This window comes from Domibacillus sp. (assembly GCF_031181085.1).
Classification (GTDB): Bacteria; Bacillota; Bacilli; order Bacillales; family Domibacillaceae; genus Domibacillus.
The window spans coordinates 1-57671 of record NZ_JAPSLE010000006.1; the positions used below are offsets into that span (position 1 = coordinate 1).

A 57671-nucleotide genomic window follows, 5' to 3' on the forward strand; every position below is an offset into this window, starting at 1 on the left:
CTTCCGATGGATAACTGATTCTTGTACCCATAGAAAAAACACCTCCAAGTTGGCTTTTTAGGTACTTACATACCCGTTTTTCAACTTAAAGGTGTTTTTATTTGTCTCACTCTATGGGGTCAGTCCCCTTAGAGCGGGTGTTTTTATTATTTACTGGTCCCTGTTTTCGTCGGTTTGAAATTGCTTCGTTGAATCACTAAGCTCATTGGCGTGTTCATCGAGCTGCGCAGCAATAGAAGATATAGCTTCTACCGACCGGTTTGTCTGCTGAACACTGGCTGCTGCTTCTTCAATACCTGCTGCTGACTCTTGAGAAACAGCGGCAATACTCGAAATGGATTGATTCACTTTTGCAGTGTGATCCATAATCACATAAAGCGAATCTGAGATTGAAGCCACATTGGTGCTTAACTGACTGATGCGTTCTTTCATTGCAGTAAATTTATCGCCAGTGCCGGTAATCTGGTTCGTTCCTTCCGCGACAAGCTCGTAGCCGCCTTCAAGCGTTACCACCACTTCGGCAGAATCCTGCTGAACACTGGCAATAATCGAGTTGATACCGGTAATCGATTGGGCTACCTGTTCAGCCAGTTTTCTTACTTCATCCGCTACAATTGCAAACCCGCGGCCATGCTCCCCTGCCCGTGCCGCTTCGATCGCTGCATTTAAGGCAAGCAGATTGGTTTGTTCTGCTACCTGACGGATAATGCTGACAAGCTCTGTAATATCCTTCATCCGTGTATCAAGCCCTTTTACTTTTTGAAGAGCGTCTGTCATGTTTTGGTATATGGTGTTCATATGCTCAACTGACTGCTTCATTTCCTGCTCGCCTTCATCCGTTAAAGAAACCATTTCGGCTGCTCCCTGTCTGACATCCTCGCCGCCCATTGCCGCGATGGAAATATCCTCTACAAACTTACCAAACATTTCTGTTAAGGCAGTAGCAGAGCGTGCCTGCTCTTCTGCTCCAGCAGACATTTGCTCCATCATTGCCGCAATCTGGCTTGTTTCCTGCTGGACGCGGCCTGATTGTTCATGCAGCACGGTACTTTCTTCTTCTACTTTACCAGACACGTTTTTAATCCGTGAAAAAATCGAGCCGATCTGTTCATTCATTTCATTGATAGCCAGTACAAGCTGGCCGACTTCATCGTCTGCATCGGAGTGAAGCGGCTCACCATGAATACGGCCGGCTGCCATGTCATTCATTCGCTGGGCCGCCTCTTTGAGGGGACAAATAATCGAACGTACACTTCCCCAAGCCAGAACGAGGCCAATAAGTAAGGCAGCAGCGCCTAAAATCAAACTGATAGCCATAGAACGCTGTCCAAAATCGATAACGCTTTCACTTTCTTCTGCTATTTGCTTGATACTTTGTGATGAAACATCTCCGCCTTCAAGCAGCGGCGGCAACGTCTCGGAAAGAAGATTTTCTGTATTCTGGTTTAAGCTTGAGATGGCTATAAAGTTTACAGCTGAGATGATTAATGCTAAAGCGATTAATAAACCAAAACTGACAAAAAGCTTTCCACGTAAGCTTTTCATTTTTCTCACTCCCTCAAAAATAAGCAAAATATAATAGTCCTTATAACCTATTATACATTTTACTCTTAAAAAAACGACCATTTTTCCAAAAAAAAAGCCGCTTAAGCGGCTTTTTTTTTACGAGGACAATAATTTTAAAGATTCACGGTTAAATGCCGGAATATCGTCTGGCTGGCGGCTTGTGACAAGCTGGTTTTGACAGACCACTACTTCCTTGTCTTGAACCTTTGCCCCGGCGTATTCCATATCAACTTGAATAGATTTGTACCCTGTCGCATCGCGGCCTTCAAGTGATTTCGCTGTGATCAGCAGCTGCGGTCCATGGCAAATCGCAAAAACAGGTTTTTTTGCGTCCATAAACTCTTTTGTAAATTGTACAAAGCGGTCATCTGCGCGCAGCTGATCCGGGGAAAAGCCGCCTGGCAGCAGCAGGGCGTCGAAGTCGGAGGAATTGACTTTATCGATCCCTTTATCGATCGAAACGGATGCTTCGCCCTGTTTTCCTTTAACTGTTTTTCCTGCTTCTTTTTCAATTGTTACCAGCTCATGACCGGCTTCCTGGAATGCTTTAGCAGGTTCTGTGTATTCTACATCCTCAAACATGTCTGTAATAAGTACGGCAATTTTTTTACTCATAACGTGCTCCTTTCCGATTACACTAGTTCAAATGATTTACGTTTTAGATTTACCCTGCCCGATTTTCTTTAAACAAAAAAAACAGAAAGAGCGAGGCTCTTTCTGTTATTCTGTCGAAGAACTTATGGATTGCTCCGTTTCACCCTGCGGCAAAATTAAAATTTCGACGCGGCGGTTTTGAGCCCGTCCTTCAGCCGTATCGTTCGATGCGATCGGCTGGTATTCACCGTAGCCTTTCGCACTGAAAAGCCGCGGATCAAGCTGGTTATTTTTTAAGATTTCTTTCATAAAGTTCACAGCCCGCATCGCACTCAGCTCCCAGTTCGAATCAAACTGAGCAGTTTTGATCGGCATATTGTCTGTGTGACCGCTGATAATAATGCTGCGCGGCGTATCCATGACAAGCAGTTTTGAAATATCGTGAGCGCTTGCACGCTGATCCGGCTGGATTTCTGCGTCACCGGAACTAAATAAAACATTATCCCGAATACGAAGCAGAAGCCCTTCGCCGTTAAGTGCTGTTTCTACTTTGTCCTCAAGGTTATTTTCTTTTATATAATCGGTCATTTTTTTCTGCATTTCCTTGAGCTCTTCTTTATCGGCTGCCTTTAAGTTTTCCTCTTGTTCTTCCGTTTCTGTCATCGATGGATCAGAAACGGGGCTTGGAAAATCAAGAACACCGCTGCCTCCTTCAAGCTCATTATTAAAAGCGGAGGCAATGGCTTGAAACTTTTGCGCGTCCATGGAGCTGCTTGCAAACAAAACGATAAAAAGAGCGAGGAGGAGTGTCAGCAAGTCCGCATACGGGATGAGCCACGATTCATCTACATGATCTTCATGCTTTTTATGACGTTTACGCTTGGCCATCTCCTAATCCCCCTCCATCGGCATTTAATAGTTTTTTCTTTTCATCCGCAGGCAGGTAGGAAGCAAGCTTTTGTTCCAGAACGCGCGGCGCTTCTCCCTCTAGAATCGAAAGAATGCCTTCAATCATCATTTCTTTTGTTTTCGCTTCCATCGATGATTTTCGCTTTAGCTTATTTGCAAATGGATGCCATAATACATACCCTGTAAAAATACCAAGCAGCGTTGCCACAAATGCAGCAGAAATGGCATGGCCGAGCGCATCTGTGTCGCTCATGTTGCCAAGCGCGGCAATCAAGCCGACTACTGCCCCCAGCACCCCAAGTGTCGGTGCGTACGTGCCCGCCTGTGTAAAAATAGCAGCACCCGCTGTATGGCGGTCTTCCATCGCGGCGATTTCTTCACTTAATACATCGCGTATATAATCTGCGCTCTGTCCATCTACTGCAAGGTTCATACCATTTTTTAAAAAGTCATCTTCAATATCGTTCATTTTTGTTTCGAGAGATAATAATCCTTCTTTACGGGCAAGCTCCGCCCAGCTTGTGAACAAGCCGATCACTTCCTGAGGAGTCATTCTTTTTTGGTCCTTAAATAAAATACCGAACAATTTTGGCACTTTTTTCAATTCTGAACCGGGAAAAGCAATTGTTACAGCTGCCACTGTTCCAAGAATAATAATTAAAAACGCGGCCGGGTTAATTAAAACAGCGGGGCTTACTCCTTTGGCGACCATGCCGACTCCGACGGCAATAATAGCTAGAATAATACCAACAAGAGATGTTTTATCCACAATACATTAGCTCCTTACTTCTATATACTTTGATCTTTATATCGGCAGGTTCAGCCATAGTTTACACGTTTCGACAAAGAAAAAGAATGACAGAAGTGTTACACTGGCATTCTTTTTAGGCTAAACTTAATAAAACTTTAGCACCAGCTTTACATCCTTTTGCTAAACTAATCTCAATCAACTTATTTATACGAGGTTTTCATTTATGAATCTATCATTCTTTCTTTTCTTTGCGTTTGTCGTTATTTCAATCATTTTGTTTAGATTCCAGCGTAAAAGATATGCTTTTCACCGAAAGCGGACAGACTTATTAACAAACCTTCCAAACCGCCGCAGCCTCGAACAGTTTATCGAAGCCCGGACTACACCGCTCAATCTCCCAATTGCCGTTGTAGTCATTGATCTTGATAATTTCAATTGGATCAATGAAAAATACGGCTATGAAAGCGGCGACAGTGTTTTGGTTGAGTTTTCAGAGCGACTTGCGTTTTCCGCTCCTGCCTATAGTCTCGCTGCCCGTATTGAAGGAAATAAATTCGCGCTCGCTATACCCGGCACATACAGCCGCGAGGAAATTCAGACGATGCTTGCTGACCAGTTTCTTTCCCTGCAAAGCCCCTTTTATATTTCCGGCGCCCCAGTTCATCTTACTTTTTCAGCAGGTGTTGCCCTGGCTCCCGAGGATGGAAGGAACGGCCACACGCTTTTACTTCATGCTGAGCGGGCTCTGCGTCATGTGAAGCACCATGGAAAAAACAATCTTGTGCTGTATAATACCTCTTTTCAACGGCAGGACCTTGAACTTCAGCTGGCTATGAGCTTTCGAAGCGCTCTTCAAAATGGCGAATTTTTCTTGTGTTATCAGCCTAAATTGAGCATTCACAGTGGAAAGGCTGATTCTGTTGAAGCACTTATTCGCTGGAACAGTCCGGTTCACGGTACAGTATCACCCGCTTTATTTATTCCGGTTGCTGAAAAAAACGGATTTATCTTCGATTTAACAAAATGGATCTTACAGGAAGCCTGCCGTCAGATGAAAAAATGGTCAGAAACGAATCATACGTTTCAACGAGTGGCTGTTAATATTTCTGCACCGCTGTTTTTATCAGACCGGCTGCCCGAAATGATTCGTGATATTCTTCATGACTGTAAGCTGGATGCCCGGTTTCTTGAACTGGAAATAACGGAAACAGCAGTGATGGAAGACTTTCAAAATGCCTGCCGTATTATCACTCTGCTGAAAAAAGAAGGTATCACCATTTCACTGGACGATTTTGGAACAGGTGTTTCGTCACTGACGCATTTGAAAAACCTTCCGATTGATACACTAAAAATCGACAAGTCCTTTATTAACGAAGTTCATACTTCGTTTGAAGACAAAGCACTTGTTGAAATGATTATTCAGCTGGCAAACTTATTCGGGCTGTCCGTTACGGCAGAAGGTGTGGAAAAACAAGAGCAGCTGAACGTTCTGCTCAAGCTGGGCTGCGACTCCATTCAAGGTTATTTGATCAGCCGGCCTGAGCTTCCTGATGTTTTGGATGCTTATTTTACGGAAACAAAATATGGTTCCTAAAAAAAAGCCGCAGCCTCCACGTTGGGAGCTGCGGCTTTTTCATTATGCCTGCAAGGCCATTGCCGGCCCGAAAAATTCATATTTGATATTTTGCTCGTTAAAGCCAAGCTCGGTTAAATGACGAACGACAGCTTGCATAAACGGCACCGGGCCGCATACGTAGCAGATGCTTTGCGGATCAAGAACATCTTGTAAAAAGCTTTTACTAATATAGCCGGTTACATCACATACATCCGACTCATTTTTTTTCTCTTTATAAGCCACGTACATCTTTCCATTGGAAAGACGATTTATTTGTTCCGCTGCTTCTTCTTCAAATGCACGCGCCTCTTTATTTCGTGCCGCTTGAATCAGAACCGTTTTCCGGTCTGGTTCATTTTGTGCAATCGAGCCAAGCATCGCCATCATCGGTGTGATCCCTACTCCGCCCGCAATAAGCGCCACAGGCTGTGTGCCTTGTTCTAAATAAAAATCACCGGCTGGCGCACTGACTTCCAATGTATCGCCTTCTTGCAGCTGATCATGAAGGTAAACAGATACTTTTCCTTCCGGATTGTGCTCGGCTTCCCGTTTGACAGAAATGCGGAAAGAATGGGACCCAGGTGCTTGTGACAAGCTGTATTGGCGGTTCACTAAAAACTCTTCTCCAGCGATGGATGCCCGAATCGTAATATACTGCCCTGGCAGATAAGCCGGCACAGGCTCGCCGTCTTTTGCTTTTAAATAGAAGGAAGTAATTAATGAGCTTTCTTTTACTTTTCTTCGAATGACAAACTCTTTAAAATCCTTCCAGCCATGCTGCTGTTCTGCCTGGTCATACATTTCTTTTTCTACATCGATAAATATTTGAGCAATAACCCCATATGCTTCTGCCCATGCATTAATGATGTCGTCTGTCGCTGCTTCACCGAGTACGCCTTTGATCGCCTTCAGTAAATATTCCCCTACAATCGGATAATGTTCGGCCTTGATGGCAAGACTGCGATGCTTGTGGGCAATTTGTTTAACAGCCGGAAGCAGTACCTCAAGCTGATCAATGTACTTGGCTGCTGCATAAACCGTATTGGCCAAAGCCGTTTGCTGGCGTCCTTTTGACTGGTTGGCATGATTAAAAATATTAAGCAGCTCGGGGTGGGCTTCAAACATCGTTCTATAGAAATAAGTTGTGATTTCAACACCGTGTGTTTCTAAAATAGGAGCAGTTGATTTAACGATATCGATTGTTTTTTGTGATAACACAATAATTCCCCCTGGGTCTTTTAAAAAGATACATTTTTAATACATCTTATTTATACGCCGCCTGTCCCTGAAAAACAATATTTAAAAAGTATGTTTTAAAAAACGTTCACAATTGCACAAATTTCTTCTTACATGACATAATAGACCTATAGGACAGGTGAGAACGATGAAACTAACTCTTTATACAGACTACTCGCTTCGCATGCTTGTTTTTCTGGGAGCAAAAGAAGAAGGAGAACTATCTAATATAAAAGAAATTGCCGATGCGTATAATATTTCAAAAAACCATTTAATGAAAGTGACGCATGAATTAGGCAAGCTGGGCTATATCGAAACAATTCGGGGGCGAAATGGCGGTATCCGCCTGGCAAAAAAACCCTCTAATATTAATATCGGTGAAGTTGTCCGGAAAACCGAGGATGATTTTCACATTGTTGAATGCTTTGTTGATCCCGGCCGCTGCTCGATCACCCCAATTTGCGGATTGCGTCACGTATTTGCAGAAGCACTGCAGGCCTTTCTTGCCGTACTGGATCGTTATACGCTAAATGACTTTTTAGCAGACAAGGATATGCTCCGTATCTTTTTGGAATCCGACGCTTCTATTATGTAAATAATCACCTTTTTTGATAAACTGGCTATATTACATAGGCAAAGGAGACGAGAATATCGATGAAAACTTTCGAGGAACAGCTCCAAAATTACGCGCAGCTTGCAGTTACAACCGGCGTAAATATTCAGCCAGGACAAACACTCGTTGTGCGTGCGGCTATTGATTCAGCACAGCTTGTCCGCTTAATCGTAGAAAAAGCTTACCAGGCAGGCGCCAAGCACGTGTATGTGGACTGGAGCGATGACACAGTATCCAGATTAAAATACACGCTTGCACCGGAAGAGGCTTTTCATGAATTTCCAGCATGGAACAAACAAATGATGGAATCACTTGCGGAAGAAGGCGCCGCTTTTATGTCGATCGTTTCGTCCGGACCAGACTTGTTAAAAGGCGTCGATGGAAAACGGATTGCGGCCTATCAGAAAGCCGCCGGCACAGCGATGAAAAAGTACCGCGAATACATTCAGTCAGACAAAGTAAGCTGGACGGTTATCGCCGCTCCTTCACAGGATTGGGCCAATAAAGTATTTGAGGATCTTCCACAGGGAGAACGGGTTCCAGCCCTATGGGACGCCATTTTCAAAGCGGTACGTGCGGATCATGAGGATGCTGTTCAATCTTGGAAAGATCATGATGCCCGCCTTGTAGAAAAAGTTACAGAGTTAAACAAGCAGCATTTTAAAACGCTTCATTATACTGCGCCCGGCACGGACTTAACCATTGATCTGCCAGATACGCACCTATGGGTCGGTGCGGGCAGTACAAATGAGCAGGGCCATAGCTTCATGGCGAATATGCCGACCGAAGAAGTTTTCACAGTCCCGGTTAAAACCGGTGTGAACGGATACGTAAAAGCAACAAAGCCGCTCAGCTATGCGGGTAATATTATTGATGGCTTTACAGTTACGTTTAAGGATGGACGAATCGTAGATGTATCGGCCGAGCAGGGTGAAGAAGTTTTAAAGCAGCTGATCGATACAGATGAAGGTTCGCATTATCTTGGAGAGGTGGCACTCGTTCCTCATGACTCCCCTATTTCCAATGCAGGCATCCTGTTTTTCAACACGCTTTTCGATGAAAATGCATCCAACCACCTGGCTATCGGCAGTGCATATGCATTTTGTATTGAAGGCGGCAAGGGAATGTCGCAGGAGGAGCTCGAGAAAAACGGTTTAAACACGAGCATCACTCACGTTGATTTTATGATCGGTTCTGCTGAAATGAATATTGATGGTATTAAAGCAGACGGCACACGCGAAGCGGTTTTCCGCAACGGAAACTGGGCATAACGGTTAAAAAAAGATCCCGGGGTTCTCGGGATCTTTTTTAAAAGCTAAATTCGTTTAACCGGTTGTAGTATTTAATCAAAAATTCATAAAACAGCTTTTCAGACGGCGGCAGCATCCTTGATTTCGTCATGATGACCCCTACAGTCCGGGTCACACGCGGCACGCTGACCGGAATACTGACAGTCCCTACCGGTGTCTGGTCAATCAGCAGTGTTTCCGGCAGGAGACTCACACCAAGCCCTGCTTCCACTAACCCTTTAATCGTGTAAATATCCTCACTTTCAAAAGCCACAGACGGTTCAAAATTTACTTTTCTGCATGCATCAAGCACAAGTGCCCGCATATCATATCCTGTACGAAACAAGACAAACTGATCGTCCATCAAGTCACGAAGATTAATCGATGACTGCTTAGCTAAACGATGGTGAGTCGGAATAAGGGCTCTCATGTGCTCAGAGAAAAAAACATGTGTGTTGATTTCAGCCGTCGGCTCCGGAACAGGTGATACAAAGGCAAGATCGATTTCCCCCTTTTCCACACGTTCCCGCAGTTCCCGGTTGGAGCCTTGTTTAAAATCAAAGCCAACATCCGAGTATTGATTTCGAAAAGCAGAAATGACACGGGGCAATGTTTTTGTGGCTAAGGAATTCGGAAAGCCAAGACGGATTTTGCCGGCTTCCGGGTTTAAATAATCTTCAATTGCTTTTACTGCTTTATCCATCGCTTCCATCGCTACAAGAGCATGGTCGTAAAAAATACGCCCTGCATGGGTCAGGCGGACGCTGCGTCCTTCGCGCAAAAAAAGCTCAACGCCAAGTTCATCTTCAAGCTTGGCAATTTGGCGGCTGACAGCAGACTGCGCAACATGCAGATGAAAAGCGGCTTCCGTCATATGTTCCTGGCGCGCCACTTCCATGAAGTATTTCACTTGCCTCATTTCCATTTTCATCCACACTCCTGACTCATATCATTTTGAGATCAATAACTTATTAATAATATATTGATTGTATCATTTCTGAACCCTACAATAAATATAACAGAGAAAGATGATTTGAACGCGGAGGTGCACAACATGAATCTATACGGTTACCCAGAAAAACAGGGCTTATATGATCCAAAAAATGAACATGATGCCTGCGGTATCGGTTTTATTGCAAATATAAAAGGTCGTCCATCCCACAAAATTGTGCAGGATGGTATTCATATGCTTTGCCGTTTGGAACACCGCGGCGGAAACTTAAACGGAACAACTGGCGATGGTGCAGGAATTATGCTGCAAATCTGCGATGATTTTTTCCGTAAAGAGTGCGAAAATTTAAACATTACGTTACCTGCTCCATATGATTATGCAGTCGGTATGTTCTTTTTGCCACAAAACGAAAAAGAACGTGAGCAAATTCAAGTAGAAACAGAATTAATTCTTCACGAAGAAGGCTTAAAATTGCTTGGCTGGCGTGACGTTCCGGTTAACCCGGAAGCAGCTGGACCAGAAGCGCTTGTGATCGCTCCCTATGTGATGCAGCTATTTGTCGAAAAAAGCAAAAAGCACGAAACAGAAAAAGATTTTGAACGTGCGCTTTATGTAATGAGAAAACGTATCGAAAATGAGATCGGAAATAACCCGGATGTAAAAGGCTCATTCTACATCCCAAGCTTTTCAACACGGACCATTATTTATAAAGGAATGCTGACACCTGAACAAATCGATCAGTATTACGTTGATCTGGCAAAAGAAGACTATCAATCTGCTTTTTCCCTTGTTCACTCGCGTTTTAGTACAAACACATTCCCAAGCTGGGAACGTGCGCATCCGTACCGCTATTTAATTCACAACGGTGAAATTAATACAAACCGCGGAAATGTAAGCTGGATGCAGTCGCGTGAGAAAGCCGGCTATTCTAAACTGTTTGGCGATCAATACAAAGACCTTCTGCCAATTATCGATACAAACGGCAGTGACTCGGCAATGCTTGATAACGCCATCGAATTTTTAACGCTTTCAGGCCGCTCCCTTCCGCACGCAGCGATGATGCTGATTCCGGAACCATGGGACCGCGATCCGCATATGGCAGATCCGAAGCTTGCTTTTTATGAATACCACAGCTGCTTAATGGAGCCATGGGACGGACCAACCTCTATTTCTTTCACAGATGGACGCAAAATCGGTACAATCCTTGACCGTAATGGCTTGCGCCCGGCTCGTTACTACGTAACAGATGACGATCATATCATCTACTCATCTGAAGTAGGTACGATTGAAGTAGATGAAAAACGCATCGTGAAAAAAGAAACAGTCAGCGCTGGTGAAATGCTTCTTGTTGATTTAGAGGAAGGACGCATTGTTTCTGACGAAGAAATCAAGCAGGAAATCACAACAGCAGAACCTTACCGTGAATGGCTTGATCAAAACCTAGTGCACATTACAGACCTTGAAGATGCGTCTGGTGCAAAGGAAGAAGCTTTTACTGAAAAAGAAATGCTGAACCTTCATAAAGCATTCGGCTACACGTTCGATGAGCTGACAAAACAAATTGCGCCAATGGCGACAGAAAAAACCGATCCAATCGGTTCAATGGGTTATGACGCACCACTTGCTGTTTTGTCTGAGCGTCCACAGCTTTTATACAACTATTTTAAACAGCTGTTCGCACAAGTAACGAACCCGCCAATCGATGCGATTCGTGAAGATAACGTTGTATCCATGATGACGCTTCTTGGCAATGAAGGTAACATTTTGGCTCCTTCAGCCGAAAACAGCCGTCGTATTCGCTTAGAAACACCGATTCTTGGCGAAAAAGAATGGAATAAAATCGTACACAATCAAAGTCCCGCCTTCCAAACAGCTACTCTTTCTCTTCTATTTAATACGAAAGAAAAAGTAGATTTGGCCGGTACAATGACAGCTTTGTATAAACAGGCAGATGCAGCAATTGAAAGTGGCGCATCTATTCTGATCTTGTCAGACCGAGGCGTAACAAGCAAACAAGCAGCGGTCCCTGCCCTTCTTGCTGTGAGCGGTATTCATCAGCATTTAATCAAAAACGGACGCCGTACAAATGTCAGCCTTGTGCTTGATACAGCAGAAGCACGTGACGTACACCAATTCTGCTGCTTGATTGGCTACGGCGCAGATGCGATTTACCCATACCTTGCGATTGCTTCCCTCCGCTCAATGGTAGCAGACGGAACAATTCCAGGCATGACAACAGAAGAAGCTGAGAAAAACTACAACTACGCAGCAACAAGCGGCATTATTAAAGTAATGGCGAAAATGGGGATTTCCACCGTTCAAAGTTACCGCGGTGCACAAATTTTCGAAGCAGTCGGTATTGGACGCGAAGTAATCGAAACATACTTTACAGGCACGACAACAGCGCTAAGCGGTATTACACTTGATGTGGTACTTCAAGAAACGCTTGTCCGCCATCACGACGCATTCGGTAAAGGTGAATTCACAGATCCGACTCTTGATTCAAGCGGTGAATTCCAATGGAGACGCACAGGTGAAAAACACGCCTTCAATCCAAAAACGATCCACATGCTCCAGCATGCGGCACGAACAAATAACTACGAGCTTTATAAAGAATACTCAGAGCTTGTAAACGAAGAAAATATTATGTTCCTTCGTGGATTGCTAGATTTAGATTTTACTGCCCGTCCATCGGTTCCGCTCGATGAAGTTGAACCACTTGAAAGTATCTTTAAACGCTTTAAGTCCGGTGCCATGTCTTATGGTTCTATTAGTAAAGAAGCCCATGAATCACTGGCTATTGCCTTGAACCGCCTGGGTGGAAAAAGCAACAGCGGTGAAGGCGGCGAGGATTCAGACCGCTATACACCAGATGCAAACGGAGATATCCGTTCAAGTGCGATTAAGCAGGTTGCTTCCGGCCGTTTCGGTGTGACAAGCGAGTACTTAAATACAGCATCTGAGATTCAAATCAAAATGGCCCAAGGCGCGAAGCCGGGTGAAGGCGGCCATCTGCCTGGTAAAAAGGTATATCCATGGATCGCGGAAACACGTGGTTCTACACCAGGTGTCGGCTTGATTTCTCCTCCTCCTCACCATGATATTTATTCAATTGAGGACTTGGCGCAGCTTATTTATGACTTGAAAAATGCGAACCATAAAGCGCGTATCAACGTGAAGCTGGTAGCCAAAACAGGTGTCGGTACAATTGCAGCCGGGGTTGCAAAAGGTTTGGCAGATGTTATTCTTGTCAGCGGCTACGAAGGCGGTACAGGTGCTTCGCCGAAAACAAGTATTAAGCATACCGGCCTTCCGTGGGAAATCGGCTTGGCTGAGACACACCAGACTCTTCTTATGAACGGTTTGCGTGAAAAAGTAACACTTGAAACAGACGGAAAGCTTATGAACGGCCGTGATGTAGTGATTGCTGCCCTTCTTGGTGCCGAGGAATTCGGTTTTGCAACAGCTCCACTTGTTGTTCTTGGCTGCGTGATGATGCGCGTATGCCATATGGATACATGCCCAGTTGGCGTTGCGACACAAAACCCGGCACTGCGTGAAAAATTCATGGGTGATGCCGACCACGTAGTGAACTACTTGACGTTCGTGGGACGTGAAATCCGTGAATTGATGGCTGAGCTAGGCTTCCGTACAATTGATGAAATGATTGGTCAAAAACAGGTATTAAAGCCGCATGCAAGAAAAGATCAGCATCCGAAAGCGAAATACTTGGATCTGTTCCCTCTTCTTTACATGACGCCGCTTAAGCCGGGACAAAAACAATATAAAACAACAGATCAAGATTACAAGCTGGACCGTACGATTGACCGCCGTCTTCTATTAGACGCTGTTCGCCCAGCGCTTGAAAACAAAGAAGCCGTTGCGGCTGAATTTGATATTATCAATACCGATCGTGCGGCTGGTACGATTACCGGTTCCGCTGTAACACTCGCACACGGTGCGGAAGGTCTTCCAGACAATACCGTTCAATTCACATTCAACGGCTCAGCTGGACAAAGCTTTGGCGCTTTCCTTCCAAAAGGTTTGACGTTTACAGTGAATGGAGACGCGAACGATTACTTCGGTAAAGGTCTTTCAGGCGGACGCCTTGTTGTTCGTCCACACAGCGATGCAAACCTTGTACCGCATGAACACGCTATTTGCGGAAACGTAAACTTATACGGTGCAACAAGCGGTGAAGCGTTTATTAACGGCCGTGCCGGAACACGTTTTGCTGTTCGTAACAGCGGTGCCGATATTGTCGTTGAAGGTGTAACGGATCACGGCTGTGAGTACATGACAGGCGGACGTGTTGTGATTCTTGGTCCAACTGGCCGCAACTTTGCAGCTGGTATGTCCGGTGGTATTGCTTACCTGTACGCGCCAGAGCGTGATCGTACTGAAAGCCGCGTCAACCGTGAAATGGTTCTGACAGAATCATTGGACGGCTCACAAGAAGAAAACGAATTAAAAACATTGATTACACGTCACCTGCAATGGACAGGCAGTCCGATTGCCAGTTCTATTCTTGAAAATTGGGAAACGGAGAAACACCACTTTATCCGTGTTATCCCTTACGAATACAAAGAAATGATGAAATCTATTTCTTACTATGAACAGCAAGGAATGAAAACGGCTGATGCGAAGTACGCAGCATTTACAGAGAAAAAAATGCCAGTCGTTGAGAACGCGTAAGAAAGGAGAATGAATTGATGGGGAAAGCTACCGGTTTTATCGAATATGAACGCAAAACAGCTCCAGGGCGCAACCCGGCTGAACGGGTAAAAGACTGGAGAGAATATACGACAAAGCTTCCGGAAAAAGAACTGCAAATTCAAGGAGCCCGCTGCATGGACTGCGGGACTCCTTTCTGCCACACTGGCCAGATGATCGGAGGTACACCGTCCGGATGTCCGCTTTACAATTTGATTCCAGAGTGGAACGATCTCGTATACCGGGGCCGCTGGAAAGAAGCGCTGGATCGTTTGCTGAAAACAAATAACTTCCCAGAGTTCACGGGCCGTGTCTGCCCTGCTCCGTGTGAAGGATCTTGTACAGTGGCGATTACAGATCCTGCGGTTGCCATTAAATCGATTGAAAAAGCGATTATCGACAAAGGATTTGAAGAAGGCTGGATTACACCAAATCCACCTAAACGCCGCACTGGCAAACGTGTAGCTGTTGTTGGTTCTGGTCCTGCCGGCCTTGCCGCAGCAGACCAGCTGAACAAAGCCGGCCATCTTGTAACGGTATTTGAGCGCGACGATCGTATCGGCGGCTTGCTTATGTACGGTATCCCTTCTATGAAACTTGAAAAAGAAACGGTTGAACGCCGCGTTAACCTGCTCAAAAATGAAGGTATTGAATTTGTTGTGAACACAACAATCGGTAAAGATATTACAAAAGAACAGCTGAAAGAAGAATACGATGCGGTGATTCTTTGTGCGGGTGCGCAAACACACCGTGACATTGTGATTGAAGGCCGTGACTCAGAAGGTATTTACCTTGCGATGGATTATTTAACAAGAAGCATTAAAGGCTTGTTGAATGAGTCTGAGGAAGGAGTAATCTCTGCAGAAGGCAAAAACGTCATCGTAATTGGCGGTGGTGATACAGGTGCTGACTGTGTGGCAACAGCGATTCGCCAAGGCGCTAAAAGCGTTGTTCAATTTGGCAAGCACGAAGCTCAGCCTGTGAGACGCACTAAAAACAACCCGTGGCCACAGTATCCAAATGTATTTGAATTGGATTACGCGTATGCAGAAGCAGCTGCTGTTTACGGTGAAGACCCACGTGAATATTTGATCGCGACAACAAAGTTTGTAGCGGATGAACATGGTAAATTAAAAGAACTTCATACGGTTCGTATGGAAAAAACGTATCTTGAAGATGGCAGCTATACAATGGAAGAAATTCCCGGCAGTGAGCAAGTGTGGCCTGTTGAGCTTGTGCTTGTAGCAATTGGCTTCAGCGGAACAGACATGCCGCTTGCTTCCCACTTCGGTGTAGATACAACAGCACGCAATACTGTACTTGCGAAATACGGCAAATACACAACAAACGAAGAAGGCATTTTTGCGGCCGGCGATATGCGCCGTGGACAAAGCCTTGTTGTTTGGGCGATTCATGAAGGGCGCGAAGCTGCACGTGAAGCAGACCGCTTCCTTATGGGTGAAACAAAGCTTCCTTAATCAGCTCTCCAAGCTGCCTCTTACCAAGAGGCAGCTTTTTTCATATTTACTACTATAGAATAGAGGGCCTTCTTTACGCTGTCACAGCAATTATATGAGCCTTATATGCGCATAAAAAAAAGAACCAGCTCCCGCTAGTCCCGTCTTAAATAGTGTAAAAAGGTTTCTGCTGTTTTCGTCATAAAAGGGGCGTCTGGAATGATCGCATAAAAATTTCGCTCATAATACAAATTCCCGCCGCCTACAATCTTCAGCTTCTCAAGCTCCAGCTCATTTCTAATCGTCCATTCCGACAAAAGAGCCACTCCCAGTCCTGCTTCAACTGCTTCTTTAATAATCTGCGTGCTGCCAAATTCCAAAATCTTAGCCGGCCGAATGCCGTTTTTCGCGGCGAACCAGTCAAATGCTTCTCTTGTGCCAGACCCCTGCTCCCTGACAATCCATGTTTCTTCATTTAAATGAACACGTTTTTCACTGTTCTCTTTTTTTCCCTTGATCACGTACATTTTGTCGGAGGCAATTTTTTCAGCAATCAGCTTGTCTGAAGCCACTGTTCCTTCCACAACGCCAAGGTCAATTTCATTATGGATGACCTTTTCAGCAATTTCCTGCGTGTTCCCAATTGTAATATAGGGGTCAACGGAAGGAAACTTATTGAGGAAATCCGCTACAATGTGCGGCAAAATATATTCTCCAAATGAATAGCTTGCGCCAACGGCGAGCTTCCCCTTTACTTCACCGGCTAAATCCTCCACTGCCTGCTTCATCTTATCATTTAGCGTAGAAATTTCCCCGCCGTAATAAGCAACAAGGCTGCCTGCTTTCGTCAAACGGATTTTTTTGTTTGTTCGGTCAATTAATTTAATGCCAAGCTCTTCTTCAAATGACTTAATATACTGGCTTACAGCCGGCTGGGTGATAAACAGCTCTTCTGCTGCTCTTGAAAAGTTCATATGCTTTACTACAGTTAAAAAAACCTTTAATTTTTGTTCCATATCCGCCCACCATCATACGTAATTGCTTTTCACTTTTTATTAGCTGTTTCTATTTTAGCATGATTGGGAAGGAAAAAGGGAATTGAAGGCAAACAAAAAGCATTCAGGTGTCCTCCAATGACCTCTGAATGCTTTTTGTTGTTTTAAAGGGATCAGCTATTCTCCGATAACAGCTGAAAGTAAGTATCTCGTTGCGTCCAGCCGTTCTCCGATAACCGCTGAACAAGAAGAGATAAGAGATGTGTTTATTTTTTCATTAAGCTGTACAGAACTGCTTTTTGAGCATGCATGCGGTTTTCAGCCTGCTGGAACACGACAGACGCTTCTCCGTCCATCACGCCGGCAGATACTTCTTCCCCGCGATGCGCTGGCAGGCAATGCATAAACTTGCATTCTGGGTTCGCTTGGGCAAGCAGTGCTTCGTTCACCTGATACGGCGCAAAAGCTTCCAATCGAAGAGCAGACTCTTCTTCCTGTCCCATACTGGTCCAGACATCCGTGTAAATAAAATCGGCTCCCTGCACAGCTTCAGCCGGATCTTCTGTAAAGGTAACGACTGCGCCTGTTTGAGCGGCAATTTCCTTCGTTTTTTGAATGACTGTACTGTCTGCTTCGTACCCTTTCGGTGCTGCTAAAGCAAAGTCCATGCCCATCATTACAGCGCCAATCATTAGAGAGTGAGCAACGTTATTGCCGTCGCCGATATACACCATTTTGCTGCCTTTAAAGCTTCCTTTAAGCTCATATACCGTCAATAAATCAGCCAGCGCCTGGCATGGGTGGTATAAATCGGTCAGCCCGTTAATAACCGGAACCGATGCTGCTTCTGCCAGCTTTTCGATTCGGTCATGGCCGTGCGTACGGATCATAATCCCGTCCAGGTATCCTGATAACACTTTACCCGTGTCTTCAATGGTTTCACCACGGCCAATTTGCAGCTGGTCTGAGCTTAAAAACATGCCGTTGCCGCCAAGCTGAAGAATGGCTGCTTCAAATGAGACACGCGTTCTAGTGGAATTTTTCTCGAAAATCATACCGAGAATCTGTCCTTTTAAAGCATCAAAATAAGCTTCTTTTCGTTTTTTCATATCGTCAGCCAGAACGATCAATGCTTCTACTTCATCTGCGTTGAAATCGAGAAGTTTCAAGAAATCTTTTCCTTTTAAATCGAGTTCTTTTACTTTTTCTATCGTGATCATAAAAGTCACCCCGACGTGCCGTCACCGTTGTTATATTTATATTTATACACTATACAGAATTAAAATACAACCTCTTTGCCAATTTTTTTTGCTTTTCTTTCTAAAAACTTTCTCTTCATGTATACTCTTTACGGAAGGAAAAGGTGATAAAGGATGAGAAAAAAAACACGAATGCAAGATACGATCACGGTAAAATCCGCTCAAGTATTCCCGCCAGATACGAACTATTACGGTACACTATTCGGCGGAAAACTAATGGCTCATATTGATGACGTGGCTTCTATTTCCGCAACACGCTTTGCACGCAATCCGACTGTCACTGCTTCTACGGACTCTGTTGACTTTATACGGCCGATTAAAGTAGGCGATACGGTTACACTGATGGCCATGGTTACGTATACAGGCCGTTCCAGTATGGAAGTTTTCGTCCGGGTAACCTCTGAAAATCTCATTACAGGTGATAAAGAGGTGGCGGCTCTTTCTTTTTTGACATTTGTCGCAATTGATCAAAACGGCAAGCCCGTGGAAGTCGGCGAGGTTATACCGGAGACAGAAGAAGAAAAATGGCTGTTTGAAACAGCACCTGCCCGGGCCGCTCATCGGAAATCCAGAAAAGATCATAGTAAAGAACTAGCTGCCTTTTTTAAAAAGGTATGACCTTTGTACCCTCTTTTTCGTAACAAAATTTAAGTTTTCGTAACAAGAACGCTCTTTCTCCCTGTAAGAGCGGCTTTTTTCGTTGTCATGACTGTAATATACAAAGATTCATCTTTTTGTCCCATGTACGGGTGTTTCCCTTCTTTCTTATAATGGGCGCAGGCGAAAAAATGCCGTTTGGAGGAATGGATACTATGTTGGGACAAGCTGAAATCGGTATTGATTTGGGCACAGCAAATTTGCTCGTTTACAGCAAAGACAAAGGCATCATTTTAAATGAACCTTCTGTTGTAGCCCTTGATATGGATACGAAAAAAGTACTTGCGGTTGGCGCGGACGCCAAAGAAATGATCGGAAAAACTCCTGGGCGTATTGCCGCTGTGCGCCCGATGAAAGATGGAGTAATTGCTGACTTTGATGTAACCTCTGAAATGTTAAAAGAATTAATGAAAAAAGCGGGAAAAGCGGCTGGATTTACGATCCGCAAGCCAACGGTTGTCGTGTGCACACCATCCGGCGCAACGGGTGTAGAACGCCGGGCGATTCAAGATGCCATTAAATCAAGCGGTGCCAAAACGGTGCACTTGATTGAAGAACCGGTCGCAGCCGCAATTGGTGCGGACCTTCCGGTAGAAGAACCCATTGCGAATTTGATTGTTGATATCGGCGGCGGGACAACAGAAGTAGCGATTATTTCGTACGGCGGTGTTGTTACGTGCAATTCAATCCGCCTTGCTGGTGATAAACTGGACGAAGACATCATTCAATATATTCGCAAGGAATATAATTTGTTAATTGGCGAACGAACAGCAGAAAAAATAAAAATGGAAATCGGCTATGCGCCGGTTGAGCACAATGAACTTCATATGGATGTGCGCGGCCGTGATCTTGTAACCGGCCTGCCAAAAACAGTACGTGTCAGCTCTTATGAGATTCAAAATGCACTGCGTGAGTCGCTTATGGCCATCCTGGAAACGATCCGCGTTACGCTGGAATCTTCCCCTCCAGAGCTGAGCGGTGACATTGTCGACCGCGGTGTTGTGATCAGCGGCGGCGGCTCGCTTTTAAATGGCCTTCAGGAATGGCTGGCGCAGGAAATTATCGTACCGGTTCATTTAGCGCCAAATCCGCTTGAATCTGTAGCGATTGGAACAGGACGCTCGCTTCATGTCCTCAAAAAATTACAAAAAGTGACGTCATAATCAAAAACAGGCTGCCATTTTCGGCAGCCTGTTTTGTTTAAACATGTCGTTTCGGGTTCGGCCTATTCTATACAAGCTGCCCATCCTTTATTGGTAAGGAGCAGCCTGATAAAAAAAGTTTGGTGACAGAATCGCATTATCATAGGTGCGATGGAAAATATGGGTGGCAGCGGGAGATACGGGCGGAATAAGCCACGCCCAGTCTCCCGTTGCCCTTCTGCCCGCTGCTTCTTCGTTTTGTTCAAATATGTGGTGCTGTCCCGCTGCCGTATGGTGATCGACAATGATAACCCCGGCTTGTTTAAACGAGTAAAGAACAGCAACATTCAGCTCTGCAAGAGCCCGGTCTTTCCATAAAGAAGAAGCATACTCCGTGTCCAGGCCGATCACGTCTGCCACAGCTGGCAGCCGGTTGTACCGGTTTTCATCGGCCAAATTACGTGCACCGATTTCTGTACCCATATACCACAGCCGTTAGACGGCGCAGCTTGGTAGTCGATACCGCCAATCTCAAGCCGCATATTTGAAATGACCGGGACCGCGTACCATTTAAGCTTCAATTCTTTAAAAGCCGGAATGTCCGGATGGACAAGGTCCACTTCCACCCGGCGTTCTTTCGGAACATCCTGCCAGACGGGAGGATTACTGCCGATTTGGACGATCCAGGGCAGCAGATCAAAGTCACTTCCTTTTCCCCGCCAGCCGAGCCACTCACACTTTTCGGTCAGCGTGCGGGAATATGGTCTCCGGCATGTTCATACCCCGCATAGCGAAGCATCTGATGATTCCAAATTTGAATTTTTTGTTTATGTTGATCCGGCCGGAAAATCGTAATAGCCAGCCGGATTTTACCGTCATTGTGAGCAAAAACAACATGCCGCTCAAGTGCACTAAACACATCCAGCGCTGTTTCGGCAGTTCGTTCATCAAACACATGGAGCGTCTGCCAGAACAGCCAGCCGATACAGCGGTTGCTGTTCTGGCAGACGCTCCATATTCCAGTTCTTCAAAGGTATGTGTATATGTACGATTCTTCTATTTCACGGTAAACCTGCTCGAACCTCGCTTTCGCTTCTTCACCCGGCCGGCTTGTTTCCTGATAAAAATCGATAATAAATTTCTTTGCTTTCTGCCATCGTGTTTTGTTCATGCTCGATCCCTCTCTTTATCAAAATTATACCAGTATGTGGGCTTTATGACCTTGAACATTTCGTATCCTCCGGTTATGATTTAGATAATTAGACAATAATCTAAATAAGGAGGCTGCTCATGTCTGCCACTCTTGTATTTAAGGCTCTCTCTGACCCCACCCGGCGCTTTATTATCGAGCTGCTGAAAAAACAGGATATGACAGCCGGTGACATTGCAGAGTATTTTCAAATGACTAAACCGAGTATTTCCCACCACCTTCACACGCTGCAAAATGCCGGACTTGTTTTGTCTGAACGGAAGGGCCAGCACATTATTTATTCACTCAATACAACCGTTTTTCAGGATATTGTTGCCTGGATGCTGACGGTATCTGGAAAGGAGAAAGGAAAATGAAAAATCGTTTCTTTTGGATGATCGTGTTACTCGCTTTTTTTGCCAGTATTGCTGCACTTCCCTACCTGCCGGATCAAATCGCAACACATTGGGGTCCCTCCGGAGAAGCCGATGGCTATTCTTCAAAATGGTTTGGCGCTCTTTTCGGTCCCGCGATGATTCTTTTGATTGGCGGTCTTTTTAAGCTTCTTCCCAAAATAGATCCGCGCCGGCAAAATTACGATAAGTTTCAAAGCAGCTACTCCATTATCACCAATGCCTCACTGACTCTTATTTTCGTCATTCACCTCCTGCTGCTCACAAATGGGCTTGGCTATGAAGTGCATATGGATACCGCTGTTTCTCTTTTGATCGGCGCTCTTTTTATGATTATTGGAAATTACATGCCCCGTATGCGCCCCAGCTATTTTGTCGGCATTCGGACACCCTGGACGCTTGCAGACGACCGTATTTGGACTAAAACACACCGCACTGGCGGATGGCTGTTTGCTGCAGGCGGGCTTGTGCTAATGGCATCGGCTCTTTTGCCGGCTGCTGTTAAAATACCGACACTGATTGGTGTGGTCATTTTAATTATCTCTATCCCTTATCTACAATCATATCTTTTATTTAAGAAAAGCCAGCATTAACCAGTCCCTTTTATCGAAAATTGCTCTTGACTGGATGGTATAGAGACGATATGATATTTTTAATTATTCTTGCAATTTTATAAACTCATTCTTATCAAGAGAAGCCGAGGGTACTGGCCCGATGACGCTTCAGCAACCAGCCGTACGGTCAGGTGCTAATTCCAGCAGACTGAAACGGTCTGGAAGATGAGAAGGAACGGACAACACATACATGTTGAAAAGCCTTCTTGCCATTAAGAAGGCTTTTTTATTTTATTATTCAGTATAAGAGAGGATGCTGCGCCATGACACTGCTCGACAAGTTAAAAACAAGCGTGCTGACTGCCGATGGAGCGATGGGTACATTATTGTATTCTTATGGAATCGATTTTTGCTATGAAGAACTGAACACGGAAAAGCCGGAAGTCATTGAAAAAATCCACAGCGACTACATTCAAGCCGGAGCGGATGTTATTCAAACGAATACGTATGGCGCGAATGCTTTAAAGCTTTCCCGATATGGAATGGAGAGCCGTGTACGTGAATTGAACGAAGCGGCGCTGCGTATCGCGAAACGGGCGGTGGCTCCGGGCGGCCAGTTTGTACTTGGCACAATCGGCGGCATTCGCGGCATCCGTAAAAGTACAGCGACCAACGATGAAATTCTCGCTTCTGTACGCGAGCAGGCTGAAAGCTTATTAGCCGGAGATCCAGACGGACTGCTGCTTGAAACATATTATGATTTTGAAGAATTGACCGCTACTGTAAAGCTTCTTCGTCAAATGAGCAATGTGCCGATCATTGCCCAAGTATCCATGCATGAGCCGGGTGTTTTGCAAAATGGACTGACTTTAAATAATGCTCTTTCTCAACTTGAAGGCATCGGAGCGGACGTGGTCGGTGTCAACTGCCGTCTCGGTCCTTACCATACGATTCAGGCGTTTGAAGAAGTCACACTGCCAAGCAAAGCATTTCTTTCCGCTTATCCGAATGCGAGCCTGCTGGATGTAGAAGATGGCCGGATTGTTTATGAATCAGAAGCCGACTATTTCGGGCGGGCGGCCGTTCTTCTTCGCAACGAAGGTGTCCGCTTAATTGGCGGCTGCTGCGGCACAACACCGAAGCATATTGAGGCAGCGAAAAAACGCCTTGCCGGCCTTCCTCCTCTGACGGAGAAAAAAGTACAAACGAAAAAACCCATTATTATTCAAGAAGCGGCACCGGCGACAGATGTCTCCATTTGTGAAAAAGCGAAAACTGAGCGCACCATTATCGTTGAGCTTGATACACCCAAAACACTTGTAGCGGACAAGTTCATCGAAGGTGCGAACGCACTTTATAAAACAGGCATTGACGCCGTGACGATGGCGGATAACTCTCTTGCTTCCCCGCGCGTCAGCAACATGGCAATGGGTGCTACGCTAAAAATGAAGCATGATGTTCGTTCTCTCGTTCACATTACGTGCCGCGACCGCAATTTAATCGGTCTGCAATCCCACTTGATGGGTCTCGATGCGCTCGGCCTTCATGATGTTCTCGCGATTACAGGCGACCCGACAAAGGTCGGCGACTTCCCTGGCGCGACCAGTGTGTATGATGTTTCAAGCCTAGAGCTCATTCAGCTTATTAAACAATTGAATGAAGGGATTTCTTTTTCTGGTAAACCGCTGAAAAAGAAAGCCAACTTCTCCGTTGCTGCGGCGTTTAACCCGAATGTCCGCGTACTGGACCGGGCTGTTAAGCGGATGGAGAAAAAAATCGAATGTGGTGCAGACTACTTTATTACACAGCCGGTGTTTACAAAAGAAAAGATTGTTGAAGTACATGAGGCAACGAAGCATTTATCAACACCTGTGTTTATCGGTATTATGCCGCTGACCAATATGCGGAACGCCGAGTTTTTACATCACGAAGTACCGGGAATCAAGCTGTCGGATGAAACGCTTGAGCGTATGCGTGCCTGCGGCGAAGACCGCGAAGCGTCTGCAAAAGAAGGCGTTCAAATTGCCAAGGAATTGATTGAGACAGCAGCCGGCTTGTTTAACGGCTTGTACTTGATTACGCCATTTTTACGCTATGACATGTCAATTGAACTGATTCACTTCATAAAAGAACTTGATGCACAGAAAGAAAGCGGGGCTGTTTATGACCACACATCTTATTGAACAAGAGCTGAAAAAACGCATCCTCCTCATTGATGGCGCAATGGGGACGATGCTCCAAAATGCGGATTTAACACCAGAGGACTTCGGCGGCGAAGAGTATGACGGCTGCAACGAAAATCTTGTCCTCACAAGACCGGACGTGATCGAACGTATCCACCGCGAATATTTAGAAGCGGGCGCGGACATTATTGCGACGAATACATTCGGAGGCACTCCGGTTGTATTAGATGAGTACGACCTCGGTGATCAAGCATATGAAATCAACCTGCGCGCCGTACAAATTGCCCGAAAAGCCGTAGACGAATTTTCAACACCGGACTGGCCCCGCTTTGTCGCTGGCGCAATGGGACCGACAACGAAAACATTGTCTGTCACCGGCGGTATTACCTTTGACGCGCTCGTTGATGACTTTGAGCTGCAGGCAAAAGCGCTGATTGAAGGCGGCGCGGATTTGATCTTAATGGAAACGAGCCAGGATATGCTGAATGTAAAAGCCGGCACCCTTGGCATCCGCCGCGCTTTTGATGCAGCGGGCGTGGAGCTTCCGGTGATGATTTCAGGCACCATTGAGCCAATGGGCACGACGCTTGCCGGACAGAATATTGAAGCCTTTTACATTTCAATTGAGCATATTAAGCCGCTCTCTGTCGGCTTAAACTGCGCCACTGGCCCTGAGTTTATGACCGATCATATTCGTTCTCTGTCTGACCTTGCGACAAGCTATGTAAGCTGTTATCCAAATGCCGGTCTTCCCGATGAGGAAGGTCGTTATCATGAATCACCAGACTCACTGGCGCAAAAATTGTCGGCTTTCGCCGATAAAGGCTGGCTGAATATCGTCGGCGGCTGCTGCGGGACAACTCCTGAACATATCCGGGTTATGCGGGAAGCGGTCAAGGATAAACAGCCGCGCGTATCGCCTGAACATCCACACGGACATGCTGTTTCGGGTATTGAGCCGCTTTTATATGATGATTCCATGCGTCCCCTTTTCATTGGAGAGCGGACAAACGTAATTGGCTCACGTAAGTTCAAGCGGCTCATCGTCGAAGGAAAATTCGAGGAAGCTTCTGAAATTGCCCGGGCACAGGTGAAAGGCGGCGCCCATGTCATTGACATCTGTCTGGCTAACCCAGACCGTGAAGAGCTGGACGACATGAAAGCATTTATGGCAGAAGTCGTTAAAAAAGTGAAAGTCCCTCTTGTGATCGACTCTACCGATGAAAAAGTCATTGAAGAAGCATTAAAATTTTCACAAGGTAAAGCCATTATTAACTCCATTAACTTAGAAGATGGTGAAGAACGCTTTGACGCGGTGATGCCGCTTGTGAAAAAGTATGGTGCGTCAGTAGTGGTTGGCACGATTGATGAAGAAGGAATGGCTGTTACACGTGAACGCAAGCTGGAGATCGCCATTCGCTCACATGATTTGCTTGTAGAAAAATGGGGACTTGCACCAGAAGATATTATTTTTGACCCGCTTGTCTTCCCTGTTGGCACAGGTGACGAGCAGTATATCGGTTCTGCTGTTGAAACCATTGAGGGGATCCGCCTGATTAAAGAACGGCTTCCGAAATGCTTAACCGTTCTTGGCGTAAGTAACGTGTCATTTGGCCTTCCTCCTGTCGGCCGTGAAGTGCTGAACGCCGTGTACCTGTACCATTGTACGCAGGCAGGTCTTGACTACGCAATTGTTAACACGGAGAAGCTCGAACGGTATGCCTCGATTCCAGAAGAAGAAATCAAGCTTGCCGATGATCTGCTGTTTACGACAACCGACGAAACGCTTGCTCTGTTCACTGACTTTTACCGTGACAGAAAAAAAGAGAAAAAAGAAGCAGACATGCCGAAAACCGTGCCGGAGCGGTTAAGCTATTACGTGGTTGAAGGTACAAAAGAAGGCCTTCTGCCTGATCTTGAAGCAGCACGCGGTATGTACGATGATCCGCTTGATATCATTAACGGTCCGCTCATGAAAGGAATGGCCGAAGTTGGCCGGCTGTTTAACGACAACCAGTTGATTGTTGCCGAGGTTCTGCAAAGTGCAGAAGTCATGAAAGCATCCGTTGCTTACCTTGAGCAATTTATGGAGAAAAAAGAAGACGATACAGGAAAAGGCAAAGTTATTTTGGCTACCGTCAAAGGTGATGTGCATGACATCGGTAAAAACCTCGTCGATATCATTTTAAGCAACAACGGCTTTAAAGTAATTGACGTCGGTATTAAAGTAACACCACAGGCATTGATTGACGTGATTCGTAAAGAAAAGCCGGATATGGTCGGCCTGTCAGGACTACTTGTTAAGTCCGCCCAGCAGATGGTGATTACTGCCCAGGATTTTAAATCAGCGGATATTGATGTCCCTATTTTAGTTGGCGGCGCCGCTCTGTCACGCCGGTTTACCGAAACAAAAATTTCCCCGGAATACAGCGGGCCGGTTTTGTATGCCAAAGATGCGATGGATGGGCTTGATATTGCCAACCGCCTGCAAAATGCTGAACAAAAAGTGACGCTTTTGCAGGAGCTTGAAGAGAAAAAAGAAAAACGAAAAGCGGTTGAAGCGTACCGCGACGAACGAAAAGAGCAAGCTGTTGCCGTCGCGCCGAAACCGGTGAAAACAGTCCGTGAAGACGTTCCTGTTTTTGTTCCTCGTGATACACGCCGCCGCGTGCTGAAGGATTATGCAATTTCACACTTGAAACCGTATGTGAACATGCAGACATTAATCGGCCATCACCTCGGCATGAAAGGCAATGTGAAAAAGCTGCTCGAAGAAAAAAATGAAAAGGCGGTTCAGCTTCATGAAACCGTGACAGGCTTTTTGAACGAGGGCACCTTAAAAACAGCAGCTGTGTATCAATTTTTCCCGGCCCAGTCTCAAGGTGATGATGTAATTGTTTATGACCCGGCGGATGCGAAAACGGAAATCGAACGGTTCACTTTCCCGCGCCAGGAAAAAGAGCCGTTCCTCTGCCTGGCTGACTACGTAAAATCAGTCGAAAGCGGCGAAATGGATTACGTTGGCTTTTTCGTGGTAACAGCCGGCTTCGGTGTCCGGAATGCGGCCGTTAAGCTGCGCGAGGAGGGCAAGTTTTTAGACAGCCACGCCCTTCAGTCCACCGCGCTTGAGCTCGCAGAAGGCTTTGCCGAGCGTATTCACCAGGAAATGCGCGACCAATGGGGCTTCCCGGATCCTGTTGACTTTACGATGCGTGAACGATTCGCGGCCAAATACCAGGGCCAGCGTTTTTCATTCGGGTATCCAGCTTGTCCGAACCTTGAAGACCAGGAAAAACTGTTTGGCCTGATCCAGCCGGAAGAAATCGGTGTTCATTTAACGGAAGGCTTCATGATGGAGCCGGAAGCATCCGTTTCTGCCATTGTCTTTGCTCATCCGGATGCCCGTTATTTTAATGTTCATTAAAAGAACCTTTTACTTTAACCCGTAATAAGCTGACAGTCGATATACGTTATTAACCGTTAACCTTTTCTATTCAACGGCTTTAGACTGAGACAAATAAAACCTTTTGCTTCCTTTGATGCAAGGAGTGCGGGCTGTTGGGATGAGAGCCGATAAGGCGGCGGACGGGCCAGCTAAGCCCATAGGAGTCTTCACCGCACAGACTCCAACGGGATGCACAGTGAGTCAGGAAACCCCGCAGGCGCGTGCGCCGAGGAGGCTCCCGCACTGCCCGTAGAAAGCTTTTACAAAAAAAGACTGACGACAAAGTCGTCAGTCTCAAGCCGTCCATTATGGACGGCTTTTTTCTTTCTCAAAAAATAAAATCAATGCCGGCAGCAAAAGCCCCCTTACAAAAAAGGTATCAATGAGAATGCCGACTGCAACGATGAATCCAAATACAAACAGCACTTCAATGGGCTGTGTCATCAATACGGCAAAAGTAGCAGCCAATATAATACCTGCGGATGAAATCACTCCTCCTGTTTTGGCTACAGCCCTTTCAACTGTTGCTTTGAGCGAATGCTTTTTTCGTTCTTCCATGTAGCGTGAAACGAGAATAATATTATAATCGATGCCGAGCGCAACGAGGAACACGAACGAATACAGCGGCACTCTTGTACTGATGGCGTCGATGCCAAACAGCGCATTGGTTAAAAACAGCCCCAGGCCAAGCGCAGATAAAAACGACAGGACGATCGTCCCGACCATGTAAAGCGGCATTTTCCACGAGCGCATAAGAATGATGAGCAGGACAAAAAGCAGGATAACTTCAAGCGCTACAATAAGCAGTAAATCCCGATCGTTCAACTCCCGGTCATCCAGCTTCTCGGCTGTTTCCCCAGCAAAAAACAGCTTGCCTTCTATTCCTGCATCGTCAAAGAGCTCCTCCTCCCGCTCTCTTAAACCGGACAGCGTATTAAGCGCTTCTTCACTATAAGGGCCCGCTTCGAAAGCAAGGGTCAGCTCATGTACATTTCCTGATGCTTCAGATGTCTGCGGGACGGCAGATAAAATACCTTCCTGTTTGTTAAGCTCCGCGGCTAAAGCAGCCGGATCTCCGTTTCCTTCATAAATCACAGTTGTCGGCGATACATCTCCCGCCGAAAATTTGTCCTCAATGATACGATATCCGACAAGAGACGGCATATCGTCCGGGAAGGATTTTAATGTATCAAATTCATATTTAATATTGACTACGTTAAAAGCCGAGACAAGAAGAAATACAAGTACAATACCGCCGGAGAGTACAGGTTTAGTTGTCACAAAACGCGCCACGCGTCCCCAAAGGCCGCTCTCTTTTTTCTCCCCTTCTCCCGTCTTAGGCACCTTCGGCCAAAATGACCGCCGTCCAAACAACTGAAACAAAGCCGGCACGAGTGTAACAGAAGCAAGCATAATCACTGCCATGACGGTGGCAAAAAGCGGCGCAAAGTTTTGATAGTCGCGAATATGTGCAAAAAACAACACAAGCATCGCTGCCAGCACGGTACCGCCGGAGAAAAAAACTGGCTCTCCTGTTTCCCTCATAGCCCATTTCATTGCATCAAATTTGCTGTCATGGCGGCGCAGCTCTTCACGAAAACGCGCCAGCACAAACAGCGAGTAGTCAGTGACGGCCGCAAACAACAAAATCGTCATAATAGACAGAGCCTGACTGCTCATCTCAAGCCCCGCGGCTCCATAAAGACCTAGTATCCGATCTGTCACTGCATACACGAGACCAGATGCCAAAAGTGGGATAAACGCAAGCAACGGTGAACGATAAATCACAATAAGCAAAACTAAAATAAGAACAACCGTTGATAACAGCAATACAATATCTGCTCGTGAAAAAAGGGCAGTCGTATCGGCTGCAATACCGGCTGGCCCGGTTACATACACTTTACTGCTGGATTGTTCTCCAGCCATTTTTGTGATCTGGTTAATACGCGGCTCAAACTCTTTACTGGTGAAGCCTTCCTGAAACACAACAGGGATAGCTGCGGCAGAGGCATCCGCCGATAAAAACTCGGCTCGCGCCTGAGGCGGCAGCTGAGCAAACGGTGCTATGCCCGTGATCCCGTCTATTTCTTTCTCAATAGAGGCGAGCGTCCTGGCAATCTCCGTTTCTTCTACTTTTCCATTTTCCTCGTTAAAAACAAGAATAGCCGGCGTGCCGCCTTCGTCCGGGAAATACTCTTCCACTTTTTTTGCCGCCTCAATCGATGTTGCATCCTCCGGCAGCGACTCAAATGCATCCGCGGTGTAATCACGTGCTGTCGGTGCCCATACGCTTAACATCACAATCCCCAGCAGCCAGGCTGCCAGCACGGTCCACATTCCTTTTTTCGTCCCCACCCAATCCGTCAGCGGCCGGAGTGCTTTTTTCATATCTATTCCTCCTTAAGCAGCTAGTATATCTTTATTAAATTCTATTTCTGACACAACTGTCAAATTTAAAATGTAAAAAACGGAGCGTCAATGCGCTCCGCTTCCTTCATACCATAATGCAAACAAGTAATCCGCCCATTCATGCGGCGGCAGCTGCAGGGAATTTGGTGTATTAATCAGCTGAAAAAACAAACCGGCCAGAGCCTCAATAGGGATGTCTGAACGAACCGTGCCCTGTTTTTGCGCGGCGTCAAAAATCCGATCTAGCTGTCCGCGCAAATGTTTAAGCATAACTAGTACGTCTTTCACCTGCTGTGCCGCTTTTTCAGATTGCGTGACATCCACTTTGCGGGCGTCTCCTAAAAAATAATGAAGATCCGCTTCTTCCATATATACACGCAAAAGCTGCTGCAGCGCTTGAATCGGGTCCGTTTCATCGACTCTTCCGGCTTTTACAAGAGCCCGTACCATTGCCCGCTTCATGACAGCTGCTGCTACCTCTTCTTTGTTTGCATAATATTGATAAATCGTGCTGCGCGCTCCTGGCAGATGGCTGGCTAGCAGCTTTAAATGAAAGCTGCTGTAACCGTGCTGCACAATAAGCGCCTCCGCCGTATCCAAAAGCTCATCTTCTGTAAATGCCCGTTTTCGCCCCACGGCGACCGCCCCTTTAATCCAATTCTTTCCCTCAGTTTATCATGGGGCACCGGTTTGTTCCACACAAGGCTGTTTCCATATCAAAAGAGCCTGCTTGTCTCAAGCAGGCTCTTTTGATTTTACATTGCTTCCGATACAGAGCCCATGCTCTCCGTCATCCAGAGAAGGCTCTTATCTGCCAATGCCGCTTTTTCGATTTGTTGATGCGGTTCTCCGCCTGTTCCTACCGTGATTTTTGAATGGATAAAATAGGTTTGCTCGTCTGTTTCGGCGTATACGCCGGCAAGCACATCTTCATCGAACAAAATTCCTTTGACGGAAGCGCCTTTGAGCAGCTTTAAATTCGAAAAGGATTCAGCCTGCCGATACAGCGCGAGCAGCACCATTCGGTTCATATGTCCATTATGCTTATATAAAGGCTTCATGAGCAGCTGCTGTACTTTCTCTTCTTCCAGAAAAACATAGAGCTCCTGCATCGCCGGTTTAATATGCCGGTCAACGCTATCAAGCAGCTGAAGCTCATACATAAGCTGTGTAAACGACGTTTCATTTTGCTGTTGTGGCTGATGGAAATCCGGGTTCCTCTCCAGCACGGTCACATTCATGCCCTGCTTTGCTAAAAAAAGCCCCATAATCATCCCGGCCGGCCCGTCTCCTGCAATACAGATATCCGTTTCCAATGTCACAGCACCGGCTTGTTGGCTTGTGATTGCAGTGGTGTCCATTTCCATCTTCCTTTCTTGAAAGTGTTCATTCTGTCTTGCTAATTTCACTATATAAAGAATCAAGATGGTTGTCTCGAAGTTTGTCAGAAAGATTGACAAACTTTTTGGACAATTCATTCTTTTTTTAAAAAAGAAATTTGCTTTATTTCCGTTTTCCTGTTATTATGAAAAAGAATTATTTTTGTTCGGAAAAAGCTGTTAAGTGATAAACTTTCCATCTGAACGTAGTGAGCAAGGATAGTAACACAATGTGTGCACAGCACACGAGGAGGAAACACACATGGAACAAGGTAAAGTAAAATGGTTTAACGCAGAAAAAGGTTTTGGTTTCATCGAGCGCGAATCTGGAGATGACGTATTCGTTCATTTCTCAGCTATTCAAGGTGACGGCTACAAATCTTTAGACGAAGGCCAAGCTGTAACATTTGATGTTGAAGCAGGTCAACGCGGACCACAAGCAACAAACGTACAAAAAGCGTAATTTCACTTCGTTATACGCAGCAGACTTTCTTTTGAAAGTCTGCTTTTTTTTATTTGAAAACGGAAAGCCCTCTGTTTGAAATAAACAGAGGGCTGCATCAACATCAACATGGATTGTTAAATGGTATATTGAGTATACCACAAGATCTTTTTCCTGATGCTTTTATTTTCAAGATGTGTATTACACACCCATTTTCCGGCGAGAATTGCTTACTTTTTTCGTTTGCTGGCTTTGCATTTTTTTTGTTGATGTATTAAAGCTTCCTTTTGCATTGCCGCCTGCATTTTGTGCTTTCTTTTCTTCCAGCTTTTTCATCATTGCTTCTTGCAGCGTCATTTTCTTTTCAGCCATCCTTATTCCTCCATGCTTGTTTTTTTTCAGTGTATCATGTTTTTGCTTCATTTGCTTTTTATTTATAGAAAACTGCAGCCGGCTTTTTTGCCTTTAACGCAAAAAAGCTGTTTTAAACATCCAGTAAGCGCGATGCTTAAAACAGCTTTTTATCCATACTCAAAGTAATGTTAGTGAGTAGTGTGACGTGCATTGTCCCGGTTGATAAGCGACAGAAATTTTAGTGAATATAATGCAGATAATCCAACAAGAATGTAAACGATTCTTGCCAGAAGAGCATCTTGTCCACCGAAAATGGAAGCCACTAGGTCAAATTGCAGCAAACCGACAAGAAGCCAGTTAATACCACCTACAATCAACAAAATGAGTGCAACAGAATCAAGAGCCTTCATGTTTCTGCACCTCCTTTCACTTCGTTACAATTAGTATTACCGTTATCCTCCATTTTGAAACATACAGCCAAAATAAGTTTTAAAAAAGCAGAATTGGGTTATAAATAAAACGTTTTACAACCGCAATGAAGTTCGTGATTATGGCTATACTAAACAAAACGTGAGGAGTGAAAAAATGCTCAAAACAGAACAGTACGTGGACCGCATTAAACAGCACGCTGTCCGTTTTTCGCATGCTGAAGGTCTGTCTCCTGTTGTTCAAGCGGCTAAAAATGCCAAATATGTCCTGCTTGGCGAGGCATCACATGGAACGTCCGAATTTTACACTACACGTGCCGCCATTACGAAACGACTGGTTGCGGAGCATGGCTTTTCCTTTATTGCAGTGGAAGGAGACTGGCCAGCCTGCTTTGAAGTGAACCGCTATATAAAAGGACAGGCGCCGGAGTATGCCAATGCGGAAGAAGTGCTTCGTTCTTTTCGCCGCTGGCCATCCTGGATGTGGGCAAACGATGAAATAGAAGACCTGGTAAATTGGCTATACGATTTTAATCAAACAAATGAAAAACAGGTTGGGTTTTATGGGATGGATGTTTACAGCCTGTGGGAATCCATGGAAGCCATTGTTGACTACTTGGAAGAGATTGGATCTCCTGATGTGGAGAAAGCGAAGCGGGCATTTGAATGCTTTGAACCCTTTCACCGCCAGGCCGAGCAATATGGCATTTCTACTGCTTTTTACGGTGAAAGCTGCATGGAAGAAGTCATGGATTTACTCAAGACCATCCAGCAAAACCGAAAAATGTATACGCGTGATCCCGAAGCATCCCTTAATATGCAGGTAAATGCCCTTGCAGCGAAAAACGCAGAATCGTATTATCACGCAATGGTAACCAATGGAAATGAATCATGGAATATCCGTGACCGTCATATGGTAGAGGCTCTTGGATTTATTACGGCTCATTACGGAGCCGGCTCAAAAGGAGTCATATGGGAGCATAATACACATATTGGCGATGCGCGTGCCACAGATATGGCAGAGGAAAATATGGTAAACGTCGGGCAGCTGACCCGAGAAATATACGGGCACGATCAAGTATTTGCAATCGGATTTGGCACTCACCGTGGTACTGTGATCGCTGCTGACAGATGGGGAGAAGAAATGGAAGTGATGCCGGTGCCGGAAGCAATGCCTGGAAGCTGGGAAGATATGCTTCATAAGGCTGGCGCCTTTAATCAATACATTTTATTTGGCCCTGAAAACCAGGAGCTGTTTCGGGAAACAGTCGGACATCGAGCTATCGGTGTTGTTTATCACCCTGGAAGAGAACGATTTGGCAATTATGTTCCGTCGCGCTTATCCGAACGCTATAACGCTTTTATCCATATCGACAAAACGCACGCTTTGTCGCCGCACTTTTTTCATGGACTGCTTTAACAAAATAAAATTTCCCTACCCGGCAAGCAGCTTGCCGGGTAAATAAATGCCGAAATACAAAGCCTGAATCAAAAAAAGCAGTCCCCAAACGCGGCTTGAAATCCCGGTAGAGCGCTTTAAAGCAGAAGCATCCCCCGCTTTTTGAGGAGAAACAAGGCTTAAGTAAAAAATGACCCAGCTGCTGCGGACGGATTCCACCAGCAAAACCGCTGTAATCACATACATATATGCCTGCTGAGCAGCCCCGGATGCGTACATATAAATGGCCGCGCTTCCTGTAAAAAATGCTACAAGCCAAAGAAAGCCGAACCAGTTGCGCACCCATAACACTAAACTAACCGCTAAAATCATAAACAGGCCGTAATACAGCCAGCCAGTATAACCATTCAGCGATGCCCAGGAAACAAAAAACGCAGAGGCAGATGCGAATGGATAGCCGGCAAGCGATGTAACAATCGCAGTGAGCCTGTTGGCATGCGTAGTATAGGCCACGCCGCTCGTATCCCAAAACAGCTGGACGTGATGGATGCCACCGCCCGACAAAAGACTTGCGAGTACGTGGCCAATCTCATGCAAAAGCGTATTTAACACACGAAAGTATTTCCCCGCTATCGGAATACACGTTAAAAGGATTGCTGCTCCAACGAACAACATCGCCTGGCTGATTGTCATCGCATCCCCTTCTTTATCCGCTTATTTCATACGCATAAGACCTAATTACATGTTTCAATTTATTTATTTTATCATGCACGAATAAAGTCCACCAACTTTCGGATGACTGGTAAAAAAAGCGATGCGGATGCATCGCTTTTTATTCGAGCCTGGCTCTTGTATGAGTGGACTGTACGATCATTTATCTCCATGCTGCCACTTTTCTAGTCCATATTAAAAGAACAGCATGTTTAATACGATCGTTAAAACAATCGATAAAACAATAGAAATGAGAATGCTTCCCATACAGGACATACGCATAGTTTATAACCCGCCTTTTGTAGTAGTGCCTTTCTTTTACCCTCTTCTGTCAACGCTTTAAACCAGCCGGATCGTTGGGATTTAAGAGACATTCCTTCCTTATATTGCACTTTTTTATAGGTTCTTATTTTCTCTGCTGCCCTTACCAACACTAAAAAAGCTTTAACATCCAATGACACTCCTTACGCAGGTAAAAACAAAAGAGATGTCTCATTCAGACATCTCAGAGTGTAGACAAACCCTATTTTCGAAAAGAACTTCTGCGAAAATGGGGGTTTCGTCTTTTTGTTTTAACTTATTTAGTTGACTTGTAACTAAAACAACACAAAATCTTGATTGCTCATTCAATATTAAAAAAGACTGTCGACTTTGTCGACAGCCTGAGATGTCTTATTCAGACATCTCTTTTTCGTGTGAATGATCCCAGTCTTTCTTTACCCTTACCGGTTATCCACCGTTTCCGGATACAGGTCATGGTTCATCATGCGGTACTCAGCCATTTTCTCGTATTTCGTTCCAGGCTTCCCGTAGTTCGTGTACGGGTCAATCGAAATCCCGCCACGAGGCGTGAATTTACCCCATACTTCAATGTAGCGTGGATCCATCAGTTCAATCAGGTCATTCATGATAATGTTCATGCAGTCCTCATGAAAACGATTGGCTGTAAACCCAGTCATATCAATGAATGAGCAACTTTATTCGTTTACTGGTCACCATTTTGGTCACTGCCTTTGAACAGTTCATCAAACGTGCCAGCCGCTTCAAGCTGCATCGACGGCAAAACATGACTGTATGTGTTCAATGTCACAGTTACATTCTTGTGGCCAAGCCGCTCTTGAATAATTTTAGGATTCACCTTATTTGCCATCAAGAATGTAGCGTGAGTATGTCTTAGGTCATGGAGACGGATTCTCGGAAGACCCAACTGCTCAACAGTCACTTTAAAGGCTCTTCTAAAGTTGTTCGGGTGCACCCAGTTTCCGTTCTTCGTGCATACAACCAAATCATGTGGAAGATACTCATCTGCCAGCACTGCTCGCTCCCGAATGATATGCTCATGATGTGCTCTCAGGCTGCTCAGCAAAGCGTCAGGAACATAGACAACCCTCAGAGCGGCATTCGTCTTTCCTTCAGCCACGAAGCCGTAGACGCTATCCTCGTCGACCTTACTAAGTGTTTGCCGAATGAAGATTCGTTTACCTTCAAAATCAATGTCACTCCACCGCAAGCCAAGAACCTCACCCATACGCATACCTGTCTGAACGGAAATACTGAAGCCGATAAAGTGTCTTGTTAAGTTTAGCACTCGCTGAGGAGCGTCCAAAAACAACATCATTTCATCCGCTGTCCATACCCGAAGCTTTTTCGGCATTCTTGGCAACGAAATATCATCCAACATTGACTTATTTAAGATGCCTTTCTGAGAAGCCTTGTATAGCACTTCTGCCACAATGCCATAAGCAGCTCGGATTGTCGCTGGAGACAGTTTACGCTCTTTGTGAAGCTTCTGAATGAAGGTCTGGATGATCGACTCACTAAACTCATTCATTCGTACATCTCCGATATACGGCACAATGTTGTAGCGGATTTGTTGCTCATAATTTTGAATTGTACTCGGCTTTAATTTAATTTTCTTTGCTCCGAACCACTGAGAAAGGTATTTTTGAAAAGGAAGCTTTAGCACACTCAATTCCTTTGCTTCACTAACCTCCACTTGAAGTTTAGCAAGAGCTAACTTTGCTTCATGTTTCGAATTGAAACCTCTCCGCTTCAGCTGCTTCCTTTTCCCAGTCACCGGGTCTTTTCCGGTATCCAAGACAAAAAAGTATTTTCCTGTCTTTGTATCCTTCTTTATCACAGTCATTATCATCACCTGTATTCTACAGGGCCGTAATTCGAAGTCTGCTTGAGAATATATTATCACTTTCTTGCACTATCCTCGAATAAAATCTGTCTTTTAAAGCAAGAATCAGAGTTGGCGTGGGATTTTGTACTGGCTTATCTCAATTTCCAATAGAAGAATCCTCTGAAAAAGAGCCCTAAATCAGCTTTATTTATTTTGACTATCAATTCAAGCTCCTTATCTAGTACAACAGGCTCTGTTCAGCGTCACACTGTCCGCTCCATATTCCTTGCGTATCTCATCCAATTCGATATTTATACTTCCCCTATCCCCTTTCGCCAATCACCTTGTGTATTTGTGCATAAAAAAAGCACCCCGCAGGATGCTGTCATTTTTAGTTTGGAATTACTTCATCGGTTAAATTGAATCGAAGTTGAAGTTCGTGCTCGAAAAATTCTTTCGTCGTAAAAATATGAGTAAATTCTTTTATGCTGCCTATATTGAGGATTTCTGCTTTATCACTTATCAATTCAGGGAATAACAGTCTGTACTCGTTTTGGTACGCAAAAAACTTATCCTTTTGAAAGAAAAAGTCTGAGCGTCCTGTTCCGAATGCTTCCATGCGGTCAGTATAATTGATTGACATGTCTCTATATTCAACTAGATTCCTTGCCACCTTAATGCCTCGTTCTGAGCATACTTGTTCGACCCTCTCCATGAAAAATCCCGTATTGATAAGCATTACATGATCCCCAAAGTTTTCAAGAGCTCTTTCCTTCAATTCATCCGACAATACCAGCTTGGTAGTAGCAACATTATCTTGTACTTCTACCACTTCTAATAAATCTGTTGTTATTCCAGTCATACAGAATAGATGCCTTTGATGGTCTTCTGCACTTTCCAAGTTGGCATTGCTGGCTTTGGCTTTAAAAAGAACTTCGTCTGTTTCTGGATGTTTAAAGGTTAAATCCACATCAGACATACGAAGAGTCACATCAAAAGCGTCGCCCTGACCTTTTCTTTTTTCTTTCAATTCTATGTCCTTATAGTATTGGAAGTTGTTCAAGTAAAGTGTTCCATTCTGCAAGCTTTCCAAGTTCTCTTTAGTGGAGAATTTTAAAGCGCCTGGGAGTTTGTTATCCTTTGCCAAAATTTCGTTTAATCTTTGTTTTTTCTGCATAGTAGCCAGTTCTCCTTTCTTGTATCTCAGAAGAACATAACCATAATGCTCATTTATTTCCATACTAACCGTCCGTCAAAAAACGACAAATCGCCGCCTTTGAGGCGGTATGAATTATTCTTCTCATACATGCGTCAGCTGTAAGATAAAATTATGTAATCAATCTTCGTCCCCTTCATCTTCTTTTTTCTTTTTTTCCTCTTTTTTATCCTCTGCTTCAAGTATAGTTTTCATTATTTCATTAAGTTGAACAAAACTTATTTTATTTTGCAAAAAATAATTATATACCACCGAGCCTAAACACAGTAGAAAAACTGAAAAAACCGTCAGAAATGTTCCGTTATCTAGCAAACTTGCACGATTGTTCATAGTTAAAAAAAAGAATAAAAAACCAGATGTCATAGCGAGTGTTGATGCCCCTAGTCCATGGATTCTTGATGTCCTATTGCTAAAATATTCATATCTCCTAACAAGATCCTTGTATGATACCTGTTTTTTTTCAGTATCTATTGACATCATCTTATCAAAATGCATCTCCACTTTATTCCAAAGTTCAAGTCCTTGTTCACTTCCTCCAGCTCCTTTAAAACCTTCTATATCTTCAACAGCTCTCATAACTGTTTTCCTCTTCATAATTGTCCATTTGAATGCGAAATAAATTTGATAGATTATATATCCGATAGGAACTCCTGATGCCACAAAAAGGGCGGTAAGCCCTGCTAAAACTCCTGGGCTTGAAAAGGAGTTTGCCATGCTGATAATACTAAAACCTTTTTCTGTTAATTTAAATACCAAAACTGTTAAAAAAAATAGCCAACCGGGGATTCCCCACCTTATTATCTGAAATTCTGAATTCATTAATCATCCACTCCTTTAAAATACACATTCTTATATTCTATAAAAACTTTATTAACCGACATAAAAGACCTTTTCAATGAAACAAGCAAAAGGCTGTCGTTTTTCCGATCTTCATTTTCCTACTCTGCTCACTCATGGAGCGATCTTTCCAAAGTAGCACCTCCAAGTTCCTCCGCAACTTCATACTCGGAAAGAGCATGCTTCATGAAGCCAACCTCGCCCTGTTTTGGCTAGATTTTGAGTTGGAGCAATTTTTCTGCTCTTTTCTTCAAGAGGTTCACAACGCTTCCGATCCTCTTCTGAAATTCGTTTTTGATGAGGCAGCAATCCAAATGGTCGCTAAAAAGAAACAGCTCTTGGTTAATTTCCTAAGTGAATTGTTGGGAATTTTACGCACCTTTCTTCTTGGAAGTGTTTGAATGAGTCAGCTTGTTTGTATCCTTCAACGTTTTAACTCTCTCAATCTCATCGTTTAATTCTCCCAAAAGGCTCTCAAACTCTTTGAGTTTCTTGAGTTTTCCTTCTACATCCTTCTCAAAAAAAATCCTCCACATTTTGATCTTTTTTCTGGAAGCATTCTCAGTTCTTGCGATCATTAAATTTATTTCTTCTCTTAAATCGGAAGGAATTTGAACAGTACCTGTATCATCTTGCGTGTAATCGCTGTACTTTGACTGTTCGGAATGAACATCATAAGACAAAGCAGTTGAGAACTCTTTGTAAAAATTGAATGCTTCAATTAAGCGAACGTGTAAGTCAATATCTTCAACTTGCTCAATAAATTTAAAGCTTTCTGAGTCAGCCAACTCCATTGGATAAGTTGCTTCAAGAAGATAAGATTCTTCGATTCCCGGTGCTTCTGGGTCATAATCATCATCAGTTGGATATTTTACAATTCCGTTATGAGCTTCAAGAGTTCCATCCCACTCTCGTTTTGCTTTTTTTGACTCCTCAACGAACTTCTCAAGTTCAATTCTCAAGCGAATCAGAGCTGGAAGTTGGTTAATGGTTCTATCAAACTTTTTTTCTTCTAAGTTGATCTTCAACTGTTTCTCCACTTGTGAGTTGGCAATGAAATACGCCACTAGCGCACTCAGAATACCTCCTAAATAATTACCAAAAAAGGCTATCCAGTCGGCTCTACTTCCATAAGTATTCAAGTTCCAAGGAGCTCCAAACTTGAAAATCGTAAAATTCAAAAGGATGGGAATAAGGAGAGCGAATCCTACTGCAATCCAGAAGTTTTTGCTTTTCCAATCAATCATAATAGCCAATCTCCTTCAAATTTACTTGCTTTCAAATTATATCCTTATCATAAAATTTTTTCATTAGTTTTTCCGCAGCTCAAACACGCCCTCAGACGCTCCAGATTGCCTTCTAACAGCTTTTGGATCTCTTCGAACACCAACATGTCCCTCAAATAGCTTGTTTTTATTTTTTCAAGGAATTCCTTGGATTTTCGAAACACTCCTCTCCAATGATCACTACATACATTTGAAGATTTCCAGAATGCTGCAAACCGCTTTCTAAATTCTATGGAAATATGCTTTGGGCTTGCTTGCCTGCCCCATTGGCGATTTCATGGATACCCGTGCCTTTTTCTATTTGTTGTTTCGAATTGGATGATACAGCGTGAACATTCTGAATGAAATTCATCTTTCATTGTATATGTTTATTTTCTCACGCTGTGTTACCCCATTGCTCAGAAGGATCAGAATTGATTGTAAAGGCATTCACTATAACAACTTGACTGCTTTGAAGAGAAATAAATAGAAAAAACAAACCTTATCATCGGCGTGTCTGTTGGAATTGGTATGTTTCTTAATATGTTGCTGGCAATGTTCTTCTGTTGGTGCATCATGAAAAAATTATCGCCTTCAACAGAGTTTTGAAAATTAAACAATTAGAAATTTTAAAAAAAAAAAGCTGTTCGCCTTTCCATTTCAGAGGATATGCATCAATATTATGTATAGAAAGACAAAAACACTACCCAATTGGATAGTGTCATAGGGGGTGCAGTCCAATGAACAACGATACTGTGATCGCAGTATGTGCTCTTTTGGGATTGGTATTTACTGTCATATTCGGTGTTATGACAATAGCATTGACCATTCTGCTAAAATTCATTTGATTTGGGCTTGCTTGTTCTTTCTTTGAACGCAGGAGTGTTGGCGCACTCTCTGCGTTCTTTTTTTCGTTGTGTCCATTGTGGACACTAAAACACCGTAGCGTCTCACAAAATGAGACATCTATTATACGCTCATGGTAACACACTTTGTGTGATGTTAGCTATGAAGATTGTCCTGCCATGACAAAAAACAGCTGCGGAGAGTGTTCTGAAACTGTTATTTTGTCATGGCAGAACAAAACAGCCGTTATTATGATAATTTTCCTGTTCGAAATAAATTTATGTTGTAGAATTGAGAGAAATAGGAAGCGAGGGAATTGTATGAATGATGAGACACAACGCATCAATAAAATGATTGCTGAAATGAAAGGGACAACAAGAGAACTGAGCGACGATCAGCTTGAAATGGCCAGGAAATTTAAAAAACAAATGTCACAATTGATAGAAGCGTCTGAGGCATTGAAACAGTATCAAGACGGAGCGAATATTTTTAGAACGTTTTATGAAATGAATCAGAGGGTTATTTCCATTGCGGAACAATTTTACGATAATGGAATCATTAAAAATCGTGAAACGGTTGATAGGGCAGTAAGTTCGTTTATTTATAGTCCAGTTGCTTTAGATTTTAAGACGCATTTTAAATTTATTGATGCGACTGTTTCGTTTAAGAAGATGTTTGATGAAAATATGGCTTTGATAAATAAATTATCAATCCCTCATATCTCTTTATACCAAAACGTTTTTGATTCGATTGATGATGCTTCTTATGAAAAGGTTGAAAAAGTGGTGGAGGAACAACTTTCAGGTGTAGAAGAAGAGGGAATAGAGCAAGAGAGAGAAATAAAACATCCTGCTTTTTTTGATGCTGCCGTTAAGATTCAAATTTATGTAAACATCACAGAGAATGTGATTGCTGAAAAAGGTGACGTTGAGCAAGAAACGGTATGGAGAAAAATCGTAAAACCGTTTATGGAAACTCTCCGTGCTTTTTTAGTGGCATGGGCATTCGGGAATGCGGCTATAGGAGATATGGGGATAGCACAGGCATTTGAAAAGGTGATCGAGGCAGTTGAATCCTATCAATATTCTATTGAAACAACAGAGGTTGAAATAAATGACCTAGAAATAATGGATATGAAAACAAATCAGGTTGAAGAAACCGATCTAGAAATAAAAGAATAGATCAGGGAGAAAGAGCGCTCTCAATGGAGTCGCTCTTTTGTTTCTTCTTGTTCTTCTATCTCTTTTACCAGTTTGTAGAAGGTGGTACGCTTTATCCCCACTTCCAACACAGCAACGATGACAGGGTCAGTACCGGACAATGTTTTTTACTTGTGTTTTATCGGCATCCTACAAGGAACGCACCTAACTGCATTGTATCTCAGATTGTTTTTCAATAAATTCTAATTTTTCCCAAATAAAAACCCTTCCCCTCTCTGTCCTTTTCTTGGAGTTGACTGCCCTATTCTCAACTCCACTGCTTTATATCACATAGAATCGATTCACTCTTCATTTTTAAAGAAATCACTTGAACTTTTTCAGTATTCCAATTTAACGGGCAATACAAAACCAAAGGTTTCTAAAAAAGCTGTGAACAGTCTACTGAGGCCTCTAGTGACATGTCTGAGAGCTTAGTGGCTTTCTTGGTTGGCGCACTCTATAGATTATTTGCCCATTCTTTTTTTGAAGCAATCAAGCAACCTGTCCACTCTGCATGACAAATCTCTAATACATGATTGAACAAAATTCATCTTGTTTTCAGTCTAACTCTTAAGAAAAATATACCAATTCGAGAAATATGACCTTATAATAAAGGGAAAATCGCACAGGAGACTTGCACATGAATAGAAAGAAAATCAATACATATTTAACTTTGGCCTTGATTCCAGGCTGTATCATCCCTTTGCTCCTTAAAATGCCCATCCTGCTCTTCATTCCAATTTTTATTGGTATGATCCTTTGTTACTCACACGGAGAGGAGAAACGGGAAACTCGCATTTCTTCCAAAAGACAAGCAAAAGAACTTCTTGAAAAAGAACATATTAATCCAACCCAAAGCTTCATAGATAACAAAAATCTTAGTGTCATTGCTGTTGATGAAGAAAAGGAAACACTTATCGTTTTAAATAGAAAAGATGAGCGCTCCCCCTTCTCTTCAAGGCAGATCCCCTTCTCTGATTTATTAGAAGTAAAGCTTGCTGAAAATGGCTCAGTGGTCACTTCTGCTTCCAAGGGAGGAATGGCTGCAGGAGCTTTAGTCGGTGGACTAGTCGGTGGAGGTTTCGGCGCAGTTATTGGAGCTTCTGGCGCAAACCGCTCCTCTCAAACAAAAGTGAAGGAGCTTTCTCTGGAGCTGGTTATTGACAGCTTAAACGATCCAGTTCATAAGGTTACTTTCATGAATGAGCTAGTAGAAGTAAAGAAAGAGGACGAACGGTATAAGAAAGCATTTGAGTATGCAAACCACTGGTACAGACTTTGTGGAGTGATCGTAAATAGGAATGAAAAACAAATAGAAAATATCCGCTAAGGAGTGTCATTCATTGACGCTTCTTTTTTTGTGCAAAATTAAGAAAGGAAGTGCAATTAATGACCGTCAATGATAACAGAATTGAAATACTAGCCACATCTGTCATTTCTTTTATTTGTTATCCTACCTATCGTTTCGAACATCGCAAGTCCACTCCTCAAGCAGATCAAAAACAAAAAAAAGCCTCTTCTTCTTGGTCTTCATATATTTTTATCCGCTATCGTGTCCTATCGTTTTTCAAACGACAAAGCATTAGATTTTAAGGAATTCAGCGGGGTTTTGGCAAAGGACTATCGGGTTTTAACAAAGCTGAACAGGAGGAGTATTTGTTCTTTTCATTTACCTTTTAAAATAGCCGAGTAGAAAGAGGGTTTTCACTTTCAAAAAAGCACCATCTGAAACATTGATTCATCAATGCTTGACATATTCCCCTCCTCTTCTAATATGCTCTCAGAGACTTCAGATTGCCTTCTAAAGGCTTCCAACTCTCTTTGGATACAAATACTTCCAACAGGCATCTCGTTTTTATTTTCCCAAGGAATTCTTTGAATTTTTGAAACATCCTACCAAATGATGATTTAATACATGATGGTTCGAGAAGCTGGGGATGCACTTTTTAGATCTCCGAAGATTTTCGCTTGGATTGCATAGCCTGCCCGATTGGCGACCGATGCTTATCCTTTTTTTGATAATAGGAGAAACGTGATTACTTTACACGCTGAAGTTCTAATATGTGATTGAGTAAAATCCGTCTCTTATCCTTTTGACACTTCCAATTGATTTTTGAGTTTACTCAGATAGTCAGCATAAAAAAAGAACCGTCCACAATAACGATTCTAAAAATGGCTTTATCACAGAACTAGTCCTTTTTCTTAATTCATATGAATTTCATAGACATTATTGGTTTGATTTTCGTCATCCCAAGTAATTACAACCTCCCACGGAGGCGCTGTTCCGCTGTGAATACCTATTGCGACTTTTGAAGTATCTCCACCACCAATGGTTATTGGAACTCTATCAAATAAAGGATTTACTTCGCCCTTGCGATTCTTCCATGTTATCGTGACATTCTTGGCGGTCGCTTTACCTTCGTTTTTCACCATAAGAATGTCACTTATCCCCGTTCTTCCCTGTTCCTTAACCCTCTCAATCCGAATTTTCGCTTTCTTCTTCTCGAGTTGAATTAAGAAAATGCTATCCCTGCTTTATCCGCTTTTGCAATTAAATAATTTACAAATGAGGAACACATCACAAGCATGAATTTTGCTTCCTCAAAATCAACAGTGGAATCGTCCTTAATAGCGTGGCGAATACCGGCTGAATCGCTTGTATAGTGATAAATCTTTTTCAATCCTTCTTTTAGGTCATCATGTAAAACTATACCCGTTTCAGTTTCAAGTTTATTTATTGCCCGTCCCAAAGTCGTACTTGGATCGCCTACAATAAGTTTGCAAATGGATTCAACGGCACTAATCGATTCCTTTATAGAATTACGATAATCAGGAGTACTTCGATCAGAAAGAAGATCCAGTGCGTTTGATAAATGTCTGGCGGCAAAACTAGTTTTTTCACCTATAGCAGTTTCAATTTCGTTGATTTCGATGTCGTCAATTATAGGAGCGATAAATTCGCCTACGAATCTATAAGCGGACATTTCTTTTTCTAAAACTTGATTACAGTCTTCTCTAAATTTTTCAGAGTCCTCAACGCTGGCTACAAATTCAATGAAATCATACACTTCATACCACTCTGCTGTATTAAAAAAATAATGATTCAATATTACACGTGTATCTCTCCACCCAGAAGGCAATTTATCTAATGAATATTTCAAATAGTCCATCCATATCTTTCTCACTAATGGATAAACTCTGGAGTTTTCTCTGCCTGACAAAACGTATACATTGTTACCATAAGACCAAAAATGAGTGTGAAGTGTGTTCCATAAGCCATTTTTCAGTTCTGTGTCCATACTTTCGGATTGAAATGCTTCTCTAACTGGCTTGAATCCATATCTCTCTGAAAATCGCATTCTCATCTTAATCCTCTTTTCATCACTATTATATATTTCTCGTTATTAACAAATTCGCTATTTCGTGACAAATTCCCTGTCCAAGAAGCTATAAATTTCGATATTTATTGTTTTCAATAATGAACTGCAATTTCCAAGTAGATTACTCTTGTTGTTATTATTTGAAGTCGCTTATCTTCAACATGCTCTCAGATACTCCAGATTGCCTTCTCTGATGGCTTCTGGTCTTTCTGAAACCCTTTTTCCTTTGTTTTCACATTTGCCGCCTTTATCACAACGTAGGTCTCATAATCATATAAGGTCGATTCTGATCTTCATTCGAAATTTTACAGCTGTCCCGCTTGTCTTTCTTGAAAGGAACTCATTCATACTATGTGTTATGTACTGTTGTATCTCACTAAGCACCGTGAGGTGTAGCTGACTGTACTCTTCAACCTACAGTGAGACCGTACCTCACATCCTTAACCTGCCCCCCCTTGAAGAATAAAAAAGAAGCGGCTCATTTTACTGAACCGCTCCATGTATGTTCATTTAATTTTAATAATGGTCTTATGCTTCACAGAGCTCAATTGACAATTTGTTGCGCTGTAAATTGCCTGCCCGGCTGCCACCGGACAGACAAAACATCGCCATCAAATTTCACTTCTAAATCCGGCGCACCGGATTTAGGCAATGTCTCTTACAGGGGTTTTGGATGATTATAAAATTCCCCAAACCTAAGTTATTATATATTTCAAATATATTATATAATGAATTAGGTTTGGGGAATTTATGGTTTCATCTCTTGCAAAGCAAATTGGGTGCGAAGGGTGAGGAAAATACAGAACGTGAGGGACTATGAATACTTTCTGCTCATAGCCCGATCACTTTCCCAAAATTAGTGCATATAGGCTTCTGCTTTTTTACCGGCTAGTTTAGGAATTTTAAAATGCACTTTCCGATCTCTTTTCTTCAAATAGCATGTTATCAATTTGGATACATCTTTCCATAACAGTCTCTTTTTCCTGTTGTAATATGTCCCATGGAATATCAATTTTTAATGCTTTTAAGAGGATTAATGTGTTCATTAAATAAAACCGCTTCTGGAAATACTTTGAGTTCAAATAATCCTCCCTTTGTTGTCTCTCTATTGTCAATTTAATAAATCGAGTAATAAATGCAGCCTCAAACTTCTGCTTCTCTACTTCCCTTTTTATATCCTTATTGAGAACTTTAATTTCATACTCTTTATAATAATACTCCACAAGGTGGTTCTCAATGAGATGCTTATCTACTTCCTCAATGATGGCCGCCATTTTTCTATTTTTTCTTGCGCTGAATTTTGCCTTCGCAAAAGCATAGTAGGTTACATTGTAGCCTTCTAGAAATTTAGAGACAGATTCTTTTAAATCATCATAAGCCTCTTTATTCAACTCTTGCGGATCATCTGCTACTGTAAACTTAGCAAAATATTTTTCAACGACTTCAATTCGACCTTTTTTTTCAAGTCGATTTAATGAAGCATCTAATACGCCTTTATTACGGATATTCAATTCATATACGAAGTCACTCACAATCTGCCGAACTGGATAAGCTATCGGAAGAACACCCAACTCATCAATGAGTGCTTCCTTTAAATAATTCATATTCAACTCAACTGGAAACATTTTAATTGAATTAATCCACTTTGTTATCGTAAATTGCTGTGAATTAAAATTCAAAAGTCTACTGAATATATATTCTTCCATCAATTTGTCTTCCTCTGTTGGAGGCCGCCCATCATAATTAAACTGCCGTTCCGTCATTTCTGCTTTTTTACCGATCAATATATAGCGGCGCTTCTTTCCTCTTCCATTTGTTACTTCCACGCTATTGAAAATCGTTTTAAGTTTACGAATTAAACTTGAAATTGTTCCATTTGAAGGGTCTAGAGAGCCGTTCTTTTTCCACCTGGCTGTTTCAAATTCCGAACCATCATAACCACAAGCTATGGTAATTTCAATGGCCTCTTTCTCCGTAAAGACTGTCTGTTCTGTATGTTCCGTCATATGTTCCTCCTGATCAAAAGTAGAGTGTTATAAATCATAAACTTAAAGTGTCATCCAATTTATCTATTAACCGATCGACAATGATCTCTCTTTTACGAAATTCCTCTTCATTTAAGCAGGCTAGCCGAAACATCCGTTCATCGAATATACTTTCCATCTTTTCCTTTTGTTTCAAAATTCGAATCTGCTTTTCGATGCTACTAATAGCTGTTTCACACTGCCGAAAAGCACGTGAAAGCGCCGATGCTCCCTGTGAATTTTTGACTCTCTCTTGTTGGAGGCTTTCAATATAATCCTTATAACAGATTAATGAAATTTCAGCCTGATCAAGCACAGTAACATTCGTCCGCTCAATTAAATATTCCTTTTCATCAGGAATTCTAAATATTGTTTTCAAATTATCAAAGTGTCTTGTTGGGATTTCCTCTATACCGGCCTTCCAGCTTTCTAGTTGGCAAGAAGTAACCCCTAGCCTTTCAGCTAGTTTCTCAATAGTCTCTTTACGCATCACACAAAAAAGATCAATTGCATGTGTCATCATGTCCACCTTCTCGTTAATAATAAGTGTAAATAATTTATAAAAATCTGTTGACTCCCCATCTTTTATGGATTAGAATATTTTTAGATATATTTATAATTATTTTTATTTCAAAACAATCTCATATTATCTTATTCTCTTCGACACAATACGTCAAGAGCGTTTTTTTATGCCCAAAATACTGTTTCACTGTAGTGCAAGAGCCTTCCTAATTCCTAACACTGGAGTAAGAAGGCTCTTTTTGCTTTAAAGTGATCTGTCGTACCTTATCTGTAAAAAGAAGTGCCATATAAGTGTAAATAATTTATATACAAAAAGAGATGCCCCATTAGGACACCTCTTCTTAAGCAGACTATCGTGGTCACACCCTGCAATATTTTTTGTTTTTGTGGTCACACATTTGGTCACATTCTTTACAAAAAAGCTGTTTTCGTGGTCACAAATGGTCACATTTCGTGTGACCACGCTCATACCCTGCGCCTCTTACCGGTTATCTACCGTTTCTGGATACAGGTCATGGTTCATCATGCGGTACTCGGCCATTTTCTCATATTTCGTGCCAGGCTTCCCGTAGTTCGTGTACGGGTCAATGGAAATCCCGCCACGAGGCGTGAATTTGCCCCATACTTCAATGTAGCGTGGGTCCATCAGTTCAATAAGGTCATTCATGATAATGTTCATGCAGTCCTCATGAAAATCACCGTGATTGCGGAAGCTGAACAAGTACAGCTTCAACGATTTACTTTCGACCATTTTCACATCGGGAATGTAACTGATGTAAATAGTCGCAAAGTCCGGCTGACCCGTCATTGGGCAAAGCGACGTGAATTCCGGGCAGTTGAATTTTACAAAGTAATCACGGTTTTGATGTTTATTGTCAAATGTCTCCAGAACGGATGGGTCATAGTCAAATATATAGTTTGTTCCCTGATTGCCAAGCAGCGTAATGTCTTTTAGTTCTTCTTCTTTTCGTCCAGCCATGCCGGAGCCTCCTTATAAATCATATTCTTTTTTATTATAGCAGAGACAGTTTACAATGAGAAAAAGGAGTGGTACAAATGCAGCATGTAACCTCATACACGGAATTTTCAGATATTCTTTCATCTAGCGAAGCCGTGCTGCTTTATGTTTCAAGCCCCGGCTGTTCGGTTTGTCATGCCCTGCTGCCTCAGGTCCAAACACTTATGCAGGAGTTCCCCCGTGTCACAACGGTTTACGCGAATACGGGAATCGCCCCAGATATTGCCGGACAGTTTACTGTTTTTTCTGTGCCAGCTGTTCTTTTCTTTTTAAAAGGAAAGGAACAATTCCGTGTGGTACGCTTTGTTCCGGTCGGAGGCTTAAGAAAAAGTATAGCCAGCGCTTTAAAAATCATTTGACAAAAAATTATGAAATCCTTCACAATAATAAGGGAGTATGGAAAGGAGAGAATACAGTGACACTATTAACAGACATTTTAACGTTTAACGAAACATTTGTAGAAAACAAAGAATACGAAAAATTTGAGACAACAAAGTTCCCGGATAAGCGTGTCGTTATTTTAACGTGCATGGATACACGTCTTGTCGAACTTGTAACTGAAGCTATGAATTTTAAAAATGGAGATGTAAAAATCGTTCGTAACGCCGGCGCGATCGTTAACCATCCGTTTGGATCGATTATGCGAAGCCTGCTGGTTGCTGTGTACCAGCTTCAAGCGGACGAAGTATTGATCGTAGGGCATCATGACTGCGGTATGGGCTCTCTCTCAAGCGATGTCATTATTGATGCAATGAAGGAGCGGGGCATCCAGCAGGAAGTAGTAGATACCCTTCGCAACGCTGGAATTGAAGTAGATAAATGGCTGAGCGGCTTTAACAGCGTAGAAGAAAGTGTCGAGCACAGCGTGAAAATGGTTAAGTCTCATCCATTGATGGTGGATTCTATTCCTATACATGGGCTTGTTATTGACCCTTCAACGGGCAAATTAGATCTTGTGGTGGATGGATACAAAAAAGAAGAGGCTCTTTAAAAGAGCCTCTGAGAGTGTAGGTAAAGTAAGAAAGCAGGCTAATTGAAAACGTCTGTCTTTCTAGGAACGCCGCCGGCTGGGAAGCGGAGTGATCTTTTCGGGGTCATGAGCATTCACAGCTGGCAAGTGACGCCGAAAGCGGGCGTTTGCGGGCAGCCTGAGCGGCTCTTTAAAAGAGCCGCTTTTTTATGGCTTTAACACTACTTTTATACAGTCATCCGTTTTGGTATCAAACAATTCATAGCCTTTTTTTGCTTGATCGAGCGGCAAAATGTGCGTCACGACATCACCCGGATCCACTTTTCCTTCCGCAATCAGCTTATATAAATAAGGCATGTAGTGAATAACAGGAGCCTGGCCGCCCCGAATATTAACATTGCGCTGAAAAACGTCACCGAGCGGAAAAGCGTTATAGATTCCACCGTATGCACCTGTTATTTGAATCGTACCGCCTTTGCGGACTGCCTGAGTGGCTGCCACAAGAGCACTTAAAGCACCGCCCTGAAGCTTCATGCCGACCGCAAGAAATTCGATTGGTGTCATTTTCGCATCCATTCCAACACAATCCATGACTACCTCTGCCCCGCCGCCTGTTATTTCTTTCAGATGATTGCCAATGTTTTGCTCGTCTTCAAAGTTCACAATTTCTACTTTATTTGTTTTCTTCGCATGCTCAAGCCGATATCCCACATAATCAACCGCAATGACACGTTTTGCCCCTTTTAACCAGGCAAATTTTTGAGCAAGCAGTCCAACTGGACCGCAGCCGAAAATAATCGCTGTATCTCCCTCTTTTAAGCCGGAATTGTCGACGGTCCAGTAAGCCGTTGCAGCGGCGTCCGCCAGCAGGACGAGCTTCTCATCCTCCACCTCACTGTTTTCTGGAATTTTAAACGGTGTAAAATTCCCATACGGAACACGCATATATTCGGCCTGCCCGCCAGGATATCCCCCTGTCGTGCCGCTATACCCAAAATAAGCGCCCATCTCGCCATTATCATTAGAATTATCACACTGACTTTCCAGGTCATGCTTACAAAACCAGCATTCTCCGCAGCTGATGTTAAACGGAACAATGACACGGTCTCCTTTTTTTACTTTTGTAACAGCCGGACCGACTTCTTCTACAATCCCCATCGGTTCGTGCCCGATAATATAATCCTGCTGAAGATTCGGAATCATGCCATGAATCAAATGCAAATCGGACCCGCAAATAGCTGTTAATGTAGGCTTGACGATAATATCGTCCGGTTTTTGAATGCTGGGTGCTTCTACTTCTTTTACAACCACATTTTTCACACCTTGATATGTGACGGCTTTCATTTTTCAAACCTCCTCCACGATAATGGCATTTATTTAGGCGGGGTTGGAAATAACCCTTTTCGATTTGTATTGGTCGGGAAGAGCGGCAGCCGGGCAATGTCGACAGCCGTTTCAGCGGACTTAATGTCCAGCTGCATTTGTTTATCCACGTCATACGGATAGAGCCAGCCTTTATGCAGCATTAATTCTGTTACTTCACCATGCAGGTCGATGCCTTGTTCCAGATGCTTAATCAGCACAGAACGAACTTCCGGCGTAGCCGCTTCTGTTATAGCCAACGCACAGTTTCTTACCCCATTTTTTACAGAGGTCAAAAATTCAAGCGCAATAGCAGAATCAGCAAGTTCCGGCATTCCCACTGAATTGATCGGATCTAAATAATCGTTCACATCTTCCACCTCCAAAAATTAAAATGTTCTGGCTCCCTTATAAAGCTCTAACAACTCGTTCGTTTGGTGAATCGACTGCTGTGCGTCTTTTTCCAGCATCGCTTTTAAATCACTGTCAAAGCAGGCACCCTGCATTAGTTTTGATTTGAGCATGCAGATCGTTTTAAAGTTAATCATTTCATGGAGCTCCATTGTTTCATGAAAGGCCAGTTTTTTTTGGTACATATTTCTCACTCCTATAGTTAGTCACAACATTCATTTTCCCTTTCATTTTCTTCATTTATTCAGAGGGTTCAATCCGTGCATATTTGAATAAGGAACAGATGAAAAGCCAAAATAAGAAGCATGTATGAATAACTGAAGAGGTGATAACTGTGAGGAACCATTTAGGTCAACATGAGTCTCTGGAGCTGCATGAATTAGTCGTTTTTAAAAGCCTCTGTACGACAAAATCAGCGACGATGAGCAAACTTGCACAGGACCCGGAATTAAAAACGTTGCTTGAAGCAGACGCACAAGCCGGCCAGCAGCATCTCCAACAGCTGAAGCATCTTTTGCCGGGAGGTGGCGTGACAAAGTGAATGATTTATTTAAAAGCATAGCAGGCATGGGCGGCATGACGGATCAGGTGATTGCAACGGACTTTTTGATTTCTGCCAAATCCGGTGTGAGAAATGCAGCGTTCGCGCTTACGGAAGCCATAACACCTGAATTGCGTTCGGCCCTGCGTGAACAGCTTATGGCCACTGTTTCAACTCATGAAAGCATCAGCAAATATATGATGGAAAAAGGATATTACCATCCTTACAACCTGGAAGAACAGGCGAAAATCGATCTGGCTGTCGCACAAACAAGCCAGGACCTTGTAAAATAGCAACCCATCCTCCTGCTTTGTCTGCTTCTACTAAGTGAAAGACGAGGCTTTTATTCACCTTTAAAACCATAAAAAAAACTGCCGACATCCCATTCGGCAGTTTTTATTTCTTTCTTTATACAGAGCGGTTCCAGTGACGATGTTCAGCAAGAGCAGCGAGGAAGGTGTCTGCATAGCCCTCAGATGGCGATGCTTCCGCTACTATGCCCGGATCACCAGGCAGATCCGCGACCAAATCCACGCTGTCATCTGTCGCTCCTATGGTTTTAAAGTGTTCATATGCTTCTGTTAAAAAAGCTTTTGCCTGCTTTTTCGCTTTTGGATCGGCACTCAGTCCGCCTGCTGCGTAAACGGCATCAAATAAAACCGAGTCGGCTGTCAGGAAAGTATGGTCTACTTCAAGCTCCGCTCCGTCATCGCCTTTGATTGTTCCCTGCTTTGTGCTCACCACTTCAGGACGGGTGCCGGCTTTTTCAAAGGCTTTGTAAATATCGGTCATCGTTTTGCCCGAGAAGCCCTCGCCTGCTAGGATTGCAATTTTGCGAGTCGCCACCCCTTTAACCGGGTTTGCTTCCTGGCTTAGTGCCGGCGAAGATTTGGTAATGGACGATTCCTCTACATCGGATGGTGCCTGCACACCAATGGCATCAGCTACTTGTGCCGCCAGGCCGGCATTGACATTCGCAAACATATTCACAACCTGCTGGCGAATATCTTTGCTTTTTACTTTGCCCAGTTCAAAGCTGAATGCTTCAATAATATGTTTTTTTTCAACCTCTGTCATACTGTTCCAAAACAGGGCTGCCTGTGAAAAATGATCTTTGAAGCTTTCGCTGCGGCGGGCGACTTTGCGGCCTTCTACTTTTTCCTGGTAATGAGCATAGCCGCCCTCTTCTTCCTTGGCCGGTGACGGCGTATTTTGAGCCAGCGAGTTTTTATGGTAGCTCACCTGCCCGACGTTAATCGTCTGGCGTCCGTATCCATCACGCTGGTTATTAAAGAACGGGCAGACAGGGCGGTTAATCGGCAGCTCATGGAAGTTTGGCCCGCCCAGGCGGATAAGCTGTGTATCGGTATAAGAGAAAAGCCGTCCCTGCAGGAGCGGATCATTGGTAAAATCAATTCCCGGTACAACGTGGCCCGGATGGAAAGCCGCTTGTTCTGTTTCGGCAAATACATTATCGACGTTACGGTTAAGCGTCATTTTTCCAATGATTTTTACCGGCACGTCTTCTTCCGGCCAAATTTTAGTTGGATCAAGCACATCAAAATCAAATTTAAATTCGTCTTCTTCGTCAATCATCTGCACGCCAAACTCGAATTCTGGATAATCCCCCATTTCGATCGATTCCCATAGGTCGCGGCGGTGGAAATCCGGATCTTTACCGGCAATTTTTTGCGCTTCGTCCCATACAAGTGATTTAATACCGAGAACCGGCTTCCAATGAAACTTTACAAACCGCGCTTTTCCTTCTTCGTTCACAAAACGGAATGTATGAACACCGAATCCTTCCATCATCCGGTAGCTGCGCGGAATCGCACGATCGGACAAATGCCACATGACCATATGAGCTGATTCCTGGTTGTTAGCAATAAAATCCCAGAATGTATCATGGGCACTTGCTGCCTGAGGCATTTCATTGTGAGGCTCCGGCTTGACGGCGTGAATTAAGTCTGGAAACTTGATCGCATCCTGGATAAAAAAGACCGGGATGTTATTACCGACAAGGTCGTAGTTTCCTTCCTCCGTATAAAACTTCGTTGAGAAGCCGCGCACATCACGAACCGTATCTCCCGAACCACGGGAGCCCGCTACAGTCGAATAACGGACAAAGACCGGTGTTTTCTTCGATGGATCCTGTAAAAAGCCGGCTTTTGTATATTCTTTCATAGACTCATATACTTGAAAGTACCCATGCGCTGCAAACCCGCGTGCATGAACAACCCGCTCTGGAATGCGCTCATGGTCAAAATGGGTCATTTTTTCACGAAAATGAAAATCTTCCATCAATGTAGGCCCGCGGTCCCCTGCTTTCAACGAATGTTCATCTTCTGACACGCGAAGTCCCTGATTCGTTGTTAATTTTTCTCCTTGATCGCTTACACGGAACTCATCCAGTTGTTTGTTTTTGCTGTTTTCGTTAATCGCCATGCTCTAGCCCCCTTATTGATACATTCGCTAAAAGTTCATTACTTACTATCCGTACCACTTTTTAAATGAACTAAAACAATAAAATACAACATATTCATCCAAAACAGTCAAAGGTTGTGAATTCCTTTGCCATATTCGACCCAATTATTCAAAATATCCTGCTCGAACAGGGAAATTTTTCTTTTATTCAGACCAATTTTCTTACAAAATGAATCATTATTTTTGCGGATGTGACGCTTTCTTCCAGATGATACGATAGAAGTGAAATGAATGAATAGGCGGTGGATTATGGAAAAAGCAAGACTCGGCATCTTACTTCTTTTTTTACTCGGCTTTGTCGGACTGGCAGGACAGCCGGCATCAGCCCACGCTCAAACGGGCTCCATCACAGGAGACCGTGTAAATGTACGTGAAAGCCCTTCTCTTTCGGCTTCTGTTCTTGGACAGGTACATATGGGAGACCGCGTCTCTATTCTTTCATCCCAAAACGGCTGGGTGCAGATCTCCTATGGAAGCCAAAAAGCTTGGGTTAGCGGACAGTTTGTCGGAAGAGCAGCCGAAAAAACAGATTCTTCAGGAGAGTTTGTTCGCATTCAAACGGAGGGGACCAATCTGCGAAGCGGCCCTTCGACATCTTCCTCTGTCATTGTTCAGGGATCTGTCGGTGAGCGTTACCCGGTTACAGGACGAAGCGGAGATTGGATTCGTATTCGCCTTGCAAGCGGAAATGAAGCTTATGTAGCCAGCTGGATTGTATCTGGACAAGGTCAAGGGACCCATGCCTCTGCTTCTGCTTCTTCTTTACAGGGCAAAGTAATTGTTCTGGATCCCGGCCATGGGGGAGTGGACGGCGGAACCTCTGGTTTATACGGCACCATTGAAAAAAATGTGACGCTTCAAACAGCTTGGAAGCTGCGTGATACATTGGCTGCGAGTGGAGCAACCGTTGTATTAACCCGGACGGGTGATCAATATGTACCGCTGCCAGTCCGGACAGCTGACTACGGGGCAGATGCTTTTATCAGCCTGCATTATGACGGAGCACAGAGCCAGCAGGCAGCCGGCCATACAGCTTATTACTATCATGCGGGGCACCAAGAGCTTGCCCGCTCTTTAAACGAAGGGCTAAATGGAACGCTGCCGAATGCAAACCGCGGGACACAGTATGGCGATTATTTCGTTCTTCGTGAAAATCAGCGGCCCGCTGCCCTGCTTGAGCTTGGTTATTTAACAAATCCAGCTGAAGAATCTTCAATCGTGTCAGCTGCCTACCAGCAGCAGGCAGCAGCCGGGATTCGAGACGGCTTAGCCTCTTATTTTTCTCGTTAACAGCACAAACAGCGCCCGGCTTTTTGCCTGGCGCTGTTTTTATCAATATATTAGGTCAACAAGATCCTCGGTCGTAACATTTCCGAAGTAATGCTTCATATCCAGCGGCTCAAGCGCCTGGCGAATAGCACCCTTTTCATATTTTGTTCCAAGGAGCGCCTTTTCCACTTCAGCTACATCCCCCGCACCAAAAAAGTCACCGAAAACGCGTGCTGTTTGAATGTCTCCTCCTTTTACATGGAGGCGCACATCAATAAGCCCAACCGGAAATCGATGAGAGCGTTCGATATTAAAAGCCGGCGATTTGCCGTAGTTCCAATTCCAATTTCCGTAGCGCTCGGCTGAAATCTGGTGAATGGCTTTCCAGTCTTCTTCCGTCAGCACATATTCTTTTACTTGCTCTTCATCATTAAAAATTTGGGTTAAAATAAATTGTTTAAACTGGGTAATAGACATTTTTTGCTCAATCAAGTCAGATATATTTGCCACACGGCTGCGAATCGATTTAATGCCTTTAGATTCAATTTTGTCCTTGCGCACCTTAAGGGCAGCCACGACATCATTCATGTTGGTATCAAACAGGAGCGTCCCATGTGTAAACATACGCCCTTTTGTGGCAAATTGGGCGTTTCCTGAGATCTTAAACCCGTTGGCTGTTAAATCATTGCGCCCGCTCATTTCTGCATTCAAGCCGAGTTTTTTCAATGCTGCTACAACAGGCTCGGTAAACTTGCGGAAGTTATGAAAGCTGTCTCCATCATCTTTTGTAATAAAGCTGAAATTTAAATTGCCAAGATCATGGTAAACCGCGCCGCCGCCGGACAGACGGCGCACAACGTGAATACCGTTTTCCTCGACATAATCTACATTTATTTCTTCAATGGTATTCTGGTTTTTACCGATAATGATAGAAGGTTCGTTAATGTAAAAAAGCAGATAAGATTCTTCAATATTCAAGTGTTTAACGGCATATTCTTCAATCGCTAAATTAATGCGCGGATCGGTAATCCCTTTGTTATCAATAAAAAGCATCGTACACCTCCGAATTGGTTTAGTTCAAATGTAGCATATTGAGATTCGTTCTCAAAGAAAAAGCACCCGATTCCGGATGCTTTATTCTCTGCCGAAATTCATGCGCTGGTAACGGCCGCGAATCATTTCATATATGCCATATAATAGAAGCCCTGCTGCGGCAAGGCCGAGTAAAAACTGTCCGTACGGCTGCGAAGCAAGCTCTGCCAACGCTCCGTCAATGCCTTTTGTTTCATTCGGATTGGCTGTAACAGCCGTTTTAATAAAGAAAAAACCGATCATCGCGAGCACAATTCCTCTTGCAAGGAGTCCAACTTTTCCTGCTCTTCGAGCAAGGCCTATTTCTTTTTTATTCATTTCATTCGTTTTAAAATATCGCATAAATTTTCCTTTATAGCCCCGGTATAATTCTATACCTCCGTACACAATAATGATAAGTCCAATACAGCCAATGATCCACTGCCCAAACGGCTGGGCCAGAAGCTTTGCGGA

General features: G+C 43.6%; 49 protein-coding genes, 2 pseudogenes and 1 riboswitch (1 of these 52 running past the window's edge). Of the genes and pseudogenes, 20 read left to right on the plus strand and 31 right to left on the minus strand.

Features of this window, described 5'->3' with window-relative positions; all coding sequences use genetic code 11:
* Positions 1-150: 150 nt before the first annotated feature.
* The 4 genes from RIN81_RS10315 to motA all read right to left on the minus strand — a co-directional run bounded on the left by RIN81_RS10315 (position 151) and on the right by motA (position 3838).
* On the minus strand, positions 151-1545 hold the full coding sequence (locus RIN81_RS10315; RefSeq protein WP_309089874.1) for a methyl-accepting chemotaxis protein: 1395 nt from the start codon (positions 1543-1545) through the stop codon (positions 151-153).
* 117 nt (positions 1546-1662) lie between these two features.
* On the minus strand, positions 1663-2181 hold the full coding sequence (locus RIN81_RS10320; protein WP_309089876.1) for a type 1 glutamine amidotransferase domain-containing protein: 519 nt from the start codon (positions 2179-2181) through the stop codon (positions 1663-1665).
* Between the two features lie 105 nt (positions 2182-2286).
* A complete protein-coding gene (gene motB, locus RIN81_RS10325; RefSeq protein WP_309089878.1) occupies positions 2287-3048 on the minus strand; it encodes a flagellar motor protein MotB in 762 nt (253 codons plus the stop codon).
* Positions 3035-3838, minus strand: a complete 804-nt coding sequence (gene motA / locus RIN81_RS10330) for a flagellar motor stator protein MotA (RefSeq protein ID WP_309089880.1) — start codon at positions 3836-3838, stop codon at positions 3035-3037. Before motA ends, motB begins: the two co-directional genes overlap by 14 nt.
* A 205-nt stretch (positions 3839-4043) precedes the next feature.
* Between motA and RIN81_RS10335 the strand changes: the two genes are divergently transcribed.
* A complete protein-coding gene (locus RIN81_RS10335; protein ID WP_309089882.1) occupies positions 4044-5414 on the plus strand; it encodes a putative bifunctional diguanylate cyclase/phosphodiesterase in 1371 nt (456 codons plus the stop codon).
* A gap of 42 nt (positions 5415-5456) precedes the next feature.
* Here the strand turns inward: RIN81_RS10335 and hmpA are convergent, their stop codons facing one another.
* Positions 5457-6653 carry an NO-inducible flavohemoprotein gene (gene hmpA, locus RIN81_RS10340; RefSeq protein WP_309089884.1) on the minus strand — a complete coding sequence of 399 codons (1197 nt, stop codon included), beginning with the start codon at positions 6651-6653 and terminating at the stop codon, positions 5457-5459.
* Between the two features lie 166 nt (positions 6654-6819).
* On the opposite strand from hmpA, the gene RIN81_RS10345 reads away from it, so the two are divergent.
* Entirely contained in the window at positions 6820-7266 is a 447-nt protein-coding gene (locus RIN81_RS10345; RefSeq protein ID WP_309089886.1) for an RrF2 family transcriptional regulator, read from the plus strand.
* Between the two features lie 59 nt (positions 7267-7325).
* Entirely contained in the window at positions 7326-8555 is a 1230-nt protein-coding gene (locus tag RIN81_RS10350; RefSeq protein WP_309089888.1) for an aminopeptidase, read from the plus strand.
* Between the two features lie 37 nt (positions 8556-8592).
* Here the strand turns inward: RIN81_RS10350 and gltC are convergent, their stop codons facing one another.
* Positions 8593-9498 carry a glutamate biosynthesis transcriptional regulator GltC gene (gltC, locus tag RIN81_RS10355; RefSeq protein WP_251271975.1) on the minus strand — a complete coding sequence of 302 codons (906 nt, stop codon included), beginning with the start codon at positions 9496-9498 and terminating at the stop codon, positions 8593-8595.
* 129 nt (positions 9499-9627) lie between these two features.
* Between gltC and gltB the strand changes: the two genes are divergently transcribed.
* Both gltB and RIN81_RS10365 read left to right on the plus strand, forming a co-directional pair.
* The gene (gene gltB / locus RIN81_RS10360; protein ID WP_309089890.1) at positions 9628-14220 is read left to right on the plus strand and encodes a glutamate synthase large subunit; all 4593 of its coding nucleotides are present in this window, start codon (positions 9628-9630) and stop codon (positions 14218-14220) included.
* Between the two features lie 17 nt (positions 14221-14237).
* Positions 14238-15716 carry a glutamate synthase subunit beta gene (locus RIN81_RS10365; protein WP_309089892.1) on the plus strand — a complete coding sequence of 493 codons (1479 nt, stop codon included), beginning with the start codon at positions 14238-14240 and terminating at the stop codon, positions 15714-15716.
* Between the two features lie 134 nt (positions 15717-15850).
* On the opposite strand, the gene RIN81_RS10370 is transcribed toward RIN81_RS10365, so the two are convergent.
* A complete protein-coding gene (locus RIN81_RS10370) occupies positions 15851-16711 on the minus strand; it encodes a LysR family transcriptional regulator (protein WP_242233802.1) in 861 nt (286 codons plus the stop codon).
* Between the two features lie 245 nt (positions 16712-16956).
* Positions 16957-17910: an ornithine carbamoyltransferase gene (gene argF, locus RIN81_RS10375; protein WP_309089895.1), complete on the minus strand. Its 954-nt coding sequence runs from the start codon at positions 17908-17910 to the stop codon at positions 16957-16959.
* A gap of 153 nt (positions 17911-18063) precedes the next feature.
* On the opposite strand from argF, the gene RIN81_RS10380 reads away from it, so the two are divergent.
* Positions 18064-18567, plus strand: a complete 504-nt coding sequence (locus tag RIN81_RS10380; protein ID WP_242233804.1) for an acyl-CoA thioesterase — start codon at positions 18064-18066, stop codon at positions 18565-18567.
* Positions 18568-18761: 194 nt separating this feature from the next.
* Complete coding sequence (mreBH, locus tag RIN81_RS10385) at positions 18762-19769, plus strand: rod-share determining protein MreBH (RefSeq protein WP_309090274.1); 1008 nt, start codon at positions 18762-18764, stop codon at positions 19767-19769.
* An 87-nt stretch (positions 19770-19856) separates the two neighbouring features.
* Here the strand turns inward: mreBH and RIN81_RS10390 are convergent.
* Positions 19857-20919 (minus strand): annotated as a pseudogene (locus tag RIN81_RS10390) (nitric oxide synthase oxygenase).
* Between the two features lie 119 nt (positions 20920-21038).
* Between RIN81_RS10390 and RIN81_RS10395 the strand changes: the two are divergent.
* The 4 genes from RIN81_RS10395 to metH all read left to right on the plus strand — a co-directional run bounded on the left by RIN81_RS10395 (position 21039) and on the right by metH (position 27511).
* A complete protein-coding gene (locus RIN81_RS10395) occupies positions 21039-21314 on the plus strand; it encodes an autorepressor SdpR family transcription factor (RefSeq protein WP_309089897.1) in 276 nt (91 codons plus the stop codon).
* The gene (locus tag RIN81_RS10400) at positions 21311-21943 is read left to right on the plus strand and encodes an SdpI family protein (protein ID WP_309089899.1); all 633 of its coding nucleotides are present in this window, start codon (positions 21311-21313) and stop codon (positions 21941-21943) included. The genes RIN81_RS10395 and RIN81_RS10400 overlap by 4 nt, the downstream gene beginning before the upstream one ends.
* Before the next feature lie 88 nt (positions 21944-22031).
* A riboswitch (SAM riboswitch) is annotated at positions 22032-22136 on the plus strand.
* A gap of 91 nt (positions 22137-22227) precedes the next feature.
* Complete coding sequence (locus RIN81_RS10405; RefSeq protein ID WP_309089901.1) at positions 22228-24087, plus strand: bifunctional homocysteine S-methyltransferase/methylenetetrahydrofolate reductase; 1860 nt, start codon at positions 22228-22230, stop codon at positions 24085-24087.
* Positions 24068-27511: a methionine synthase gene (gene metH / locus RIN81_RS10410; RefSeq protein WP_309089903.1), complete on the plus strand. Its 3444-nt coding sequence runs from the start codon at positions 24068-24070 to the stop codon at positions 27509-27511. The genes RIN81_RS10405 and metH overlap by 20 nt, the downstream gene beginning before the upstream one ends.
* Before the next feature lie 327 nt (positions 27512-27838).
* Here metH and RIN81_RS10415 read toward each other — a convergent pair whose 3' ends face one another.
* The 3 genes from RIN81_RS10415 to RIN81_RS10425 form a co-directional block, all read right to left on the minus strand.
* Positions 27839-29920: an MMPL family transporter gene (locus RIN81_RS10415; RefSeq protein ID WP_309089905.1), complete on the minus strand. Its 2082-nt coding sequence runs from the start codon at positions 29918-29920 to the stop codon at positions 27839-27841.
* Positions 29921-30007: 87 nt separating this feature from the next.
* The gene (locus tag RIN81_RS10420) at positions 30008-30577 is read right to left on the minus strand and encodes a TetR/AcrR family transcriptional regulator (RefSeq protein WP_309089907.1); all 570 of its coding nucleotides are present in this window, start codon (positions 30575-30577) and stop codon (positions 30008-30010) included.
* Between the two features lie 119 nt (positions 30578-30696).
* Positions 30697-31302, minus strand: a complete 606-nt coding sequence (locus RIN81_RS10425) for an FAD-dependent monooxygenase (protein ID WP_309089909.1) — start codon at positions 31300-31302, stop codon at positions 30697-30699.
* A gap of 280 nt (positions 31303-31582) precedes the next feature.
* Between RIN81_RS10425 and RIN81_RS10430 the strand changes: the two genes are divergently transcribed.
* On the plus strand, positions 31583-31783 hold the full coding sequence (locus tag RIN81_RS10430; protein ID WP_050181749.1) for a cold-shock protein: 201 nt from the start codon (positions 31583-31585) through the stop codon (positions 31781-31783).
* A 180-nt stretch (positions 31784-31963) separates the two neighbouring features.
* On the opposite strand, the gene RIN81_RS10435 is transcribed toward RIN81_RS10430, so the two are convergent.
* Together RIN81_RS10435 and RIN81_RS10440 are read right to left on the minus strand one after the other, a co-directional pair.
* Positions 31964-32134, minus strand: a complete 171-nt coding sequence (locus RIN81_RS10435; protein WP_242233814.1) for a hypothetical protein — start codon at positions 32132-32134, stop codon at positions 31964-31966.
* Positions 32135-32304: 170 nt separating this feature from the next.
* Complete coding sequence (locus RIN81_RS10440; RefSeq protein WP_242233815.1) at positions 32305-32526, minus strand: DUF378 domain-containing protein; 222 nt, start codon at positions 32524-32526, stop codon at positions 32305-32307.
* Between the two features lie 175 nt (positions 32527-32701).
* Between RIN81_RS10440 and RIN81_RS10445 the strand changes: the two genes are divergently transcribed.
* The gene (locus RIN81_RS10445) at positions 32702-33964 is read left to right on the plus strand and encodes an erythromycin esterase family protein (protein WP_309089912.1); all 1263 of its coding nucleotides are present in this window, start codon (positions 32702-32704) and stop codon (positions 33962-33964) included.
* A gap of 15 nt (positions 33965-33979) precedes the next feature.
* Here RIN81_RS10445 and RIN81_RS10450 read toward each other — a convergent pair whose 3' ends face one another.
* The 6 genes and pseudogenes from RIN81_RS10450 to RIN81_RS10475 all read right to left on the minus strand — a co-directional run bounded on the left by RIN81_RS10450 (position 33980) and on the right by RIN81_RS10475 (position 40082).
* A complete protein-coding gene (locus RIN81_RS10450; protein ID WP_309089914.1) occupies positions 33980-34636 on the minus strand; it encodes a M50 family metallopeptidase in 657 nt (218 codons plus the stop codon).
* A gap of 740 nt (positions 34637-35376) precedes the next feature.
* Positions 35377-35589: pseudogene (locus RIN81_RS10455) on the minus strand (tunnelling fold family protein); the annotation flags it as partial.
* 50 nt (positions 35590-35639) lie between these two features.
* On the minus strand, positions 35640-36800 hold the full coding sequence (locus tag RIN81_RS10460; RefSeq protein WP_309089916.1) for a site-specific integrase: 1161 nt from the start codon (positions 36798-36800) through the stop codon (positions 35640-35642).
* Between the two features lie 373 nt (positions 36801-37173).
* The gene (locus RIN81_RS10465) at positions 37174-37959 is read right to left on the minus strand and encodes a hypothetical protein (RefSeq protein ID WP_309089918.1); all 786 of its coding nucleotides are present in this window, start codon (positions 37957-37959) and stop codon (positions 37174-37176) included.
* Between the two features lie 159 nt (positions 37960-38118).
* Positions 38119-38817, minus strand: a complete 699-nt coding sequence (locus RIN81_RS10470) for a BA5345 family protein (protein ID WP_309089920.1) — start codon at positions 38815-38817, stop codon at positions 38119-38121.
* A 389-nt stretch (positions 38818-39206) separates the two neighbouring features.
* The gene (locus RIN81_RS10475; RefSeq protein WP_309089922.1) at positions 39207-40082 is read right to left on the minus strand and encodes a hypothetical protein; all 876 of its coding nucleotides are present in this window, start codon (positions 40080-40082) and stop codon (positions 39207-39209) included.
* Between the two features lie 1184 nt (positions 40083-41266).
* Here RIN81_RS10475 and RIN81_RS10480 point away from each other — a divergent pair.
* Together RIN81_RS10480 and RIN81_RS10485 are read left to right on the plus strand one after the other, a co-directional pair.
* A complete protein-coding gene (locus RIN81_RS10480; RefSeq protein WP_309089924.1) occupies positions 41267-42127 on the plus strand; it encodes a hypothetical protein in 861 nt (286 codons plus the stop codon).
* A 658-nt stretch (positions 42128-42785) separates the two neighbouring features.
* Positions 42786-43475, plus strand: a complete 690-nt coding sequence (locus tag RIN81_RS10485; RefSeq protein ID WP_309089926.1) for a hypothetical protein — start codon at positions 42786-42788, stop codon at positions 43473-43475.
* A gap of 872 nt (positions 43476-44347) precedes the next feature.
* On the opposite strand, the gene RIN81_RS10490 is transcribed toward RIN81_RS10485, so the two are convergent.
* From RIN81_RS10490 to queF, 5 genes are all read right to left on the minus strand, one after another.
* Positions 44348-44578: a hypothetical protein gene (locus RIN81_RS10490; protein WP_309089928.1), complete on the minus strand. Its 231-nt coding sequence runs from the start codon at positions 44576-44578 to the stop codon at positions 44348-44350.
* An 80-nt stretch (positions 44579-44658) separates the two neighbouring features.
* Positions 44659-45510: an AbiJ-NTD4 domain-containing protein gene (locus tag RIN81_RS10495; RefSeq protein WP_309089930.1), complete on the minus strand. Its 852-nt coding sequence runs from the start codon at positions 45508-45510 to the stop codon at positions 44659-44661.
* 917 nt (positions 45511-46427) lie between these two features.
* Positions 46428-47531 (minus strand): hypothetical protein, encoded by a 1104-nt coding sequence (locus tag RIN81_RS10500; protein ID WP_309089932.1) that lies wholly within the window; start codon positions 47529-47531, stop codon positions 46428-46430.
* Between the two features lie 34 nt (positions 47532-47565).
* Entirely contained in the window at positions 47566-48069 is a 504-nt protein-coding gene (locus RIN81_RS10505) for a hypothetical protein (RefSeq protein WP_309089934.1), read from the minus strand.
* A 483-nt stretch (positions 48070-48552) separates the two neighbouring features.
* A complete protein-coding gene (queF, locus tag RIN81_RS10510; RefSeq protein ID WP_242233818.1) occupies positions 48553-49050 on the minus strand; it encodes a preQ(1) synthase in 498 nt (165 codons plus the stop codon).
* 77 nt (positions 49051-49127) lie between these two features.
* On the opposite strand from queF, the gene RIN81_RS10515 reads away from it, so the two are divergent.
* Together RIN81_RS10515 and RIN81_RS10520 are read left to right on the plus strand one after the other, a co-directional pair.
* Positions 49128-49448, plus strand: a complete 321-nt coding sequence (locus RIN81_RS10515) for a thioredoxin family protein (RefSeq protein ID WP_309089936.1) — start codon at positions 49128-49130, stop codon at positions 49446-49448.
* Between the two features lie 56 nt (positions 49449-49504).
* Positions 49505-50080: a beta-class carbonic anhydrase gene (locus RIN81_RS10520; protein ID WP_309089938.1), complete on the plus strand. Its 576-nt coding sequence runs from the start codon at positions 49505-49507 to the stop codon at positions 50078-50080.
* A 186-nt stretch (positions 50081-50266) separates the two neighbouring features.
* Here the strand turns inward: RIN81_RS10520 and RIN81_RS10525 are convergent, their stop codons facing one another.
* The 3 genes from RIN81_RS10525 to RIN81_RS10535 are packed head-to-tail and all read right to left on the minus strand — an operon-like array spanning position 50267 to position 52017.
* Positions 50267-51403 carry a zinc-dependent alcohol dehydrogenase gene (locus RIN81_RS10525; RefSeq protein ID WP_309089940.1) on the minus strand — a complete coding sequence of 379 codons (1137 nt, stop codon included), beginning with the start codon at positions 51401-51403 and terminating at the stop codon, positions 50267-50269.
* A gap of 29 nt (positions 51404-51432) precedes the next feature.
* Complete coding sequence (locus tag RIN81_RS10530) at positions 51433-51792, minus strand: spore coat protein (protein ID WP_242233822.1); 360 nt, start codon at positions 51790-51792, stop codon at positions 51433-51435.
* Between the two features lie 18 nt (positions 51793-51810).
* Entirely contained in the window at positions 51811-52017 is a 207-nt protein-coding gene (locus tag RIN81_RS10535; RefSeq protein ID WP_309089942.1) for a spore coat protein, read from the minus strand.
* Between the two features lie 149 nt (positions 52018-52166).
* Between RIN81_RS10535 and RIN81_RS10540 the strand changes: the two genes are divergently transcribed.
* On the plus strand, positions 52167-52373 hold the full coding sequence (locus RIN81_RS10540; protein ID WP_309089944.1) for a hypothetical protein: 207 nt from the start codon (positions 52167-52169) through the stop codon (positions 52371-52373).
* A complete protein-coding gene (locus RIN81_RS10545; protein WP_309089946.1) occupies positions 52370-52666 on the plus strand; it encodes a spore coat protein in 297 nt (98 codons plus the stop codon). The genes RIN81_RS10540 and RIN81_RS10545 overlap by 4 nt, the downstream gene beginning before the upstream one ends.
* A gap of 115 nt (positions 52667-52781) precedes the next feature.
* Here RIN81_RS10545 and RIN81_RS10550 read toward each other — a convergent pair whose 3' ends face one another.
* Positions 52782-54818 (minus strand): catalase, encoded by a 2037-nt coding sequence (locus RIN81_RS10550; protein WP_309089948.1) that lies wholly within the window; start codon positions 54816-54818, stop codon positions 52782-52784.
* A gap of 288 nt (positions 54819-55106) precedes the next feature.
* On the opposite strand from RIN81_RS10550, the gene RIN81_RS10555 reads away from it, so the two are divergent.
* Positions 55107-56147: an N-acetylmuramoyl-L-alanine amidase family protein gene (locus tag RIN81_RS10555; protein ID WP_309089950.1), complete on the plus strand. Its 1041-nt coding sequence runs from the start codon at positions 55107-55109 to the stop codon at positions 56145-56147.
* Between the two features lie 42 nt (positions 56148-56189).
* On the opposite strand, the gene lplA is transcribed toward RIN81_RS10555, so the two are convergent.
* Together lplA and RIN81_RS10565 are read right to left on the minus strand one after the other, a co-directional pair.
* The gene (gene lplA / locus RIN81_RS10560; RefSeq protein WP_309089952.1) at positions 56190-57179 is read right to left on the minus strand and encodes a lipoate--protein ligase; all 990 of its coding nucleotides are present in this window, start codon (positions 57177-57179) and stop codon (positions 56190-56192) included.
* 81 nt (positions 57180-57260) lie between these two features.
* On the minus strand, positions 57261-57671 hold the 3' end of the coding sequence (locus tag RIN81_RS10565) for a DUF1206 domain-containing protein (protein ID WP_309089954.1). The gene runs 420 nt beyond the window's last position; the window shows 411 of its 831 coding nt (coding positions 421-831); its start codon lies beyond the right edge, outside the window — the gene reads right to left on this strand; it ends in the stop codon at positions 57261-57263.

Bases quoted from the DNA above. Each gene is read 5' to 3' on its own strand.
- RIN81_RS10315 (WP_309089874.1), bottom strand. From the start codon at position 1,545: ATGAAAAGCTTACGTGGAAAGCTTTTTGTCAGTTTTGGTTTATTAATC.
- RIN81_RS10320 (WP_309089876.1), bottom strand. From the start codon at position 2,181: ATGAGTAAAAAAATTGCCGTACTTATTACAGACATGTTTGAGGATGTA.
- motB (WP_309089878.1), bottom strand. From the start codon at position 3,048: ATGGCCAAGCGTAAACGTCATAAAAAGCATGAAGATCATGTAGATGAA.
- RIN81_RS10335 (WP_309089882.1), top strand. From the start codon at position 4,044: ATGAATCTATCATTCTTTCTTTTCTTTGCGTTTGTCGTTATTTCAATC.
- RIN81_RS10345 (WP_309089886.1), top strand. From the start codon at position 6,820: ATGAAACTAACTCTTTATACAGACTACTCGCTTCGCATGCTTGTTTTT.
- RIN81_RS10350 (WP_309089888.1), top strand. From the start codon at position 7,326: ATGAAAACTTTCGAGGAACAGCTCCAAAATTACGCGCAGCTTGCAGTT.
- gltC (WP_251271975.1), bottom strand. From the start codon at position 9,498: ATGGAAATGAGGCAAGTGAAATACTTCATGGAAGTGGCGCGCCAGGAA.
- gltB (WP_309089890.1), top strand. From the start codon at position 9,628: ATGAATCTATACGGTTACCCAGAAAAACAGGGCTTATATGATCCAAAA.
- RIN81_RS10365 (WP_309089892.1), top strand. From the start codon at position 14,238: ATGGGGAAAGCTACCGGTTTTATCGAATATGAACGCAAAACAGCTCCA.
- RIN81_RS10370 (WP_242233802.1), bottom strand. From the start codon at position 16,711: ATGGAACAAAAATTAAAGGTTTTTTTAACTGTAGTAAAGCATATGAAC.
- argF (WP_309089895.1), bottom strand. From the start codon at position 17,910: ATGATCACGATAGAAAAAGTAAAAGAACTCGATTTAAAAGGAAAAGAT.
- RIN81_RS10380 (WP_242233804.1), top strand. From the start codon at position 18,064: ATGAGAAAAAAAACACGAATGCAAGATACGATCACGGTAAAATCCGCT.
- mreBH (WP_309090274.1), top strand. From the start codon at position 18,762: ATGTTGGGACAAGCTGAAATCGGTATTGATTTGGGCACAGCAAATTTG.
- RIN81_RS10395 (WP_309089897.1), top strand. From the start codon at position 21,039: ATGTCTGCCACTCTTGTATTTAAGGCTCTCTCTGACCCCACCCGGCGC.
- RIN81_RS10400 (WP_309089899.1), top strand. From the start codon at position 21,311: ATGAAAAATCGTTTCTTTTGGATGATCGTGTTACTCGCTTTTTTTGCC.
- RIN81_RS10405 (WP_309089901.1), top strand. From the start codon at position 22,228: ATGACACTGCTCGACAAGTTAAAAACAAGCGTGCTGACTGCCGATGGA.
- metH (WP_309089903.1), top strand. From the start codon at position 24,068: ATGACCACACATCTTATTGAACAAGAGCTGAAAAAACGCATCCTCCTC.
- RIN81_RS10415 (WP_309089905.1), bottom strand. From the start codon at position 29,920: ATGAAAAAAGCACTCCGGCCGCTGACGGATTGGGTGGGGACGAAAAAA.
- RIN81_RS10425 (WP_309089909.1), bottom strand. From the start codon at position 31,302: ATGGACACCACTGCAATCACAAGCCAACAAGCCGGTGCTGTGACATTG.
- RIN81_RS10430 (WP_050181749.1), top strand. From the start codon at position 31,583: ATGGAACAAGGTAAAGTAAAATGGTTTAACGCAGAAAAAGGTTTTGGT.
- RIN81_RS10435 (WP_242233814.1), bottom strand. From the start codon at position 32,134: ATGGCTGAAAAGAAAATGACGCTGCAAGAAGCAATGATGAAAAAGCTG.
- RIN81_RS10440 (WP_242233815.1), bottom strand. From the start codon at position 32,526: ATGAAGGCTCTTGATTCTGTTGCACTCATTTTGTTGATTGTAGGTGGT.
- RIN81_RS10445 (WP_309089912.1), top strand. From the start codon at position 32,702: ATGCTCAAAACAGAACAGTACGTGGACCGCATTAAACAGCACGCTGTC.
- RIN81_RS10450 (WP_309089914.1), bottom strand. From the start codon at position 34,636: ATGACAATCAGCCAGGCGATGTTGTTCGTTGGAGCAGCAATCCTTTTA.
- RIN81_RS10460 (WP_309089916.1), bottom strand. From the start codon at position 36,800: ATGACTGTGATAAAGAAGGATACAAAGACAGGAAAATACTTTTTTGTC.
- RIN81_RS10465 (WP_309089918.1), bottom strand. From the start codon at position 37,959: ATGCAGAAAAAACAAAGATTAAACGAAATTTTGGCAAAGGATAACAAA.
- RIN81_RS10470 (WP_309089920.1), bottom strand. From the start codon at position 38,817: ATGAATTCAGAATTTCAGATAATAAGGTGGGGAATCCCCGGTTGGCTA.
- RIN81_RS10475 (WP_309089922.1), bottom strand. From the start codon at position 40,082: ATGATTGATTGGAAAAGCAAAAACTTCTGGATTGCAGTAGGATTCGCT.
- RIN81_RS10480 (WP_309089924.1), top strand. From the start codon at position 41,267: ATGAATGATGAGACACAACGCATCAATAAAATGATTGCTGAAATGAAA.
- RIN81_RS10485 (WP_309089926.1), top strand. From the start codon at position 42,786: ATGAATAGAAAGAAAATCAATACATATTTAACTTTGGCCTTGATTCCA.
- RIN81_RS10490 (WP_309089928.1), bottom strand. From the start codon at position 44,578: ATGGTGAAAAACGAAGGTAAAGCGACCGCCAAGAATGTCACGATAACA.
- RIN81_RS10495 (WP_309089930.1), bottom strand. From the start codon at position 45,510: ATGAGAATGCGATTTTCAGAGAGATATGGATTCAAGCCAGTTAGAGAA.
- RIN81_RS10500 (WP_309089932.1), bottom strand. From the start codon at position 47,531: ATGACGGAACATACAGAACAGACAGTCTTTACGGAGAAAGAGGCCATT.
- RIN81_RS10505 (WP_309089934.1), bottom strand. From the start codon at position 48,069: ATGACACATGCAATTGATCTTTTTTGTGTGATGCGTAAAGAGACTATT.
- queF (WP_242233818.1), bottom strand. From the start codon at position 49,050: ATGGCTGGACGAAAAGAAGAAGAACTAAAAGACATTACGCTGCTTGGC.
- RIN81_RS10515 (WP_309089936.1), top strand. From the start codon at position 49,128: ATGCAGCATGTAACCTCATACACGGAATTTTCAGATATTCTTTCATCT.
- RIN81_RS10525 (WP_309089940.1), bottom strand. From the start codon at position 51,403: ATGAAAGCCGTCACATATCAAGGTGTGAAAAATGTGGTTGTAAAAGAA.
- RIN81_RS10535 (WP_309089942.1), bottom strand. From the start codon at position 52,017: ATGTACCAAAAAAAACTGGCCTTTCATGAAACAATGGAGCTCCATGAA.
- RIN81_RS10550 (WP_309089948.1), bottom strand. From the start codon at position 54,818: ATGGCGATTAACGAAAACAGCAAAAACAAACAACTGGATGAGTTCCGT.
- RIN81_RS10555 (WP_309089950.1), top strand. From the start codon at position 55,107: ATGGAAAAAGCAAGACTCGGCATCTTACTTCTTTTTTTACTCGGCTTT.
- lplA (WP_309089952.1), bottom strand. From the start codon at position 57,179: ATGCTTTTTATTGATAACAAAGGGATTACCGATCCGCGCATTAATTTA.